We start from the raw sequence: 57,671 nt of genomic DNA on the forward strand, positions 1-57,671 counted from the left end.
TTCCTAATTCCTAATTCCTAATTCCTAATTCCTAATTCCTAATTCCTAATTCCTAATTCCTAATTCCTAATTCCTAAAACAATAATCTATCTGGTAAACTACGTTTATCCCATTTTAAATCGCTTAACATACTTGAGTTTACGCCAATTCTAAAGTAATAAGATTTGTTGTTTCCGAACGGAGACCAATCAAAATTAAAACTCCAGCTATCTAAATCTCTCGTAAATCCTAAGCGAGTATAAGTAAACCCTTTATTTTTAAAATCGTAACCAGAATTATATCTCACTTTCCATTTTGGTGACAGTTCTAAATCGCCATTAAACATTAATGAATTAGAGCTAATTCCGCTATTTATAATTCCGTAATTAGAATAATTCACAGCATATGCAATGCTAATATTCCAAGGAATTGTGGCGTTATATAGTTTGGTTTCTTTTACGTTATTGTCTTTGTTGTTGGTTGCGTTGGGAGAAGAATTTTCAAACTGATTTTGATTTGTATTATTAGAAGATGTTTTTTCTTTTTTTTCAAAATCTCTACTAGAAAGGGAAACGTTTGCGGTAATATTTGCACTTGTTAGTCTAAAAATATTGCTATTTATTTTGTTTATTCTATTTCCACCTCCATCTATCTGATAAGGATCTAATGTTGCTCCAAAATTAATAGACAATTTATCTTTAAAAAAACGAGTTCCAGCATTCATGGAAACTGGACTCCATTTTAAACTATCCGCAGCAATATTATAACTTGTGTTAAAATTTAGATTATTCAATAATGTTATTTTTTTGTCTTCGGTATCTAAAGAATCTTTTGATGCAATTTTTGCTTCTAAAACATTACTAATATTAATCCCGACTGAGTTTGACAACCCAGCTCCAGGCCTTCCATAAATTCCTTCTTCAAAAGGTGAATAGGTTAAAATATCTGTAGGATCAATACTTTGCTGCACTTGTTGATTGTATTTGTCTGCAAAATCAGGTCTGTATCCGTAAGTTATTGATGGCCTAATAGTGTGACGTAATTTGATATCTCCTTTTTTGAGTGAGAAATCACCATAAATAGTTGTTCCTAAAGAAACACCAGCGCTATATTCTCTAAAACTTTTAAAACCACGAACAGTATCTTTAATCGCTGTTCCAGATGTAGCATCGTAATACCTGTTGATATAATCCCAATTCCAAACTTCTTTAAAATTTGCACTTGGCGATAAGGTGAAGTATTTTAATACTTTCATATTGGTATTTGCAGATGCTGTATGTTGCACACCAGCTTTTGCAGTCTCAAACATTTCTGGCTTAAAGAAGAGAGAATCTGTAGTGTTAATTCTGTAATCTCCTTTCATACTGTAATTCAACCCTACTTTTTGCAATGCATTTTTTTTAATTCCGCCTTTACCGGCAAATGGATAAATTCTATCCATATTAACTTGTAAAGAAGGCAATGTCATGTTTATTTCTTGCGTATTTGTGTTTTGAGAATGACTTGCTGTTGCATTTAAATTAAAAGGTGTGCCAACGAATTTTTTATAATATGAAATGGAAGAACTTAGCGTATTTGTTAAAAAATCAGAGCTATTTACTTCGTTTAAAGATTCTCTAAAATATTTACTACTCCCTAAATTTACAGACGCAGAAAAACGAGCATTCGGATTTGATTTTGCATCTTGATTATGGGACCATTGTACATTAAAATTTGCCGATTTACTATAGTCGTCAAAACCTTTAACACTTCTGATTAGATTTTCGTATCTAAAACTAAAATTTCCATTGTATTTATAGCGAACAACATAGCTAGATTCTGATCGTAAACCCCAACTTCCATTGGTATAAACATCACCCATTAAAGAAATATCTAAATAATCATTTAACGCTAAATAATAACCACCGTTTTGTAAAAAATAACCTTGATTACTTGCTTCTCCCCAAGTTGGAATGATAAAACCAGAAGCTCTTTTATCGGTCATTGGAAAATATGCAAACGGAATAGCAACAGGAGTTGGAACATCTGCAATAACCAAATTACTAAGTCCGACGATAATTTTTTTACCAGGAACTAATTTTGCTTTTCTAGTTTTGATATAATAATCTGGATTAACTTTATCTGAAGTTGTAAATTTTATGTTTCTTAAAAAGAGTGTTGAATCATTTACTTTTTTCATCTTTTCGCCATAGGTAATCATTCCTGATTGATTGGTTTTGATGTTGTAAATAAGTGTGCGTTTGGTTTTAAAATTATATAAAATAGAATCTTGTTCAGACTCTTGAGAGCCTTGTTTAAAAACGGGTCTTTGCGTATAACCTAAACTGTCTTTTATGCCTCTTGCAAAAAGTGTATTTTTCTTATTATCGATTAAAATATAACCAGCTTTTAAATCGATATCTTCATAAGTTACATGAGCTTGATTGTATAATTCTATTTGCTTTGTTTTCGCATTTTGTAAAATATAATCTACAGCATTGTGTGTTATTTTTGATGCTATGGAGCTTTTAGGCTTTGCAATCGTATCAATTTTAATAGTATCTAATTTTTTCTTTAGCAAAAGACTGTCCTTTTTTAAGGAAGATTTTTTATCTTTAAGAAGTGGAATTGGTTTGGTTTTTGTTTTTACATCTTGAGCAAAACCAGTTTGTAAGCAAAAAAGGCTAAGGAAGCTAAATAAAAGTATGTGTGGTATGTTTGATTGCAACGCTTTTAATGCTATTTTTGTGACAAATGTAAAAATATACTTCAATTGTTGAAGTGCCAAATTTGAAAAGCCAAAATTAAGTAAAAATATTGATGTCAATAGTAGAACGCCCTAAATATAATCATAAAACGAAGCTTTTTACCCTTTTTATTTGCAGCTTGTTTTTTTTAAGTGCAACACAATTTAGTTTTGCGCAGAAAAAAACATACACAATTGTTTTAGATGCTGGTCATGGCGGACATGATCCTGGGAATATAGGGAACGGTTACCGTGAAAAAAACATAGCTCTAAAAGTAGCATTAGAAGTTGGTAAAATCATCGGGAAAGAAAAAGACATTAAAGTTGTTTTTACACGTAAAAACGATGTTTTTGTAGAGTTGTGGAAACGAGGAAGCATTGCCAATGATATCAAAGCAGATTTATTTGTATCTATTCATTGCGATTCTCATACTTCAAACGCTTATGGAATCGGAACTTTTGTTTTAGGAGCTAGGGGAAATCGACAAAATTTAGAAATTGCAAAAAGAGAAAACAGCGTAATCCTTTTAGAAAAAGATTATAAACAAAACTATAATTACGACCCCAATTCACCTGAATCTGTAATTGGTTTGTCTTTGTTGCAAGAAGAAAATTTAGATCAAAGTTTGCAATTGGCAAGCATTATTCAGAACAATCTTGTTGCAAAATTAAAACGTCATAACAGGCATGTTAAAATGGATAATTTTCAAGTATTACGAGAAACCATTATGCCAAGTGTGTTAATAGAATTAGGGTTTTTAACCAATAAAAAAGAAGGGCGTTTTTTAAATTCTAAAAGTGGTCAACAAGCAATGGCAAAAAACATTGCGAATTCTATTATTTCTTATGTAAATCAATTAAAATTAAATACAGTTGATGTTGATATTACCATCGTTGATGAAACTCCAACCGTTGTAGAAACTAAAAATGAAGTAAAAAAAGCATCAATTGAGTATAAAATTCAGATTGCTTCAAGTAGAAAAAAAATTGCGACAAAATCTTATAATTTTAAAGGATTAAAAAATGTAGAAAGTGTAAAAGTTGGAAAGTTTTACAAATATTATTATGGTAAAACTGCCGATTATAAAAATATACAAGCATTGTTAAAACGAGTAAAAAAGAAAGGATATTCATCGGCCTTTATTGCTGCATTTAAGAATGGTAAAAAAATTTCAGTAAAAGAAGCGTTAAAAACAAGGTGATTTACGTATAATCTCCAAAAAATTATTAGTAATATTGTTACTTAAATAAGAATGTATGTCTAGAGAACTAAAAACGGGGTTTGTTGCAGTTGTTGTTATTGCTCTTTTTATTTGGGGTTTTAACTTCTTGAAAGGAGAAAATATTTTTGCTAAAAATCAACGTCATTTCTTTGTAGAATATAATAATATTCAAGGCCTAAAAAAATCTAGTGCTGTTACTATTAACGGTTTACAAGTTGGTAGTGTTGTTGATATAAAATTTAATTCGAGTCCAGATAAAAAAGGAAAACTAGTAGTAGAAATGCTAATTGAAAACGACTTTCAGTTTTCAAAAAAATCTATTGCAAAAATTTATAGTGCTAGTTTAATGGGTGGTCAATCTTTAGCTATTATCCCATCTTATGAAGGCGATGCAGCGGTTGATGGAGATTATTTAAAAGGAGAAGTAGAGTCTGATATTTTTTCAACAGTTGGAGAGAAATTAAATCCGCTTCAAGCAAAAGTAGAAAGTGTTATTGTAAGTGCAGATTCTTTATTATTGGGTTTAAATCAAACCTTAGATGTTAAAGCAAGAAAAAGTTTAAATAACAGTATTTTAGGATTAGAACATACTATTACAGATGTAAGAAAAACATTAGGTTCTGTAAATCAATTGTTAGATTCTAGTAAAGTGGGAATTAAAAATACCTTTGACAACACTAGAGTTATTACAGAGAATTTAATGAAGTTATCTGACACTTTGGTAAATGCAAATATTGGTTTAACCATTAAAAAAGCACAAGAATCTTTAGATTATATAAATCAGTTGATGGTCGGAATCCAAAAAGGAGAAGGCTCTTTGGGGAAATTAGTGAAAGATGATGCGATGTATAATAACTTAACCAACATGTCTAAAGAATTGGAAGAGTTGATTAGAGAAATGAAATTGAATCCAAAGCGTTTTGTACATTTTTCTTTATTCGGTAAGCGTGCAGTTCCTTATGATCCAGAAAAGAACAAAAAGAACGAAACCAGTAACTAAAACTGCTTGAATTAATTTTAAGCGAAGGTTTCATTAGAGCATCAAAAATAATATTAGCAACAAATAAATAGATATGCAATACTTACCAAACATCATTTTTGCACTGATACTAATTGCCGGAATCGGTTTTTTTGTAAAGAATATCCGTAAACTTATTCGCAATATCAACTTAGGGAAAGATGTAGATAGATCAGACAATAAAGCTGCGCGATGGAGAAACATGGCAAAAATTGCATTAGGACAATACAAAATGGTTCGTCGTCCGGTGTCTGGAATTTTACACGTTGCGGTATACCTTGGGTTTATCATCATCAATATTGAGGTCTTAGAAATTATTATTGATGGATTGTTCGGAACACATAGAGTTTTTCAACCACTTTTAGGTGATGCTTTTTATGGGTTTTTAATCGGAACTTTTGAAATATTAGCAGCCATTGTATTTGTTGCAGTTGTTGTTTTTTGGATTCGTAGAAATGTGATCAGAATTAAGCGTTTTTGGAACAAAGAAATGACTGGTTGGCCAAAGAGTGATGGAAATATCATTTTGTATTTTGAAATGATTTTAATGACTTTATTTATTGTGATGAACGCTTCGGATGTCGCTTTTCAAGAAGCGGGAATAGGCAATCCAATTAGCCAATTTGTATATCCAATCTTAAACGGATTTTCACAAGAAACTTTACACTTAATAGAACAAACATCTTGGTGGATTCATATTGTAGGAATTTTAGCATTCTTAAATTACTTATACTATTCTAAACATTTGCATATTTTATTAGCGTTTCCGAATACATTTTACGCAAAATTACAGCCAAAAGGGCAATTGGATAATTTAGAAGCAGTAACCAAAGAGGTACAATTAATGATGGATCCAAGTGCAGATCCTTACGCTGCGCCTGTAGAAGGAGCAGAAGATGAAGTCCCTGAAAAATTTGGAGCATCTGATGTAACCGATTTAAATTGGGTGCAATTGATGAATGCATATACCTGTACAGAATGTGGTCGTTGTACTTCTGCTTGTCCGGCAAATCTTACAGGAAAAGAATTGTCACCAAGAAAAATCATGATGGATACGCGTGATCGAATGGAGGAAGTTGGCGCAAATATTGATGCCAATGGAGGGGTTTTTAAAGACGATGGAAAACAATTGTTAAACGATTACATTTCTCCAGAAGAATTGTGGGCGTGTACAAGCTGTAATGCTTGTGTTGAAGAATGTCCTGTAAATATTGACCCATTATCAATCATTATTGATATGCGTAGATATTTGGTAATGGAAGAAAGTGCTGCGCCGCAAGAATTAAATATGATGATGACCAACATCGAAAATAACGGAGCACCTTGGCAATACAATCAAATGGATCGATTGAACTGGAAAGACGAAGAGTAAAAACAATTTTTTAATTAACAATTATCAATTACGAATTGTATTAATTCATAATTCATAATTCAAAATTTGTAATTTATGATAGTACCAACAATGGCAGATATGATGGCTCAAGGAAAACAACCAGAAGTGTTGTTTTGGGTTGGAGCAGCTGGAAGTTTTGACGATAGGGCAAAAAAAATAACACGTGCTTTTGTGAAAATTTTACATCAAGCAAAGGTGGATTTTGCTGTTCTAGGAACTGAAGAAAGTTCTACTGGAGACGCAGCAAAAAGAGCAGGAAATGAATTTTTATTTCAAATGCAAGCTGTTACAAACATAGAAGTGCTAAATGCTTATGAAGTAAAAACCATTGTTACTTGTGATCCTCATTCGTTTAATACGCTGAAAAATGAATATCCGAGTTTAGGAGGAAAATATGAAGTTTTTCATCATACACAATACATCAAAAAGTTAATCGCAGACGGAAGGTTAGAAATTAACAATTCGGTTTTAAAAGATAAAAAAGTTACTTTTCACGATCCTTGTTATTTGGGTAGAGCGAATGATGAATATGAGTCTCCGAGAGATTTAATCAAACGTTTAGGTGTCAATTTAACAGAAATGAAACGCAATAAGTCCACCGCATTATGTTGTGGAGCTGGTGGAGCGCAAATGTTTAAAGAACCAGAAAAAGGTGATAAAGACATTAACGTGTTAAGAACAGAAGATGCGTTAAAAACACAGCCAGAAATTATTGCAACGGGTTGTCCTTATTGTAACACAATGATGACAGACGGCGTAAAATTTAAAGAAAAAGAAGCAGAAGTTGCTGTGTTAGATATCGCAGAGCTTATTGCACAAGCAAATCAATTATAAAATTGAATAATATGAAGACAATACAAGTAGTTTTAGTAAGCTTATTTTTAGTATTCATTTCTTGTGGAGATAAAACTCCAAAGGGAAAAGAAGTTGTTCTTCCTGTTAAAAAAGTTGAAACTCCTGTAAAAACTGTAGATGAAGAGGTTAAAGAGCCATCATTGATTTTTAGTGTGCAGATTGGTGCTTTTTCAAAAGAAAATCAAAAATTTGCAGCAATTGAGAATGTTGTAGTTTCAAATGAAAACGGATTGTTTAAATACAGGTTAGGTGCTTTTGAAACCTATAATGAAGCTAGGAGTTTGAGAAGAAACTTAAGGAATATCTATCCTGGAGCTTTTATTCAAGCTGTTAAAAATGGTGAAAAAGTTGAGATAAGAGAAGCGTTAAAATCTAAATAATTCTTTTGATTAAAAAATATATTCAAGCTGCTAGGTTAAGAACATTGCCGTTATCCATTTCTGGAATTATTGTTGGAAGTTTTTTAGGAAATAATGATAGTACATTTAGAATTTCAGAAAGTCTTTTTAATACCACAATTTCAGTAGGTGCAGCTCCAATATATACATCATCCATTTTTTGGCTAGCGATTTTAACCACAATCGGATTTCAAGTATTATCAAACTTTGCCAATGATTATGGAGATGGAATCAAAGGAACTGACGATAACAGAACAGGTGAAAAACGATTGGTAGCTTCTGGAGCAATTTCTCCAAAACAAATGAAATCAGCAATGATACTTACAACAATTGTTACTTTAATTGTTGCATTGACTTTGATTTATGTTGCCTTCGGAAAAGATGATTTTGGATATTCTATTTTATTTTTCTTATTAGGAATTGCATCCATTGCAGCAGCCATAAAATACACAGTTGGTAAATCGGCTTATGGTTATAGCGGATTTGGAGATGTTTTTGTTTTTGTTTTTTTTGGATTGTTAAGCGTTGTAGGTTCTTACTTTTTGTTTACCAAGGAACTAAATTTTACGATTTTTCTTCCAGCATTTTCAGTCGGATTTTTAAGTACAGCGGTGTTGAATTTAAACAATATGCGCGATAGAGAAAACGATAAAAAAGCTCATAAAAACACATTGGTTGTTAAAATTGGAGCGGAATCTGCAAAGGTGTATCACTCTGTTTTAATTATTACTTCGTTCTTAGTTGCATTTTTATATGTTGTGATTCAATATAAAAATCCGATACAGTTTTTGTTTTTGGTTGCATATTTTCCATTGCTAAAACATCTACTTTTTGTGATGAAAAACACCAACGAAGCCGGTTTAGATGGCGAATTAAAAAAAGTAGCGCTAAGCACTTTTCTGTTTGGCATTCTTTTTGGATTAGGTCAGGTTTTATAACTTAAATTAATATCAGCATGAAAAAAATAATGCTTTTTTTAGGGGTCTTATTAATTGCAGTTTCTTGTGATTCTAATCAAGATAGAGCAGCAGAACACGAAATGATGCAATTCGATGCGGCAGTTTCAAGAAAGTCAGTTGTAGCAGACCAAAAATTAAAACAAACTAAATCAAATCAAAACGAATCAAACTCTCAAAGAAAACTCATTAAAACCGGGAATGTTACTTTTGAAGCAAAAGACTTAGACAAAACAAGAAAAACCATTGTTGATTTGGTAGATCAATACAACGGTTATATTGCAAGTGATAACGAGTACAAATCTGACGATAGAATTAGCACTACAATTTCTACTCGAATTCCGGCTGAAAAATTTGATGTAATTTTAAATGAAATTGCAAAAGGAGTAGAAAAGTTTGATTCAAAAAACATCAGAATTTCTGATGTAACAGAACAGTTCTTAGATGTTGAAGCAAGATTAAAAACGAAAAAATCCTTAGAAGTTAAGTATTTAGAAATTCTTAAAAAGGCAAAAACTGTTAGAGAAATTTTAGATGTAGAAAGAGAATTAGGTAAATTAAGAGCCGATATTGAAGCTACTGAAGGACGTTTAAAATATTTACAAAATCAAGTTTCTTTTTCAACATTAAGCATCACCTTTTACAAGCAAATCTCTGCAAGCGAAACTAGTTTTATTGGTCAAATTTCCAAAGCATTTAAAACAGGATTCGAAAATATAAAAGATTTCTTCTTGTATTTGATACATATTTGGCCTTTTATTATTATTTTGTTCCTTCTATTTTTCTATCTTAGAAAAAGAAGATTAAGAACAACATAAAACAATGAAAATAACTTTTTACGGACATTCTTGTTTTGGAATAGAAATTAACAATATTCACATTGTTGTTGATCCATTTATTACGGGAAATCCAAAAGCATCACATTTGGATGTAGATTCTTTAAAGGCCGATTATATTTTGGTTACGCATGCGCATCAAGATCATGTGTTAGATGTAGAAAAAATCGCTCATAATACAGGAGCAATTATCCTTTCTAATTTTGAAATTGTCAATTATTTTATGGCAAAAAAATTAAAAGGATTTCATCTAAATCATGGCGGAACATTTAAAACGGAAGATTTTTCTGCAAAATATGTAAATGCAATTCATACTTCTTCTTTTGCAGACGGAACGTATGGTGGTCAACCAGGCGGATTTATATTTACGGCAAACAATACATCCATTTATATTGCTGGCGATACCGCACTAACTTTTGATATGAAACTGATTCCGATGTTTAGTAAATTAACTGCGGCAATTTTACCAATTGGCGATACGTTTACAATGGGAATAGAGGAAGCAATTGTTGCAAGTGATTTTATAGAATGTAACAAAATTATTGGTTGTCATTTTGATACATTTCCACCAATTGAAATTAATCAAGAAGAAGCAAAAAAACTATTTAAATCAAAATCTAAAGAACTTATTTTACTAGAGATAGGAAGTTCAATCGAATTATAAAATGAAAGGAGTTAAAATTATTTTAGGAATAATAACCGCTTTGGTTATCGTGTTTTTTTCAACAGGATTAATTATCAAAGAAACAACCTATCAAGTTAAAATAGAGATTGATAAGCCGTTGAACACAGTTTTTTCTGTGTTTAATAACCAAGAGTTAATGAAAGAATGGTTGACAGATGTAAAGTCGATAACACCAGTAAATGTTAAACCAGGAATTGTAGGCAGCGAATATAAAATGATTGTAGAAAATCAAGGAAAAGAAATGGAAATGAGCGAAAAAGTAATGGCTTTTATCCCTAACAAAAAAGTAACCTTGTTTTTTGATGCAGACGACATGTTGAAAACTGATGAGTATAATTTTAGCTTCTCTGACGGGAAAACAACAATTATAAAAGACGTAATTTGCAAAAGCGATTCGTATTTAATGAGCTGTTTATTTCCTTATTTTAAAGGAACTTTTACAGATATTGATCAAAAATATTTAGAAGATTTTAAAACATATATAGAAAAACAATAATTATGGAAGTAAATATGATCAGTTGGTTTGAAGTTCCTGTTTTAGATATGGACAGAGCCAAAAAGTTTTACGAAACAGTTTTTAATGTAGAAATCACAGTCAATAAATTTGGCGATGTTTTAATGGGGTGGTTTCCGCCTGCCGAAGACATTACTGCACCAGGAATTAGTGGTTCTTTAGTGCAAAGTGATGGAAATTATATTCCGTCTGCAACGCACGGTTCAGTTGTGTATTTTAATTCTCAATCTGGAGATGTTTCTGATGAATTAGCTAGAGTAGAAGCAGCTGGAGGAAAAATATTACAAACAAAAACATTGATTTCTAATGAAATCGGTTATATGGCAATGGTGTTAGATTCTGAAGGAAATAGAATCGCATTGTATAATAAATAGTATTATTTTTTTGACAGAATATTGTCACCTCGAGCGCAGTCGAGAGGTTTTTTAATTAGGTCTCGACTGCGCTCGACCGGACATGATATTTTGATTTCAGCTACGTACCACAAATATATTCTTAACTTTAAAAGGCCAAGCGGAACGTCTCGTGGAATTTTAAAAACCAAAGAAACATGGTTTATCATTTTAGCTAAAGAAGGAAAACAAGGAATTGGAGAATGCGGAATTCTAAGAACATTAAGTGTTGATGACAGGCCAGATTATGAAGAAAAGCTAAAATGGACGTGTCAAAATATATATTTAGGCTTAGATGTTTTGCTAAAAGAACTTTATGAGTTTCCAAGCATTCAATTTGGTTTAGAACAGGCGTTTTTATCATTACAAAGCGTAACAGAATTCGAATTATTTCCATCAGAATTTACGAAAGGTAAAAAATCAATTCCCATCAATGGATTAGTTTGGATGGGAACCAAAGAGTTTATGAAAACTCAAATCAAAGAAAAAATAGCTTCGGGTTTTACGTGTATTAAAATGAAAATTGGTGCCATCGATTTTGAAACAGAACTAGAATTGTTAATCGCAATTAGAAAAGAATTTTCATCCAAAGAAATTGAATTACGCGTAGATGCAAACGGCGGATTTACTCCAACAGAAGCATTAGAGAAATTAAAACGATTATCTGAGTTGGAAATTCATTCTATAGAGCAACCTATAAAACAAGGTCAGTTAGAAGAAATGGCTTTTTTATGCGAGAAAACACCTTTGCCAATTGCGTTGGATGAAGAATTAATCGGTGTTTTTTCAGAAGCAGAAAAAGAAGAAATACTAGAGATAATCCAACCACAATTCATAATTTTAAAGCCAAGTTTAATTGGCGGATTTAACGGAAGTAGCGAGTGGATTGGGAAGGCAAAAAAACGCAATATAGATTGGTGGATTACATCGGCTTTAGAAAGCAATGTAGGTTTAAATGCCATTGCACAATTTACGTTTAGATTGCAAAACAAGATGCCACAAGGTTTAGGAACTGGAGGTTTATATACAAATAATTTCAACTCTCCTTTAGAAATACAAAAAGGGAGTTTAGCATATCATAATTCCAAAAAATGGAATTTTAAATTAAGTTAAAAATGGATTTTATACAAAAAGGGTTTACTGGAAAAATTAACACTTGGCGTTATCTGCTTACCATGGTTTTGGTGTTTTTAGGAATTCAAGTTGCAAGTATTCCATTAGTGGTTGCTGCTTTTTTTCAAGTAAATGGAGATTTAGAGAAGTTTCAAAAAGGAGCAGAGTCTAATTTTATGGATATTGGCATGAACTCAAGTTTATTCTTGTTTCTAATGATTTTAACTTTCGCTGGAGGAGTTTTAACCTTGTTTTTATGTGTAAAATATTTACATAAAAAGAAGTTTCTTTCTATTATAACATCAAGAAAAAAAATAGACTGGAAGCGAGTTTTCTTTGCGTTTGCTTTATGGGGAACGATTTCTGTAGTATCTGTTTTTATAGGAATGTATTTGTCTCCTGAAAATTATACATGGAATTTTAAACCCATTCCGTTTTTCACATTACTATTTGTTTCTTTTGTGTTTTTACCATTTCAAACAAGTGCAGAAGAATTGATCTTTAGAGGATATTTAATGCAAGGATTAGGAACATTAGTAAAAAATAGATGGTTTCCGTTATTAGTTACATCTGCAGTTTTTGGATTGATGCACGGGATGAACCCAGAAGTAGAACGATTGGGGTATATACTAATGGTGTTTTATATTGGAACAGGTTTGTTGTATGGAATTACAACGTTGATGGATGAAGGAACCGAATTAGCGTTAGGTTTACACGCATCTAATAACATTATTGCAGCATTTTTAGTAACTACAGATTGGATGGTTTTTAGAACAGATGCATTGTATATTGATACATCAGAGCCGTCAGTTGGAGCAGAAATGTTTATTGGTGTTTTTGTGTTGTACCCATTATTGTTGCTTATTTTTTCAAAAAAGTATGGTTGGACCAATTGGAAAAGTAAATTAGTTGGTAAAGTTGAAATTCCTGTAATTAATGAGCAATAATCAGTTGCATATAAACTTTAAACTCAATGGAAATTCTTTTTCTACTTCAGATGAATTGATTCTTTTTTCTAAAGAAATCTCAGATGCTACACAACAATTTTTTAACGATTGGTTTTCTGATTCAGGATTTATAGAGGTGCAAACTTCTGGCTCAACAGGAAAACCAAAAGCGTTACAACTCAAAAAAGAATTTATCATAAATTCGGCTTTGGCAACTGGTGCTTTTTTTGATTTAAAAGAAAATACAACTGCGTTATTGTGTATGTCGACCGATTTTATTGCAGGAAAAATGATGTTGGTTAGAGCACTTGTTTTGGGTTGGAGTTTAGATGTAGTAGAGCCAGTTTCTAACCCCTTAGAAAAAATAGAAAAAAGCTATGATTTTTCTGCAATGGTGCCAATGCAATTAGAAAAATCACTTTCTCAAATAAATAAAATTGACAAGTTAATTGTTGGTGGCGCAATGGTTTCAGAAGAATTGGTTTCTAAAATTCAGAATGTATCAACCAAAATTTTTGCAACATTTGGTATGACAGAAACGATTACTCATATTGCTGTAAAACAATTAAATGGATTTAAAAACCGAACTACTAGCGAAGTAGAAAAATCTCATTTTATAACCTTGCCAAATGTTTCTATCTCTAAAGATGCTAGAAATTGTTTGGTGATTAATGCTCCGAAAGTTTCGGGCGCAAAAATTGTAACCAACGATGTTGTCAAAATTATTTCTAAAAATAAATTCAAATGGCTGGGCAGATTTGACAACGTAATCAATTCTGGCGGAATTAAATTACACCCAGAGGCAATAGAGAAAAAATTAGCTAAGATTATAAAGCAACGTTTTTTTGTTGCTGGTGTACCTGATACAAACCTGGGCGAAAAACTTATTTTAGTTGTTGAAGGAAAAAAAACAACAATAATTTTGAGTAAAGCCAAAACACTTTCTAGGTTCGAAACACCAAAAGCAATTTATTTTGTTGATGCATTTATTGAAACTACAACAAAAAAAATCCAACGGAAAAAGACACTAGAAATACTTTTTAAATAGTCATTAAAAAACTTCGCAAATCTTGATCCTCAGGTAAATCTAATTTTTTCTTTATTCTGTATCTAGCTGTTTGCACAGATCTTGGGTCAACATTTAAAATTCTAGCAATTTCTTTTGTTTGAATGTGTAATTTTATAAACATACAATGTCTTAGTTCAGTTTCTGTAAGCGACGGACATTTATGAAGTAAATTGTCATAAAATCCACTAAATACAGTATTAAAATGTAGTTTTAATTGTTCCCATTCATCATTGCTTTCAATAATAGAATCTATTTGTTTTATTGAGTTGTTAAGTGCTTTTGTGTTGTCTGTTTTAATAAATTTTAAATCTGCTTTAACCTCTTTTAAATATTGTTTGTAATGTAGAAGTTGTGTAGAAAAAGAAATCATTTGTTTTTCGTTTTCTAAAAGTTCATAATTCAATTTCTGAATGGTGTTTTTAAATTTGTCTTCGTTATTTCTATTTTTGAAATAAATAATAAAACTACCAATTATGGTTATAATTAATAAGCCGCCAACTATTGCAAGAAAAAAAAGTAAATTTTGATTAGAGCTTTTATACATCTCTAATTGTGTTGTAGTATTTGTTAAAATTAAATCATAATTTAAGGTCTCAATTTTATTTTCTAAATTATTTTTTGTTTCAATTTGATTTTGAACTACTTCGGTTAAAATAGCATTATCTGTATGTCCAATAATTTCTAAACTAAAAATACAATCACTAGAAAAACTATTAAATTGATGAACTTCAACAGCAATTGTATTTATCCCTTCTTTGAAAACGGAATTATCAAAAACTTTTTTATAAAATTTTTCTTCATCCTTATCATTAACAACTTGTAGCGATTTTGTAGCTGGGTTAATAATGCCGGCAGGCATATTGTCTCTGTATAATTCTTTTCCGTTTACATATATAACTGCACCGTCATCTCTTTGTAGTTTAAACTCTATTCCTGTGTAAGTTGCAGGATCTTTTATATTAATTCTTTTAATAAAGTACTTAGTTAGGTCTTTATTATGTTGGCCTTTTCCAAAATTAATTTTTGTTGTTATAATTTTATCGCCATAACCTATTGGTGTATAGCCAACTTTCCAGTTTGAAAAATTTGTTGTTTTAAACCAATTATCTTCTAAATAACCATTATCGAAGTAACTCCATTGATCTATACTTTTAATAAGTGTATCTTGACTATAAGAAGAAGAATATGATAAAGTACAGAATAAAATAAAAATGTATTTATAATTTTTTTTTGTTATTACTTTCATAGTTATTGTATTGATAGTCAAATGTAGTAGTTTTTGATAAATAAAACATGAGTTGTAGTAGATAAGTTGTATGTGTAAAGTTCTGCTTGTTATTTATATAATATATATTTGAATTGTACATTCAGATGAATTAAAGGGAAGATTGTATTGAAATCGGGGGATAAGTCAAACTATCATCAAGGAATTTATTGAGTGTAAAAAAGCCGTATCATTTGATACGGCTTTTTAATTTTGTTTAAAATTTTTACTACTATAAATTTTACATTTCCATTGAATGATAAACGTTTTGTACATCATCATCCTCTTCTAAGCGTTCTAATAATTTTTCTACGTCAGCTTGTTCCGTTTCAGAAAGTTTTTTAGTTGTAGTTGGAATTCTTTCAAAACCAGAAGATAAGATTTCTATATTGTTTTCTTCAAAATAAGATTGAATAGAGCCAAATTGTTCAAAAGGTGCATATATAATAACACCTTCTTCATCATCAAAAACTTCTTCAACTTCAAAATCTATTAATTCTAATTCTAATTCTTCCATATCAATAGAAATATCTTCTTTTCTTACGGTAAAATTGCACGTATGATCAAACATAAAAATAACAGAGCCAGAGGTTCCGAAATTCCCATCACACTTATTAAAGGCAGATCTAACATTTGCAACTGTTCTATTATTATTGTCTGTTGCAGTTTCTACAACTAATGCTATTCCGTGGGGTGCATATCCTTCAAACAAAACTTCTTTATAATCTGCGGTATCTTTATCTGTAGCCTTTTTTATAGCTCTTTCTACGTTTTCTTTTGGCATATTTGCAGCTTTTGCATTTTGCATAACAGCCCTCAAACGAGAATTTGAATCTGGATTTGGTCCGCCTTCTTTTACTGCCATTACAATATCTTTACCAATTCTGGTAAAAGTTTTTGCCATTGCAGACCAACGTTTCATCTTTCTTGCTTTCCTAAATTCGAATGCTCTTCCCATTTCTAAATTCTGATTTTTGTATTATTTTTTCGGATACAAATTAAAACTAAACTTGTATAATTCCCAAATTAAATTGCTTTTCTATTGGTGCATGATTTGCGGCTTCAATTCCCATTGAAATCCAAGTTCTGGTGTCTAACGGATTGATAACTGCATCTGTCCATATTCTTGCTGCAGCATAATATGGAGAAACTTGTTTGTCGTATCTGTCTTTTATTTTATTAAAAAGTTCTGCTTCTTTTTCTGGAGTAATTTCTTCGCCTTTCTTTTTTAAAGATGCGGTTTCAATTTGTAGCAATACTTTTGCAGCAGAATTTCCGCTCATTACTGCCAATTCTGCACTTGGCCAAGCAACAATTAGTCTTGGGTCGTAGGCTTTACCACACATAGCATAATTTCCTGCTCCGTATGAATTGCCAATAATAATAGTGAATTTAGGAACAACAGAATTGCTCACTGCATTCACCATTTTTGCGCCATCTTTTATAATACCACCATGTTCAGATTTACTTCCAACCATAAACCCGGTAACATCTTGTAAAAAGACTAACGGAATTTTCTTTTGATTACAATTGGCAATAAAACGGGTTGCTTTATCAGCCGAATCGTTATAGATAACTCCGCCAAATTGCATTTCACCTTTTTTAGTTTTCACCAATTTTCGTTGATTTGCTACAATTCCAACAGCCCAACCATCAATTCTGGCATACCCAGTTAAAATGGTTTTTCCGTACCCTTCCTTATATTGATCAAACTCAGAATTATCAACCAAACGCTTGATAATTTCTAACATATCGTATTGTGCGTTTCTTTCTTTTGGTAAGATTCCAAAAATATCATCTTCCTTTTCTTTGGGAGGAAAAGATTCGGTTTTGCTAAATCCAGCTTTGTCGTAATCGCCAATTTTATCAATAATATTTTTGATTTTATCCAACGCGTCTTTATCATCTAGAGCTTTGTAATCTGTAACTCCAGATATTTCACAATGTGTAGTTGCTCCTCCTAAAGTTTCATTGTCAATAGATTCTCCAATTGCCGCTTTTACCAAATAACTTCCTGCTAAAAAAATACTTCCGGTTTTATCAACAATTAATGCTTCATCACTCATAATTGGTAAATACGCACCGCCGGCAACACAACTTCCCATAATTGCAGAAATTTGTGTAATTCCCATGCTGCTCATCACTGCATTATTTCTAAATATACGACCAAAATGCTCTTTGTCTGGGAAAATTTCATCTTGCATTGGTAAATAAACTCCAGCTGAATCTACCAAATAAATAATTGGCAATTTGTTTTCTATAGATATTTCTTGCGCTCTTAAATTCTTTTTCCCTGTGATCGGAAACCATGCTCCAGCTTTTACCGTTGCATCATTTGCCACAACAATACATTGCTTCCCTTTTATATAACCAATTTTAACGACAACTCCGCCTGAAGGGCAACCGCCGTGTTCTGCATACATGTCTTCACCAGCAAATGCAGCAATTTCAATACTTTTAGATTTGTTGTCTAATAAGTAATCAATACGTTCTCTTGCAGTTAACTTTCCTTTTGCTTTGTGTTTTTCTATCCTGCTTTTTCCGCCGCCTAGTTTTACTTTTACCAACCTGTTTTTTAAATCAGAGGCTAAAAGTTTGTTGTAATCTTCGTTTTTATTGAAGTTAATATCCATTAAATAATGTGTATAAAAATTGAAACGCTAAGGTACAAAAATGAGTTATTATTTACACCAATATATTACTTGGAAATATTTTCCTTGGAAAATAAAATAATTATTCTTAAATTTGTGTCAAATAATAAAAGAAAATGAAGAAAGTTTTAGCATTTGCAGGTAGTAATAGTACATCATCAATTAATAAACAATTGGCAGTTTATGCCGCTTCTTTGGTTGATGAAACATATGATGTTGCCGATTTAAATGATTATCAATTACCAATTTTTAGTATAGATATTGAAGCAGAGGGTTTTCCAAAAGCAGCTTTGAAATTTAATAAACTGTTAAATAATTATGATGGTTTTGTAGTTTCTTTAGCGGAACACAATGGATCTTATTCGGCTGCATTTAAAAATATTTTTGATTGGGTTTCTAGAATTGATAGAAAAGTATTTAAAGAGAAGCCAGTTTTGTTATTAGCAACTTCGCCAGGAGCAAGAGGTGGAAAATCTGTTTTAGAAACAGCCGTAACTACTTTTCCGCGTATGGGTGCAAACATCGTTTCAACATTTTCTTTACCTAATTTTTATGATCATTTTAAAAATGATGAAATACAAAACCCTGAATTAAAAGAAGGATTATTAAAAGCAATAAAAGAGTTTCAATTAGTAATTTAAAACTAGAAATTATGGAAGAAAAAAAGCAACTCAAAAAAACATATAGTAATGAAGAGATTACTGTTGTTTGGCAACCACATATGTGTACACATTCTAAGAAATGTTGGAAAGGTTTGTTAGAAGTTTTTGATCCGAGAGAAAAACCATGGATACAATTAGATGGAGCCACAAACGAACAGATAAAAAATCAAATTGATCAATGTCCGTCAAAAGCACTTTCTTATCAATTAAATAATTTGTAGAAAATAATATCTTATGGGAGACATTTCTAAAGACATCAATTCGAAATTTAAAAACAACAAAGTAAAAGCGCTCATCAACATAAAATATACTGCGAATTGGCTAAGTAGTAAAGAATCAGAATTCTTTAAACCATACGGAATTTCACCTCAGCAGTATAATATTTTAAGGATTTTAAGAGGAGCGGTAAAGCCAATTAAAGTTCAGTTGATAAAAGAAAGAATGATTGAGCGTGCTCCAAATGCTACTCGATTAATGGATAAATTGTGTGATAAGAATCTCATAGAAAGAGAACGTTGTGATCACGATAGAAGAGTAGTTTACATCAATATTTCTGATGCAGGATTGCAATTATTAACAAAAATTGATGACCAAAATAACATCAATTTTATGGACAATCTTACAGAAGAAGAAGCAAAAACGTTAAGTAATTTGCTAGATAAAATTAGATGAAAAAATAATGAAAACATATAAAAGTATTCAACACTTAGGAGAAAGTCCGTTGGTAAATATGGGGCCAATCCGTTTGAGACAACCAATTCCAACTGCAGATGTAGAAAATGTAGATCCGTTTCTTTTATTGCATCATTATGGGCCGTTTGCAATTAACGAGTTTAACAATCCATTTGATTTAGGACCGCATCCACACAGAGGATTTGAACCAATCACGTTGTTATTTCAAGGAGAACAATTGCACAGGGATTCTTTAGGAAATGAAAGTGTTGTAAAATCTGGAGATGTACAATGGACAACTGCAGGAAGTGGAATTATCCATGCTGAAGGTCCTACAAAAGAGTTTGTAAAAAAAGGGGGTGATTTAGAGGGAATTCAGTTGTGGTTAAATTTACCAGCAAAATATAAAATGATAACTCCAGCATATCAACATGTAAAAAGTGATGAAATTCCAGTTATTAAAGATACTTCGAAAAACATCCATTTAAAAATTGTTGCAGGAGAGCAAAGCGGAAAGTTTGGAAAAATAAAAACTCAAACTTCGGTTAATGTATTTATGATTGAAGCAACTGGAAAAGGGGAATTAGAAATTGAGATTCCAGAAACACACCAAAGTTGTGTGTATTTGTTGGGTGGAGAAGTACAAGTAAATAATACAACAACTTTAGCTAAAGGAAAAAACCAACTAGCAGTTTTTAATACAGACGGAAATACAATTAAAATAATAACAACAATAAAAGAGAGCAAACTAATTGTTATTTCAGGAGAACCTATTAAAGAAAAAGTAGCTCAATACGGACCATATGTTATGAATACCCAGACGGAAATTTTAGAAGCAATGCGTGATTTTCAGCAAGGAAAAATGGGATATTTATATTAAAATAAAGGAAAAATGAAAAAAATAATTCACAAATCAGCAACAAGAGGTGTTGCAAATCATGGTTGGTTAACATCACACCATACGTTTAGTTTTGCAGGATATCAAAATCACGAAAGAATGAATTTTGGGATGTTACGTGTTTTAAATGATGATATTGTGCAACCTAAAATGGGTTTTGGTACGCATCCACATAAAAATATGGAAATTATTTCTATTCCGATTTCGGGAGCTTTGTCACATAAAGATAATATGGATAATAAACGTTCTATAGAAGTAGGAGAAGTGCAAGTGATGAGTGCAGGAATAGGTGTAACACATTCAGAATTTAACGATAGTACAACGAACGAAGTTAATTTTTTGCAATTATGGATTATTCCAGAAACAGAAAATAGCACGCCATATTATGATCAAAAAACTTTTGATGAAAATGGAAGACACAACAAATTTCAAACGTTGGTTTCTCCAAAAAGCAATCAAGTAAAAGGATCTTTGCCGATACATCAGCAAGCATATATTTCTATGATAGATTTAGAGGCTAATTTTACAACGGAGTACCAACTTAAAAATGGGGCTTATTTTTTTTTAATAGAAGGAGAGATTTTAATTGCTGATGAAAAATTACAAAAAAGAGATGCCATTGGGATTTCTGAAATAGAAAAGGTTGTTATTAAGGCAAATCAACAAAGTAAATTATTGGTGATAGATGTTCCTATGAGTTAATTTATAAAATCTATTTTTTAGAAAAGCCAAAGAATCAAATTCTTTGGCTTTTTCTTTTCAAAAAATAAACATATCTTGCAAAGTATTATGCATGCATAATAAATTTAATCCCGAAATTATGAAATACAAGCACATTTTTGAACCCTTAGATTTAGGTTTTACAACGTTAAAAAATAGAATTTTAATGGGTTCTATGCATACTGGTTTAGAAGAAGAAAAAAACGGTTTGGAAAGAATTGCTGCATATTATGGAGAACGCGCAAAAGGTGGAGTTGGACTAATTGTAACCGGAGGAATTGCTCCGAACAGACAAGGTTGGACGGCACCTTTTTCTGCAAGAATGACAACTAAAAAGCATGCAGAAAGTCACAAGATAATTACGGAAGAAGTTCATAAATATGGGGGAAAGATTTGTATGCAAATTTTACACTCTGGGCGTTATGGGTACCATCCATTTAGTGTAGCTCCATCAAATATTAAATCGCCAATTACTCCTTTTAAACCTTTTCAATTAACAGAATCCGGGATAAAAAGAACCATAAAAGACTTTGTGAATAGCGCAAAGTTGTCAAAAATTGCTGGTTATGATGGCGTAGAAATTATGGGTTCTGAAGGATATTTAATCAATCAGTTTATTGCCAAAAGAACCAATAAACGCATGGATAAATGGGGTGGAGTTTATGAAAACAGAATGCGTTTGCCAATTGAATTGGTAAAACAAACTAGAACCGCAGTTGGTAAAGATTATATCATCATTTTTAGACTTTCTATGTTGGATTTGGTAGAAAATGGAAGTGATTGGGAAGAAATTGTTCAATTAGCAAAAGAAATTGAAAAAGCAGGAGCAACCATTATCAATACAGGAATCGGTTGGCACGAAGCTAGGATTCCGACAATTGCAACTTCGGTTCCAAGAGCAGCCTTTACTTGGGTTACTAAAAAAATGAAAAAGGAAGTTGCAATTCCTTTAGTAACTACAAATAGAATAAATATGCCAGAAACGGCAGAAGAAGTGTTGGCAAATGGCGATGCAGATATGATTTCAATGGCGCGCCCTTTTTTGGCTGATCCAGAATGGGTAAACAAGGCAGCACAAGAAAGAGATGATGAAATAAATACATGTATTGGCTGTAATCAAGCGTGTTTAGACCATGTTTTTGAACAAAAAGTTGCAAGTTGTTTGGTAAACCCGAGAGCTTGTCATGAAACCGAATTGAATTATAATCCGACAGAAAATAAAAAGAAAATTGCTATTGTTGGTGCTGGTCCAGCTGGATTAGCAGCTGCATCTGTTGCGGCTCAAAGAGGTCATCAAGTTATTTTGTTTGATGCTGATGCTGAAATTGGTGGACAGTTTAATATTGCGAAACAAATTCCTGGAAAAGAGGAGTTTTATGAAACCATTCGCTATTTTAAAAAGCAGTTAGAGTTGCATCATGTTACTGTAAAATTAAATACTAGAGTTTCTGCGGATGACTTGATAAAAGAGAATTTTGATGAAATTGTTTTAGCAACAGGAATAAAACCTAGAATGCCAAACATTGTAGGAATTGAGAATAAAAAAGTATTGAATTACTTAGATGTTTTAAAATATAAAAAACCAGTCGGAAAACGTGTAGCTGTTATTGGAGCTGGCGGAATTGGTTTTGATGTTTCAGAATATTTAGCACACGAAGGTGAAAGTACTTCTCTAAATATTGATGCTTGGTTAAAAGAATGGGGAATCGATAAAACCTTAACTGCAAGAAGCGGAATTGAAGGTGTTGAGTCAAAAATTGATCCATCACCTAGAGAAATTTTTATGCTAAAAAGAAGCAAAGGAAAATTTGGTGGAAACTTAGGGAAAACTACTGGCTGGATTCATCGCTCTACATTAAAAAAGAAAAATGTACAATTTATCAATAGAGTAGAATATACAAAAATTGATGATGTTGGTTTGCATTATATACAAAATGAGGAAGCTAAAATCTTAGAGGTTGATTCGATTGTAATTTGTGCTGGTCAGTTACCGTTTAAAGAATTGCTTTCTCCGTTAGAAGAAGCAAATGTAAAAGTGCATGTAATTGGCGGAGCAGATGTTGCAGCAGAATTAGACGCAAAAAGAGCTATTAACCAGGGATGTAGATTGGCGGCAGAAATCTAAAACTCATTCATTTCTAACTATTTTTATCCACAAATAATTACGATATTTGCTTTTCAACTATTAAAAACAGAACGATTATGGCAATGAACAAAAATACCGTATTAGCGTGGGCTACATTTATTATGATTCTTGTAGGCTTAGGCTTAATTGCTCTTGGAGCTTTTAGATATGATGATGTCGCAGGTTGGGGTTTTGCTGCAGTTGGAGTTGGTTTCTTTGCAGTAGCATGGGTATTTAATGCTTTAAAAGGAAGAGTGTAAATTAAGTTTACAGTTTTTAGTAGCAGTTTTTAGCTACAATTTCAAAATAATAATTTCTCAAAAATATAAAAATGTCAGACGATAAGAAAGTCATCTTTTCGATGAATAAGGTTTCTAAAACCTATCAAAGTACAAACAAACAAGTTTTAAAAGATATTTACTTAAGTTTCTTTTACGGAGCCAAAATCGGAATTCTAGGTTTAAACGGATCTGGTAAATCAACTTTATTAAGAATAATTGCTGGTAAAGAAAAAAACTATCAAGGTGATGTTGTTTTTTCTCCTGGTTATAATGTGGGTTATTTAGAACAAGAACCAGCATTAGACGAAACAAAAACGGTCATAGAAATTGTAAAAGAAGGCGTTGCAGAAACCGTTGCAATTTTAGACGAGTACAATAAAATTAACGACATGTTTGGTTTAGAAGAAGTATATTCTGATCCAGATAAAATGGAAAAGTTAATGAATCAACAAGCAGAATTGCAAGATAAAATTGATGCATCAAACGCTTGGGAATTAGATACAAAACTAGAAATTGCAATGGATGCGTTGCGTACGCCAGAACCAGATAAATTAATTTCTGTTTTGTCTGGAGGAGAAAGACGTAGAGTTGCTTTATGTAGACTATTATTACAAGAACCAGAAATTTTATTATTGGATGAGCCAACCAACCACTTGGATGCAGAATCTGTGCATTGGTTAGAGCATCATTTAGCACAATACAAAGGAACTGTAATTGCCGTAACGCACGATAGATATTTCTTGGATAATGTTGCTGGTTGGATTTTAGAATTGGATAGAGGAGAAGGAATTCCTTGGAAAGGAAATTATTCTTCTTGGTTAGATCAAAAATCAAAACGTTTAGCACAAGAAAGTAAAACAGCATCTAAACGTCAAAAAACGTTAGAACGAGAATTAGATTGGGTTCGTCAAGGAGCTAAAGGACGTCAAACAAAGCAAAAAGCGCGTTTGAAGAATTACGACAAGTTGATGAGTCAAGATCAAAAACAAATGGACGAAAAGTTGGAAATTTACATTCCAAATGGTCCACGTTTAGGTACAAATGTGATAGAAGCAACTGGAGTTTCTAAAGCGTATGGAGATAAATTATTATACGAAAATTTAGAATTTAATTTACCGCAAGCTGGAATAGTTGGAATTATTGGTCCGAATGGAGCAGGGAAAACAACCATTTTTAAAATGATTATGGGCGAAGAAACTCCTGATAAAGGAAGTTTTAAAGTTGGAGAAACTGCGAAGATTGCTTACGTAGATCAAAGTCATTCTAATATAGATGCTGATAAATCAATTTGGGAAAACTTTTCTGACGGACAAGAATTGGTGATGATGGGAGGAAAGCAAGTAAATTCTAGAGCTTATTTAAGCCGATTTAATTTTGCTGGAAGCGAACAAAACAAGAAAGTTTCAATGCTTTCTGGTGGAGAACGAAATAGATTGCATTTAGCAATGACGTTGAAAGAAGAAGGAAACGTTCTTTTATTGGATGAACCAACAAATGATTTGGATGTAAATACACTTAGAGCATTAGAAGAAGGTTTAGAAAATTTTGCTGGTTGTGCTGTTGTAATTAGTCACGATAGATGGTTTTTAGATAGAGTTTGTACTCATATCTTAGCTTTTGAAGGCGATAGTCAAGTGTATTTCTTTGAAGGTTCTTTCACCGATTACGAAGAGAATAAAAAGAAACGTTTGGGCGGAGATCTAATTCCGAAACGTATTAAGTATAAAAAATTGATTCGTTAATACATAAAAAATCCCGCTAATAGCGGGGTTTTTTTTGCGATGTTTAACTCCTTCTTTTTTCATACACTTTATTACCTTTCTTTTTCGTAGTTTCTTTTTTTACTCTTTTATTGCTTTTATTGGGAACTACTTTTCTTTTTGTATTTACTGTGTTTTTTCTAGTAGTTACAGTAGCTTTTCTTCTTTTAATAATTTTATTTCCCTGATCAACCTTAGTATTTGGATTTGCTTTATAATAGTAGTAGTTTTTATCTTCTCTATATTTCTTATAGTTGTTGTTAAAACTTCTATTATAGAAAAATCGATCATTATAACTAAAAATTGGACCAATGTTTATTGAAATATGAAAATCAGAATCGTAATTAGAATATCTGTTTACATTTCCATAAAAATAAGGTTCGCCCCATTTATTATAAGAAATTTTTAAATCGCCAATACGTCTTAATAATCCTCTTTTGTAATACAGTTTAATATTACCTATTTTAGTAACATTTCCTCTGTAATCATAGCGAATGTAGTTTCTTCCAATTCGTTTTATTCTACCTCTATAATCTCTATCAATTCTAAGTGAATTATTACCGTAAGTTCTACCGTTGTAGTTATGGTAGTTAGAATTTCTGGTTAAGCTATTAAATTCAAATTCACCGTTTAAAAATACATGAAATTGAATTCCTTTTTCAATAAAAGTTACCGCTTCATCATATCGATTTGTATGAATAGTTTTTTTAGCTGATGCATTAAAGTCGTTTGATTGTACAGTAACAAAAGACAATAATCCTAACAATAATAGTAATCCTCTTTTCATAATTTCTAGGTATTTAATTGTGCCTACTCTTTTCGGTTTTCAGCTTCCTCGTTGATTGATATTTTTCAAAGAACGTGCCAAAAAATAAAAAGTGAGAATTAGAAGGTGTAATTACATTGAAGTTTGTGTTTTTATTTTTCTTCTAAAGTTTTGATTAAAACACCAGGATTTCCATATTTTGATAAGCCTTCAATTGTAATTTGAAGATTCTTAACCTCTTTAGGTTTGTCAAAATAAATAGTTGCTTTTCCGTCTTTATCAGTAAATAAAATTGGATTCCAATAGAGTGTAGTTTTAAATTCGTTATAAGATTTTACGTCTGATTTTGCATCAAATTTTGGGGTGTAAAATTCGGTATATTTAGAATGTCCGTTGATAATTGCCTTTGGAGCAAAATCAATTTTAGAATTTTTTAATTTAGCTGTTTTGGTTTTAAATATAATAATTCCATTTACGCCCCTTGGCCCGTAAATAGCAGTACTTATTACGCTTTTTAAGATTTCAATTTTTTCAATATTTGCAAAATCCATGTTGTAAGGTAATTCTAAAACTTCCATTCCATCTATAATCCATAAAGCTGGTTTTGGATTTCTTCTAATATGAATTCTGTTTTGAATATATTCTAATCCAGGAATATCTGCTAAAACATCAAGTAAATGTTCACCATGGCTCATTTTTTCAGTTAAAATTGTATGATCTGGTACCATATTGTATCCAGACATATTATCCCTGTCGTAATTAGTAATGTTTTTCTTTTCATACTTTTTTGTACTCTTAATTTTTACTTCTTTTAATAATGTTGCGTTTTTATTAATCGAGTCATTTATCAAGTTTAAAGAAGTAAGTTTAGAGTATTTTACATCATTTTCTGAAGGCTCTTTTGTGAAACTTCTAAAGTTACTTGGTAAATTTTTTGTTGATTTTGTTGTGTTTAAAACTACATCAATTTCTATTAATTTACCATCATTTCCAATCTCGTTGAAGTTGATTTTAGTTTCTCCAACATTGTTGAAATTTTCAATAGTAAACTCCCCTTTATCATTTGTTGTAGCTGTATAGGTTGCATATTCATTTTCGCTTAGAGCAACCATTTTTATTTTTTTAAAAAGTAAAATGTTACCTGATTTTTTAGCAACTCCAGAAATTTTAATTCCTTGTTCAAAAGGGTGTTTATTAAGCTTTACTAATGCGTCATTTTTAATTTTTTTCCAATTAATGTTTCTCCAACCATGCGTTAACATTACCAATTCTAAACGATATCTTGTTGCTCTATTACTTTTGTTAAAAAACAAAGCAGGATTTTCTACATATCCTTTTAAATCTGATTCAAATAAAAGTTGTGTTAAAATATTTGTGCTGTTTTCTTTTCTGTTAAACTTATCTGCATCAGTTACAGAAATCGAAACTCCAGTAGAAACAGGCCAATTTCTATCATCTTTCATATCAATATCTACTTTTATTTTATTGTTTAATATTGGTTTAGAATTATCAATAGTTGCAGTAATATTTAATTCGTTATTATTGTTTACAAACACAGCTCTTTCTGCCATAGGAATTCCTTCTTCACTAAACAAAGTCAATTTAAAAATACCAGTAGGTAATTTGTTTTTAGGTATTTCAAAATCCACTAATAATTTACCGCCAAACTCAAACTTTCCTTGATAATATTTTTCATTATGGATATGTCCAACAACATAAAACTTTTTACCTCTTAAATTTTCTGTAGCCTGTACTTTTACTTTAATGTTTTTAGGATTGATATTACTTACAAGCATTTTATAACCAATACTTTGGGTTTTTGGAAGCTTAAATTTTAAATCATTATTTACAATTGCAGTATACGTTTCACCAAGTTTTGGATTAAAATTAAATACGCCAGCGCCATTTTCAATTGATTTTATATTGGATATAAAATTATTGTTAGAATCTACTATTTTACCTTTTACTTCTTTTCCTAATCCGTCAATGCCAATTGCTTTAAAAGCAACTCTTCCGTTTATTTCAGCAATTATTGAACCGCCTTCTGGAAAAAATTGCAAATCGATATTTGTATTATTTAAAGGTGTTTTTGTAGTGTTTTTAGAAACTATTTTAATTGTTTTTGTAAAGAAAAAAGCTTCATCAAAATTTTGCATCCATTTTGTGTATGCTCTTATTTGATAATCGCCAGAAACACTATTTTTCGGAGTTTTTAAACTTCCTTTTCCCCGACCTTCTTCTAACGGAATTGTTTGATTTTGAATAATTTCTCCTTTCGGATTGATTAAATCAATATATAAAACTTTGCTTGCAAAAGAATAATGATGTTTTGTGCCTAAAGTAACGTAAGCACTAAACCAAAGATTTTCATTCTCGGTTAATAAATCTTTGTCGGTGTGTAAATAGACTTTTTCAACCGGTTTGTATGAATTGTAATTAAGAATATTTTTTTCTATTTCTTGTATAAAAATATCATCAGAAATATTAGATTGTGTCAACGAAATTTGGTCTCTTGTATTAAAGAAAATTGATTCAAATGAACTGTTTCTTTCAAAAGAATTGATAACTTCTTCTTCAATTGGAGTTCTTTTTACAATTGCATTTTCTCTCCAAAATTCTTGGTTGTAACCAATTGTATTTAGTTTTTGCCAATCACTTTCGTTATTACCAAACTGTCTTCCAAGTCGCTTTCTTGAATCAGGCGAATAATGCTCAAAAAACGAAAGTGTAGAAGTTGATGTTACTTGTGTTTTTAAGCTGTCATTTCTGTAATAATCAAACTTTTGATCTACTTTCATATAATCCATTACCAAATCAAAAACACTATCTTTTTTAAACGCCATTTCATAAGTAAGAACATATTTCTTTTTCTCGGCATTTTCGTCTTTAAAATTTACTGCTTTAAAATCATCATTTTCTAACGTTGCAGTTAATTTTAAAAGTTCGTTAGTTTCTATGTTTATATAAGCTTCAGCTTTTAAAATGGGTGTTTTTATTTTTGAAAATGGATCAAAACTAACAACTGCAATTTGGCCATTTTTTGTTTTGATTTTTTGAATGACTTTTACATTGTAAAAATGATCAATATTATCTCTCAACGGGAAAATTAAATCTTCAGAATTTTGCTGAAATGACTTTAAAATTCGTGATAATAAGGTGTAGTTTCTGTTGTTTACTGTTCCGCCTTTTAGTGCGTATCTTCCTTCTAAAATATCCCAATCGTCAATGCCTTCAGTAGAATATTTAATGTCATAAATAATTTCAGAAAACTCAGAATATTCATCTCCATTTTTAGAATTTTGTCTGTAATATGCTTTTCCGTATTTTTTATTTCTTGCATATACATCTGCTCTTCGAAACGCTTTTTTAGCTAGTTCGTATGCATAAAAATCTTTTTTATTTGATATGATAACTTCTTCTAACTCGTGAACAAATGGAGTTAATTGAATAACAAGGTTCTTATTTGAAGTTATATGTATAGTTTGTTCATCATAATTTAGGTGCGTAAAAATTAGTTTAGCAGGTAAAGTATCAACTTTAATTTCAAATTCCCCTAACTCGTTACTTGATGTTCCGGTAAAAGTTCCATCAATTACAATACTACAAAACGGAATGGCTTTTCCAGTGTTTTTATCAATAACTTTACCTTGAATTGTAAAGTTATTTATTGAGGTTTGAAATGTTGAAAACGAAGTATTTGAATTTTCATAGCTATGAAAATTAATTGTATAAAAAGTTAATAAACAGCTTAGTATGAGTTTAAAAAATAAATAGTTGCTATTTTTCATAATTACATTCCTTCTTAGTTCTAAGTTACAAAAAAATAACGATTGGTTAAAAAATGTATCTGAATTAGAATCTGGAATTATTTTATTTAAAAGTGTAGATTTCATCATTTTGCTTAACAATGACTTCTTTACAGTTTGTTGGATGAACAAACAAGTGTTCTTTTTGATGGTTAAAACATGATTTATTTACTGTAAATATTGATTCAAAGTCTTTATTTCCTCTATAACAATATCTTACAATTCTATAATAATTGTCATTGAGTTTATTTTCAATTTTAAACCAAGCGCCACTTCCAATTCCAGGCAGCCAAGTGGCGTTACTTAGATTAAATTTTTCTATATCGGGAAATTCAGTTCCAATTAAATTCAACTCATTTTCGAATTTATTAAAGAACGTCATTCTGTATTCTTTTAAAATAGACCTGTTTTTATATTCTTTAATTATTTGATTTTTTATGGTAAAAACGGTTTCTTGAGTTTTTCCTTTTAAAGTGTTTCCTATTGGACTTGGAGTAAGTATATATGAACTTTTTAACTTTAGAATAATATTCTTTTTTGTACAAGAGTTAATAATTGTATCCGTTACAAACCTTGCACAATTACTTCCCTTTTTTACAAAAGCACCATAAGGAAGTTCTTTTTTACTAATTAAATTTTGAATGAAATTTAGAGCTTTATTGTAATTAATTTTATCATTTGTACTTGCTACTAATCTACCATTTCCGTGTGTTTTTTCGGGATGTTTTTCTATCCATAATAAAATCTCTTTTAAGTTAATTAATTTGTAGTTTTTAAATTTAGCATCGATTGGAATGTTAATTTCTGGATCTGTCTCTGCAGATCTTACACGTCCTTTTCCATAAGAAGTTATATACCTCCCAAAATCAAAATAATTAATTTTAGAATCATTTTTTTTAATGAGTAAAAGAGCAGAATGACCAGCTTTAATTGCATGCTTATTCCCAATGCCAATTTTTGGCCAGATTTTACTTGTAGACTCCCAATAAGCAGGTCTAACTATTGTGTCAGGAAAAGATAATATAATTATGATTGCATCTTCGATAGCTCTTGTTTTTTTGTCTCAATGGATTAATATACAAAAATTGAAATATATTTTATTAGGATTAATGTTTATTGAGTCTTTTAATGCTTTTAGTATATTTATTCAACTCTTTCACATCCTTTAATAAACCAATTGTAGAGCGATAAGGAATTTTATTTTTATCGTGATTTATTCTAGCAATTTTATACAATTCTTTCCAGTGTATTCGCATTTCTTTTAATGCTTTTAAGTAATTTGTTTTACTGGCATCATAAATATGAGTGGGCTCTGCTAAAATTCCGTTGAGTTCTAAAATTTTAAACTTACCGTTTTCCAACTCTTCAAAAGTATTGTATTTAATATCAATCCTTCCATAAAACCAACCATCAATTTGCTTGTTTAATTTGGTAATTGTTGCTTCTAGTTTTTTAGAAATTAAGTAATTACCATTTATAAACTGAGTTCCTTTTGAGTGGTTTCCAATATCAGAAAGTTGTACTTTTTCATCCTTTTTGATAATTGTGTTTAACGGAATTGTTGCGTTATTTTTAATGATTTCAACATAATTTTTTGCACGTTCGTCAGATAAAACAAGTTCTTCTAAAGTTTGTTTTCCATCACCAATAATATGCAGAAAATCTTTTAATGTAATGGATGTGATTTTTCCGTTTTGACTGTCAGGGAAACGAAGGTAAAAAATGCCACACTCTTTTTTTTCAGTTAAAAATTCCTGAATTAAAATATCGATGGGATATTTTTTAAGATAGTTTTTAAGTTCACTTTCTGATGCAATTTTTTTTACTAACAAACCTCTAAAACCAATATCTGGTTTTGCAATTAATGGATAAGAAATGTTTAGTGCTTTAATTTTTTTAATAGATTCAGAAATGTCAGAATTTGCTTCATGAAAAAGGGTTGCAGGCAAATATTCTTTCGGAATTAATTGCATGGTTTTGTACTTAGATTCTGTGCCAATTCCAGAATTCTCTATCGCAGGATTAACAGCCGTGTAAAAAACCAAGTTTTTTGCCTTTATTGCATGGTAAAAAGCAAAAGGAATATTTGGAATATAAAACATTGAAGTTGGCCAATATTCCCAATTAAGTAATCTTTGTATGTTTCTTTTAGAGTTCAATTCTTATTTGTTAAACAATCCGTCTAAAAAGGTTTTAATTGTTTTAAAAGCTAAAATAAATGTAGTAATTGATAAGACTATAGCAACTGCTAAAATTAAATAGGCAATCCACATGGAGTCTTCCATTTTATTCAATGCTTTAAAGCCAATATTTAAAGTAATTGGAGAGATAATTAAAAGTGAAATCAACACTAATAGTTGTTTGATTCCTTTGCTTAATAAATCTGTGTTAATTGCCATTGTTGTAGTTTAAAATTGCATTTCTAACGTTCTTATATTTTTCTAACAAAATAGCTGCCGCTTCTTTGTCTATTTTTAATTCGTTTGCTAACATTTCAATTCCTCTATTTACCAATTTATCGTTAGATAATTGCATGTCAATCATTTTATTTCCTTTTACTTTTCCTAGTAAAATCATGGTTGACGTTGTGAGCATATTCAATACCATTTTTTGTGCTGTTCCAGCTTTCATTCTAGAACTTCCGGTTACAAATTCTGGACCAACAACAACTTCAATCGGATATTTAGAAACTTTAGATAACGGACTGTTTTTATTACAAGTAATACAACCTGTAATAATGTTTTGTTTATTACAAGTTTCTAATGCTGCAACTACATAAGGTGTTGTTCCTGAAGCTGCAATTCCGATTACAACATCTTTTTCTGAGACATTGTATTGTTGTAAATCAATCCAACCTTGAGTCGTAGAATCTTCCGCGTTTTCTACAGCTTTTCTAATGGCGATATCTCCACCAGCAATTAAACCAACAACCAATTCATGTGGAACGCCAAATGTTGGCGGACATTCAGATGCGTCTAAAATTCCTAATCGTCCACTTGTTCCTGCGCCTAAATAAAATAATCTGCCACCGTTCTTAAGTTTTTCTACTAGCACTTCGGTTAAAGCAGTTATCTGTGGAATTGCTTTTTCTACAGCAAAAGCAACCGTTTTATCTTCATTATTGATATTGTTTATCAATGTTGAAGCATTCATTTTTTCTAAATGATTGTACTTAGAATCTTGTTCTGTAGTTTTCGTAAAACTCATAAAATCAAAAATAACTAAAAAAGGCGATGTATAAATTACATCGCCTTTAAATAATCTATTTATTTTTTTAAAACTTGGCTAAAATTGCGTTTAATGTATCGCTTGGTCTCATTTCTTTCGAAGTTAATTCTTCACTCGGATAATAATAACCCTTAATATCTAAAGCATGTCCTTGAGCAGCGTTTAATTCGCTAATAATTGTGTTTTCGTTAATTTTTAGCTCATTTGCAATCGCCATAAATCTATTTTTAAGTGCACTGTTTTTATCTTGATTTGCCAAAGCTTCTGCCCAATAGGTTGCTAAATAAAAATGCGATCCTCTATTGTCTAACTCACCAACTTTACGAGAAGGTGATTTTTTATTATCTAAAAATTTATCGGTAGCGTCATCTAAAGTTTCTGCTAAAACCAAGGCTTCTTCATTGTTATTAGTATTCCCTAAGTGCTCTAAAGAAACTGCTAACGCTAAAAATTCTCCTAAAGAATCCCAACGCAAATGCCCTTCTTCTAAAAATTGTTGCACGTGTTTTGGAGCAGAACCACCAGCACCAGTTTCAAACAATCCACCGCCATTCATTAACGGAACAATCGATAGCATTTTAGCAGAAGTTCCTAATTCTAAAATCGGAAATAAATCTGTTAAATAATCACGCAATACATTTCCAGAAACAGAAATGGTATCTTTTCCTTCTTTGACTCTTTTTAGCGTAAATTCTGTTGCTTCAAATGGGGCTAAAATTTGAATGTCTAATCCAGTTGTATCATAATTTGGCAAATACATATTTATCTTTTTGATAATTTCTGCATCGTGTGCTCTGTTTTTATCTAACCAAAAAATTGTTGGAGTATTTGTTGCTTTTGCTCTATTTACAGCCAATTTAATCCAATCTTGAATTGGAGCATCTTTTACTTGGCACATTCTCCAAATATCTCCAGCTTCTACTTTGTGCTCTGTTATAGTTTTTCCTTCAGAATTTACCACACGGACAATTCCGTTTGATTGAATTTCAAATGTTTTGTCATGAGAACCATATTCTTCTGCTTTTTGTGCCATCAAACCAACGTTAGAAACAGTTCCCATTGTTGTTGGGTCAAAAGCGCCGTTTTCTTTACAAAAATCGATTGTTGCTTGATAAATTCCTGCGTAAGAACTGTCTGGAATTACAGCTTTTGTATCTTGTTGTTTACCTGCTGCGTTCCACATTTGACCAGATGTGCGTATCATTGCTGGCATTGAAGCATCAATAATAACATCACTTGGCACATGCAAATTGGTAATTCCTTTGTCAGAATTTACCATTGCAACGGCAGGATTATTTTTAAAAGCAGTTTCAATTTCTGCTTCAATTTCTGCTTTTTTATTTGCAGGTAACTCGTCTAAATTACTGATTAAATTACCAAATCCGTTATTTACATCAACTCCAATTTTAGTAAAAGTTTCTCCGTGTTTTTTAAACAATTCTTTAAAGAAAACACGAACTCCATGTCCAAAAATAATTGGGTCAGAAACTTTCATCATGGTTGCTTTCATGTGTAAAGAAAACAACACGTCTTTTTCTTTAGCGTCATTTATTTCTGTTTCTAAGAAATTTAACAATGCTTTTTTACTCATTACTGTTGCGTCAATAATTTCGCCCGCTAAAAGTGGAGTAGAAGCTTTTAAAACCGTACTATTTCCGTTGGTATCTACGTGCTCTATTTTTACATCAGTAGCATTTGTAATAGTTACAGATTTTTCATTGTGAAAAAAATCTCCTTCACTCATTGTTGCAACATGCGTTTTAGAATCTGAACTCCATGCTCCCATAGAATGCGGATTTTTCTTTGCGTAATTTTTTACTGCTTTAGGTGCTCTTCTGTCAGAGTTTCCTTCACGTAAAACTGGGTTAACAGCAGATCCTTTCACTTTATTATAGCAAGCCATTACTTTTTTATCTTCTTCTGTAACAACTTCATCTGGGTAATTTGGAATGGCAAAACCGCTATCCTGTAATTCTTTTATTGCTGCTTTTAACTGCGGAACAGAAGCGCTAATATTTGGTAATTTAATAATGTTTGCTTCTGGGGTTTTCGCTAAATCTCCTAATTCTGCTAAAGCATCATTTACTTTTTGATCTTCTGTTAAATATTCTGATAAATTTGCCAATATCCTTGCTGCTAAAGAAATATCTTTTGTTGCTATCTCTATTCCGGAAGCTTTTGTAAATGCTTGTACTATAGGTAAAAATGAATAGGTTGCTAAAGCTGGTGCTTCATCAGTTTTAGTATAAATTATTTTAGCAGTTTTTGTCATTGCTTGGGTTTTTTATAATTGAATTTAAGTGCTACAAATTTAGTGATTATAGATGAGAAAAATTCTATCAAATTATTAATAATACACTAGTATAAATATGAATTTAATAAAAGAAATACGCTAAAAACAGAATTTGTTATTAATAATAAAAGCCATATCCAACAATTGCTTGTTATGATATGGCTTCTTTGAAATACTTTCCGTTAATTCTGTTGTATTCCTACAACGCTTTACAAGTAGTTCTTCAGCTTGTGAAAAACTATGCCTCAATAAAAAATTAACTTCTTTTATTTCAGTTGTTGAATTGTCTAGCTTCATCTACACATTTTGTATATATGTTACCAATATTGACAACTCGATGTGTTTTTCAAATTTAAAGAAATTGCTGCTTTCGCTTTAATTCTGAACTTTCGTTGGTTTTCTTTTTACAGAGAACTTCCCTCGAGCTCTAAAAATGAATTATCATTGCTGTAAATCATTTTTACTTTGTGTATGAAAAACGATGATAAAGAACGTTACTTTATTGTTTCTCGAAATAAGACTATGCTTATTCTTGCGATTATTTATAACTTTATTTCGTATCAACAATTCAAATATAGGAGACATCTTTATAAAAACAAAATTTTCAACTATTTAGTAATCAACAAGATATAAACATGTTTTATAAACATTTGTTCATTAAAAAAAGCGTTGTGAAAATCACAACGCTTTTTTTATATGGTTTTGGTAAAAGAAAATTATCTTCTTTTCTCAGTAATTCTTGCTTTTTTACCAGTAAGTCCTCTAAAGTAAAAGATACGAGCTCTTCTAACTTTTCCTCTTTTGTTTACTTCAATTTTTTGAATTGATGGTAAATTTACAGGAAAAATACGCTCAACACCAACTGTTCCAGACATTTTTCTAATTGTAAAAGTTTCTGATAAACCAGTTCCTTTACGTTGAATTACAACTCCTCTAAAAAACTGAGTTCTAACTTTGTCTCCTTCTCTAATTTCGTAATATACTGTAATAGTATCACCAGCTGCAAATTCTGGGTTTTCGTTTTTTGTTACAAACTCGTCTTGTACAAATTTTATTAAAGATTCCATTTTTATTTTATTTATGGTTTTTCAAGAACCAACTTACACGATTTCTTCGTCAGAGGTTAATTTTGAGGTTGCAAATTTAGTAAATATTTTAGAATAAGAATACTTTTAGTATATTATTTTTTATGCTGATAATTAGAGCCGTAGAAAACCCAAAATTTACGAACTTCTTTTCCGTTTAGTGTAATAATAATTGGTTCTAGTTCAGTTATTTTTTCAAAGTAACCATTGATTTCTGCAGGAATTTCTCCTTTCTTATCTACGTTTTTAAAACGGGTGTCAGAATCAATAAAGAGTGCATTTTTACTGTTTAAATCTGATAAATTATCTCCTACATAATCAAAATGTAAAGCCTGCAAACCAACAATATTTTGTGCATATACTTTTTCATCCATAAAGAAATTTAATGCCGCAGAAGTTTTATAACCATCGTTAGAGAACACAAAGGTATTTGGATATTTTTCTTGTAATTTTTCGGTTTCTATGGCTAATTCTTTCCAACCAATCCAAGTGTCATCACTTTTTATAGGAACTAAATAAAATAGAATTTGTGCTGTAATTAATACATGAAAAACAATGGAAGTAATAATTTGTGCTTTTATCAATTTTTTGCTGATAAACATTCCTGCAATAATAATCCCTGTAATATAAGACGGCATCATCCAATTTAATTTAACCCAATAAATTGGTGTTAATGCAAAAAATCCAACAAACGTAGGAATAAAAAAAGCAAGTAAGAACAATGTTTTTGCTTTTGGTAATTTAAATTTTAACAATGCTCTTTTGATGAATTTAAAAGTAAACGATATAAAAACAGCAAATAAAATGGGTAATAATAATACAATTTGATGTCCGATTGCTCCGAAAAAATAATCTGGTGATATTTTAAATTTAGAAATACTTCCTGTTCTGTTAGAGCCTTGAAAAGCAAAAGAAGCAAACTCATTCTCGTAATTCCACCACCAAACCGGAAAAGTTACCAAAACAGAAATCACTAATGAAAGCCATAACCAAGGTGATAATAATAATTTTCTGTATTGATAAGAAAACACTAAGAATGCCAACAAACCAATTTGTAATAATAACGCAGTGTATTTACTATTAAAAGCCAATCCCATAAAGATTCCTGCAAAAATCCAATGCCATTTTTTTTGGTCAAAAATTGCTTTGTATAAACTAATCAATGTCAATGTCCAGAATAATAATAACGGAACATCTGGAGTTGAATTAAATGATAAAATAGAAACGCATAAAGTAGAACTTATCAAAACCAATGCTCGCAGTGCTTTTGCTTTCGATAAAAACAATCCTGCTAATTTGTAAAAGCTTAATAATGTAAATGATGTAACTACAAAATCGGCAAGTTTTACTACGTAAATTGTTTTGCCAAATATTTCTGTAAATCCTCGTAAAATATACCCAATCATTCCTGGATGATCAAAATACGAAGGCGATAAATGTTCTCCGTAAAAATGATAATAGGCGTCTTGTGGCATCAACCCCATAAAAGGCAACAGTAAAAAACGGAATAACTGAAATCCGAATACAACTGCCAACGCTGGATGTTTTTGTATGAAGTTTTTCAACTTAGTCATCAAGTAAATCTGGTCTTATTTGTGCTGTTCTTTCGTAGGCTTTTTCTGTTCTCCAAGCATCAATTTTTGGAAAATTACCTGACAATAAAACTTCAGGAACTTTTAGCCCTTTGTATTCAGACGGACGCGTATAAACTGGAGGAGATAATAAATTATCTTGAAAAGAATCTGTTAATGCAGATTGTTCATCGCCAATTGCCCCAGGAATTAATCGGATAATTGCATCACACAAAACTGCTGCAGCCAATTCGCCACCACTCAACACATAATCGCCAATAGAAATTTCTTTGGTGATAAATAAATCTCTAACTCGTTGATCTACACCTTTATAATGTCCGGTTAAAATGATGATATTTTCTTGTAAAGAAAGTGTATTTGCTGTTTGTTGATTTAACGTTTTTGCATCTGGCGTCATGTAAATGATTTCGTCGTACGTTCGCTCAGATTTTAATTTAGAAATGCAATTGTCAATCGGTTCTAACATCAATACCATTCCTGCGCCGCCACCAAATTGTGTATCGTCTATTTGTCTGTAATTGCCCAAGCCATAATCACGTAAATTGTGAAAATGAACATCAACCAAACCTTTATCTCTTGCTCTTTTAATGATAGAATAGTCAAACGGACTTTGTATCAATTCTGGAGACACTGTAATAATATCTATACGCATTTGGCAAATGTACGAGTTTCTAAGAATTTATGGAAAGAAGATTTTATTAGAAATTGTTACGTTTTGTTACTTGATAAAAGTTGTTTTAATAAAGTGATTTACAGTTAGTCAAGAAGTTAAAAATAGGTTTAACTATTTAGAGATTCTAGTCTTTATTAGAATTGTTCTTATTTGTTTTTTACGTAAATCAATTTGTATTTACTTTTTGAGTTTTCCCTTTGTTCTAGATCAAATTTACCAATAGATTTAATTAAGGGTGTTAGTTTTTCAAAGCCATAATTTCTTGAATCAAAATTGGGTTGCTTTTTTTGAAGTAAACTTCCTACATCACCCAAAAACGCCCAACCTTCTTCGTCTGACAAATCAGATATTGTGCTAGAAATTAGAGAAATTACTTTTGGTGTAATTTTATCGATACTTTCTTTTGCGTTGTCTTTTTGACTGACACTGTCTTTCTTTTCATTTTGTTTTCTAATAATTTCTATATATATAAATTTGTCGCATGCAACAATAAACGGATTGGGGGTTTTTTTTTCTCCTATGCCAATCACTTGCATACCTGCTTCTCGTAATCTAGTTGCAAGTTTTGTAAAATCACTATCACTAGAAACAAGACAAAAACCGTTTACTTTTTCTGAATATAAAATATCCATTGCATCTATAATCATTGCAGAATCTGTAGCATTTTTACCAGATGTGTAAGCGTATTGTTGAATTGGAGTAATGGCATTTTGGAGTAGTAGATTTTTCCATTTTGATAAATGCGGACTCGTCCAATCACCATAAATTCTTTTAATAGTTGGGTTTCCGTACTTTGCAATTTCCTCCATCATTTCTTTTACATGAGCCGACGGTATATTATCTCCGTCAATAAGTACGGCTAAATTTGAATTCTTATTCATAAATAATAGTATTTGAAAGTAGCTAAGGTATCGAAAAACAAATTTGGAAGCAAAAAATATTTACTAAGAGCTTGGTTTGTAAAAATATAAAAAAAGCTACCAAAATAGCTTTTTAAATTTTTAAGAATTAGTCAGTTTGTCTATGTACCATTTCTTCAATCTTATTTAAAAGATCTTCAGGATTAAAAGGTTTAAAAACAAAGCCATCCATCCCACATTCTAAAATTTTATTTTTTACTTCAGCAAAAACAGAAGCCGAGAGTGCTAAAATCGGAATTGTACTGTTAAATTTCCTTATTTCTTTAGAAGCTGTGTATCCATCCATTATAGGCATTTGGATGTCCATTAAAACTGTATCGTATTTATTTTCTTGTACCATGCTAACAGCTATTTCTCCATCGTTTGCTACAGCTACTTCTAATCCTGCTTTTTCTAGGATTTGTTTACCAACCATTACATTAATAAGGTTGTCTTCTACTAATAAAACTTTTTTCCCTTTAAAGTTGTGTTCCTTCTTTTGAGTTCGTTTTTCAAGTTCGTTTTTAGAAGATACTGTCAACTCTAAATCAAAATAAAAACAACTCCCTTCTCCCAAAACACTCTTAACATTTATTTCAGAATCCATTGCGGTTATAATACTTTTTACAATAGAAAGTCCAAGTCCTGTTCCGCCATACAAACGATTTGTACTGTTTGATGCTTGTGTAAAAGCACCCCATATTTTTTCTTGTTGTTCTTCTGTTAACCCGATACCAGTATCTTTTACTTCGGTTCGCAACACAATTTTACCGTCAGACACTGAATGTTTTTTTATCATCAGGTTGACTCCGCCTTTATCAGTAAACTTAATAGCATTAGAAACAAGGTTGTTGATTACTTGATTAAAACGAACTACATCTAACCAAACTATTGGTAAATTTTCATCAACTTCTAAATCTAACGTAATTCCTTTTCTTAAACAGCTTGCTTCATGTATTTTTTTAATTTGTTTTATAGCCTCAGAAATATTTGCGGGTATAAGATCTAACTCTATTGTTGTAGATTCCATTTTGCTAAAATCTAATACATTGTTTAGTAGGTTTAGTAAAATTTTACCAGAATAGTTCAAGGCATCAATATTTTGTTTTTGATCAGGTCTTGGGTTTGTATCTCCTAAAATATGTGACAATCCAATAATAGCATTCAAAGGAGTTCTTATTTCGTGACTCATCGTGCTTAAAAATACAGATTTAGCATTTGATGCTTCAATGGCTTCTTCTCTTTTATTATGAATTTTAGAAAAATAACGCGCATTTAATAAAGAAAAATAAATTAGTTGAAAAATTGCTAACACAATTGTGCTTACTACAGAAAATGGATATACAATACTTCTTGCCATTTCCGGGTCCATTTGTTTGTTGGTAAATAGTTTAAAGTCTGTGATGTGTAAAAATATCCAAAGAATTGCTGGTAGTAAAGTAAAGAAGGCAACATAAAATTTTTCTCTTCTGAAAGAAAAAAGAATAAAGGGTAAACCAATGGCAAATAATAACACAAATTCTACACTACCATCTCTACCAATAAAAGAAGCTGTTAAAGAGACGCTTAAGTTTAAGGCGAGCATATAAATTACTCGTGCAGTTATTAAGTTACCATATTTAGAAACAATACAAGAACCAATAAAAAGGATTGTTGTTAAACCAAGATAATTGCTTAATTCTGGCAAATCAATAGTTCTAGCTACAAAAAACCATATAATTGTAATTACTGTTGTTAAAATAGAGAGATTAAAAACTAATTCTATTCTTGTTTTGGAGAAATCTGACATAAAAGTAGGGGGTTTATGAGAATAATTAGTGTGTGTAAGTTAATACACTACAAATATGTCCCTAAACATATTGTCTATCAATAGGTAATTTTCTTAATTTATTATAAATATAAAGTAAAAAAGCTATCAATTTAAATTGAGAGTATAACTTTTTTGTCAAAAGTAAAACTCTTATTTAAGCAACTCGTCTAATTTAATGAAAGCATCTTCAGAGTTTCCTAGGTAGCGATTTAATATTTTCCCTTCGGGATTTATAATAAACTTTGTTGGGAAACCTGCAACGTTAAACTTTAAAACTAAATTATCTGTGCCTTTACCAGACATTACTTGTTGCCAGTTATAATTATTTTCTTTTAAGAAATTCACCATTTTTTCTTTTGTGTCACCACTATTTATTCCTAGAATGGTCAATTTATCAGCATATTTATCAGCATATTTTTTTACTATTGGCATTTCTTCAACACATGGCCCACACCAAATTCCCCAGAAATCTATCAAAACATATTTACCACGTAGAGAACTAAACGTAAAGTCTGAGCCATCAATGGTCTTATTGCTTGTAAAATCTGGAACGGTTTTACCAATTAAAGTAGACGCTATTCCTTTAACTCTAGAAGCAAGTTCTTTGTAATATGTAAAATCTGCTAAGTTTTTATCAAATTTATTAAATGCAACTACAGCTTCTTCATTAGAGATTTGTCTTCTAACCATCATGTCAGAAAGAGACCAAACAGCAGCTTCTGATGTTGGATTATTATCTACAAACTCTTTTTTTAAACGTATAACTTCTTTGTCTAATTGAGTAATAGAATCTGTAATAATTTTAAATCTAGGATCTTCTGATGTTAACTTGTTTTTCTTTAACAAATAGTTTACAGAAGCGTTCATCAACGGAAAAATTTTACTATTGATTTTTGCTAAGTCATCATTTGCTTTTGTTCCTGATGGATACGCATTGATAAAATCTGTAACTTCTCCCTTAAAAACTATGTGATCTCCAGGTTTAGCGATAAAAGCAAGTTGTGAAGATTTTGCCGGATAATAACCTTTCCCAGATCTTTTAATGGTGCGTTCTACATTTGGCCAAAAGACAATATGTTCTGCGTTTTTAATTTTTGCTGTGTATGTAAATGTTCCATTTTTTACAAAAATAGTATCCGTAACTCTTTTTCCAGTACTATCACGTACACTTCTAGACATGTATTTTGTGTCTAATCCTTTTACTGTTCCACTAACGGTAAAAGAATCTACAGGCGTTTCTGGTTCTTGTTTACAAGATGCCAGCAATGCTAATATCAATAAATAAAAACTACTTTTTAAAAGGTTTTTTACTGTCATTTGATTTTGTTTTTTGTTGTGGTTTTTCCCCTTTTGCAGGCATTGGTCCACGTAAATGGATGATCAATCCGTTTAAGAAATTACGTAAAATTTGATCACCACATTCCATATATTTTGGATGTTCTTCATTTCTAAAAAAAGCGCCTAATTCGCCTTTAGAAACTTTAAAATCTACCAATTTGCAAATTTCTATAATATCTGTATCTCTTAATTTATGAGCTACACGTAATTTTTTAAAAATATCATTGTTTGTTAATCCCATAGAACAAAAATAAGTTATTCGTATTAAGTATCTAGTTTTTAGTAAAATAATTATGAAAGAAAACGAATTTATAGTTTCAAATTAATCTACCATTTGAAAAATTGCCAATGCGTACACTGCAAAACGTGCAAAACGAAATAATCCAAAAAGCAATACACCTTTTAATGGGTATTTTATCAATCCGCCAGCCATACAAGTTATCGAAAACGGAATTGGTAATAACGCACCAGCGACTATTAAAAAACCACCCCATTTACTAGTGTTTTTTAATTGTTTTGCCATTTTGACCTCTAAGAAATTTTTTATTTTTTCAATCTTTAAAGCAGCTTTTCCGATAAAGAATGAAATAATTCCTCCTAAATAAGACAAGCTTGCAAGAATTGCAAGTGTAACTACAGGATTGTCTGTTTTTTTAGACCATGCTATAAAAATTTCGGGCGGAATCAATCCTAATAAAGATTCTGAGATAAAGAAAACTGACAATACGCCAACTGTAGAAAATGTTTCAGTCATGTGTTGTAAGCCATCATTGATGTTGTACACATATTTGTTAAACAAAATTAATGCAACAACTATGATAGCAACAGGAATTATTGCTTTACGTAAGCTTCTGCCAACAAAACCATAAAATCCAGTATACGAATAATACTGATGTAGTAATTTTGTTTTCGATTTTTTTCGAACTCTCTTCCTTCTAGTCATTTGTCTAATTAACTTTCTTTTTTAGCAGCAGCGAAGATACACTTTTATTCATTTTGATGCGAAATAAAAATACAGTTTTAACGTAAAATTAATAGCTTATAAATTGGCAATTGCTGCCTCAGCACAACGTTCTCCATCCATTGCAGCAGAAACAATTCCACCTGCATAGCCGCCACCTTCTCCGCAAGGAAATAATCCTGCTATTTCTGGATGCTCTAAATTATCTTTCCTTGGGATGTTAACTGGTGATGAAGTTCTAGATTCCACGCCAACAATATTTGCTTCTGAAGTATAATATCCGTGCATTTTTTGCCCGAATGCTTCAAAACCTTTTCGCAATCTTCCGCCAATTATTTTTGGCAACAAAGAGTGTAGTGGAGCTGATTTTAATCCGGGTTGGTATGAAGTTGGATTTAAATCAGCTGATATATTTCCTTCAACAAAATCGGTCAATCTTTGTGCTGGTGCAGTTTGACTTCTTCCGCCAGAGGTAAAAGCCAATCGTTCTAAATCTTTTTGAAATTCCAACCCTTTTAATGGACCGAATTTTTCATACTTCGCAAAATCTTTGTCGATGTTTAACTCCACAACAATTCCAGAATTTGCATATACATTATTTCTTCTGCTTGGCGACATTCCGTTTACGACAACTTCGCCATTTGCGGTTGCTGCCGGAACGATAAATCCGCCAGGACACATACAAAAAGAATACACGCCACGTTCATTAACTTGTTGCACTAAACTATATGCTGCAGCTGGTAATAATTCGTCTCTTTTTCCTTCGCAATGATATTGAATAGCATCAATAATGTGCTGTGGATGCTCAACACGAACGCCCATTGCAAATGATTTTGCTTTGATAGCAATTTCTTTTTTATGTAGCAATTCGTAAATATCTCTTGCCGAATGTCCGGTTGCTAAAATTACTGCATTTGCAGTCATTTCTATGCCATTTTGTAATTGAATTGCTTTGATTTTATTGTTCTTAATTACAAAATCTGTAACGCGTGTTTCAAAATGAATTTCTCCTCCGTGGTTGATGATATTCTCACGAATATTCTGAATAATTTTCGGCAATTTATTCGTTCCAATATGTGGATGTGCATCTAATAAAATTTGTTCTGAAGCTCCATGAAAAACCAAGTTTTCAAAAATCTTACGAACATCGCCGCGTTTTAAACTTCTAGTGTATAATTTTCCGTCAGAATAGGTGCCTGCACCGCCTTCTCCAAAACAATAATTAGAGTCTTCGTTTACAAAATGATCTTGATTAATCGCTTTTAAATCTCTACGGCGATCTTGTACATTTTTTCCGCGTTCTAAAACAATCGGTTTAAAGCCTAATTCTATACAACGCAACGCAGCGTACATTCCTGCTGGACCAAAACCTATAATATGAACTTCTTTTGCGTTAGAAACATCTTTGTATTCAAACTGATATTCAGAAGTTTCTGGCATAGGTTCGTTCATATAAATAGCAACTTTGTAATTAAAGTAAATTTGAGGTTTACGAGCATCAATAGATTTACGCAACACCTTTACGCCAGAAATAGTAGAAGGTTTTATGCCTAAATGATACGCTGCTTTTTTAAGCAGAATATCTGTAATTTTTTCTTCTTTTAATTGAATGCGTAACTGAATCTCTTTTACCATGCGGCAAAAATAAGGAAATTCTGATTGTAAATTTTAGTAAGTTTTTGTGTTTTGCAATGTTTCGTGTATCCTGTTTATTGCATATACTGTACACACCGTAAGTTTGTACTTATATAATTAGTTTATAGAAAAAAAAATAAAAGAGTTGTTTTTGGTTCAGTTCATCATAATCAGTTCTTTTTAATACAATCTCTTCTGTTTTTAGACTCGTCCATATTTCTAATGTTGATTACGTATGTGGAAAGATAAGATTTTTTAGAGAGATTTCAAATTGATTTAATATGAGCATGTTATTCATAAAAAAAGCCCCTAAAATAGGGGCTTTTAATGTTTGTAATTAATACTTATTCTTGACTAACAATTAATTTTTTAGTAATTGTTTCTTCTTTAGAAACAATTTTTAAAATATAAATTCCAGACGGTAAGTTTCTATTACCAATAGTTATGTTTTGTGACATAGCCTCAGAAGTTATAGTTTTTCTAGAAACAAGTTTACCAGTTACATCCATTAAGTTAAGTTGTGTTCCTGCTTTTATGTTTGCTATTTTTAATTGGAAAACACCTTTAGAAGGATTCGGATACACATTAAACTCAAGGTTGTTTAACAAGTTTTCAGAATCATTGGCTACAGGGATCGGATTAGAGTTTGGAGTAATACAAGTTGCATTACAATCTCCTAAACTATCACCGTGGCTAGTATCAGCACCGTGCAATAATAAGTGTTTCATTACAGCATTTGCACTAATGTTAATCATTACATGTTTAGTTCCTTTTTTACCACTAGTGTGATGACAAACAGTAACTTTATTAGTAGCTTTTCCTTTTTTGTTATAACTTCTTACATCCATTACACAAACTTCAATTGTTGTAGTTGTAGTACATCCAAAGTTATTTGTTGCTGTAACAGTATAAGTAGTGCTAGTAGTTGGACTAATAACTGGGTTTGCAACATTGCTAACAATTTCTCCTGTTGAAGCTGTCCAAACATAAGTAAAGCTATCTCCACCAGTTGCAGAAGTTGTAAGCGCCATGCTTTGAGGCCCAAAACCTAAGAAAATTGTGTTTGCTTGCTGGGTTTCTACAGCATTGAAGTCTGCAATTGTAACTTCAGGAGTTTCTCCTTCAATGGTTACTGTAGCAGTTTCAGAGCTTGTATTTCCACTAGAATCAGTAGCAGTTAATGTAACTGTATGGTCACCTATATCAGAACAAGTAAACGTGTTTTTATCAATACTTAAAGTGATATCACAATTGTCAAAACTTCCATTATTGATATCATCAGAAGTAATAGTTGCCATACCGTTTGCTAAAGGAATTGTAAAATCTTTTGTGATTACAGTTGGTGCAATAGCATCAGAAACAGTTACAATTGCTGTTTTTGTAGCTGTATTTCCACTAGGATCGGTCACAGTTAAAGTAACCGTATTATCACCAATATTAGCACACGTAAAAGATGTAATGTCTAAACTCATGCTTTCAATTGCACAATTATCAGAAGAACCATTATTAATCTGTGCCGCAGTGATACTTGCATTTCCACTAGCATCTAAGTTCACAGAAATAGGTTGGGTGATAACAGTTGGTGCAATCCCATCGGTAACAGTTACAACCGCAGTTTGTGAAGCGGTATTTCCACTAGCATCGGTAACGGTTAATGTAACTGTATTTTCTCCAATATTAGCACAGGTAAAAGAAGTTATATCTAAACTCATGCTTTCAATTGCACAATTATCAGAAGAACCATTATTAACCTGAGCAGCTGTAATTGAAGCAGTACCATTCGCATCTAATTCAACAGTGATGTTTTGGGTGCTTACAGTTGGAGCAACATTATCTTTAACTGTTACTTTAAATGATGTTTGTACTTTGTTTCCTGAAGCATCAACAGCTTCGTAAGTTACAGTTGTTGTTCCAACTGGGAATACATCACCAGGAGCTGGACCTGAAACCAATGTAGTTGGAATTGTACCTCCATCAAATTCAATAGCATAATACGCAGTAGAGTTAAAATACCAATCATTCCAGTCTGGATTATTTCCACTCCAGTTAATTACTGCCCAATCTTCATTTCCGCCAGCATTGTTTGGTTCTCCTGGAGCCCAGTTTGTATATGAAACAGGCTCGTTGGTAATCCATTTCCATTGCCCTTCTGTATCTCTATCTGTATGCCCAATCCAAATTTTATCTGCAATAAAATTAGATACAAATAAATTTTCAGAAGCATCAGAAATTGTTGCCAAATGTCCTCCAGCTGCAATTGCATTTGCATGAGCTATTTCAGGAGTTGTTTTTGTGTTAGATAAAAAGTATGAATGTCCATTTCTCTTTCCTTTAAAAGTATGACCAGCAAGAGAAGTTGGTACATCTCCTGTACCACAATTATCTGTTGCGGTAGGTATCCCATAAGTTACTCTTGCACCACATAAAGCTGGATCAGCATTTACTGTTATATCAAAAGGGCTTGTGATAGTAGGAGGAATATTATCAACTACAGTAACTATAGCATTTGCTGTAGATTGATTACCTGATGGACTCGTAACTGTTAAAGTTACTGTATTAGAACCAACATCAGTACAACTAAAACTTGTTTTATTTATAGCAAGTGTTACAGGTCCACAAGCATCGCTTGAACCTGCATCAATATCTGCAGCAGTAATTGTTGCACTTCCTGAAGCATTCAAATTAACACTAAAGCTGTTTACAAGTGCAGTAGGAACTGAAGTACTTGGTACTCCATTAAAAGTACCTGATAAACCAGCTAATGTATGGGTTACCGGAGATGCACCAAAGCTGTCATCAACTACTTTAATTAAAGTGTTGGCATCGAAACCATAAGGTAAATTAATAGTTGCATTGGTATTTATACCAGTGGCATAAGTAAAGTTACCTAATAAAGTATTAGTTGCTGCTAAATACACAGAAAATGTACCTGCATTTGTGATAGAACCACAAGATTGGTGGTTTACATTAATGGTAACAGGTAGTGTATCATCTGTTGGATCACAATCTGTACCATTATTATTAGGTATACCTATAGTATTTGTCCATGTATTAATTGGTGGAGTTGTACATACAGGTGGAGGAGGCGGTGTAAATGAGCTGTTTCCGACAGGCATGTCAGGATATAAAGCCCAACACGCATTCGTTGAATAAGCAACAACGTTTAGTGCACCTGGAATATAAGGAGTTGTAACAGTTCCATATGACTGTCTGCTATATTGTGAAGGTTGATTGTTGTATGTAGGGCTAACTGTAAGCACATAAGGAGTTTGCCCTGCTTGACTTCCAGAGAATTCTGCTGTCCAATTATAATTTACCCCATTAATTTGAATCCCAGAATTATTAATTCCACAAGAGCTAACTCTATGGTAGGATTGTCCATACCAAGTTAAGGTACCATCTGTATTTTGTTTAACGCGAATTTCCCAAGTATGGGCACTCGCAGAAAAACCAATAAAAAGGAATATTAAAAATAATCCAATATGTTTTTTAAGTAATTTTGTTTTCATAATTTTAGTTTAGTTTATTAAGTTAGTTAATAGTTTACCAAGGTTTAATTTTTTTAAGCATCTCATATTGAGCTTTTAAATCGTAATAAAAATCTTGGTCCGTTGAAATAAAATCTTCGCTTTTTTTTGATTTAAAAAATCTGTCCATTGCATTTTTATATGCCACAAATTCTTGAGGATAACTGTTTAACCAGTTGTTAAGTTTTTTATTATTTTCAACGAAACTATAGTTGAATTTAACGCCTTTATATACATTAACAGTAGCATCTGTTCTTTGAATCCAGGCTAAGTTGGGAGCATTTTTAATTAATACCATGTCAACTGATTCTTGTGATTGAGCAGAAATGGTGTTTGAAAAAATAAAAAATGTCAGCAATAATGCCAAGTAATTTTTTAGTAATTTTAAATTCATTGTAATTAGGTTTTAGTTAGTGATTTTGATTGTTAATTAATATAAAATTTTCTTACATAATTATTAATTTGTTTTATGCTTATCAAATAAGCTGTAAAACAATTAATAAGTTTTATTTCTGATTTATTAAAAACTTAAAAAATGGATATCATGAAATTGCTTATCTATTATTAATAGATTTTTATGCATTTCATTTTTTTAAAACCACTCTTAGTTTTTTATAAATGAGTTTTTATTAGTTTAAAAATGTGCTAAACTAATGGATTAAAAAATTAATGAGGGACTGCTAAAATATAAGGAGTGTTGATTGGGCTTTAAGTTTAGACTATTTCATGGTATAAAATATTTTAAAGCGTGTAGGGATAGCTGATGTTTGTTTGAGTGTAAATTTAATAAAAAAAATTATAAGTAGTTGTTTTTTTTGAAAATACTTAATTATAAAGATTTACATCTTCTTCTTATTCATAAAAAAAGCCCCTAAAATAGGGGCTTTTAATGTTTGTAATTAATACTTATTCTTGACTAACAATTAATTTTTTAGTAATTGTTTCTTCTTTAGAAACAATTTTTAAAATATAAATTCCAGACGGTAAGTTTCTATTACCAATAGTTATGTTTTGTGACATAGCCTCAGAAGTTATAGTTTTTCTAGAAACAAGTTTACCAGTTACATCCATTAAGTTAAGTTGTGTTCCTGCTTTTATGTTTGCTATTTTTAATTGGAAAACACCTTTAGAAGGATTCGGATACACATTAAACTCAAGGTTGTTTAACAAGTTTTCAGAATCATTGGCTACAGGGATCGGATTAGAGTTTGGAGTAATACAAGTTGCATTACAATCTCCTAAACTATCACCGTGGCTAGTATCAGCACCGTGCAATAATAAGTGTTTCATTACAGCATTTGCACTAATGTTAATCATTACATGTTTAGTTCCTTTTTTACCACTAGTGTGATGACAAACAGTAACTTTATTAGTAGCTTTTCCTTTTTTGTTATAACTTCTTACATCCATTACACAAACTTCAATTGTTGTAGTTGTAGTACATCCAAAGTTATTTGTTGCTGTAACAGTATAAGTAGTGCTAGTAGTTGGACTAATAACTGGGTTTGCAACATTGCTAACAATTTCTCCTGTTGAAGCTGTCCAAACATAAGTAAAGCTATCTCCACCAGTTGCAGAAGTTGTAAGCGCCATGCTTTGAGGCCCAAAACCTAAGAAAATTGTGTTTGCTTGCTGGGTTTCTACAGCATTGAAGTCTGCAATTGTAACTTCAGGAGTTTCTCCTTCAATGGTTACTGTAGCAGTTTCAGAGCTTGTATTTCCACTAGAATCAGTAGCAGTTAATGTAACTGTATGGTCACCTATATCAGAACAAGTAAACGTGTTTTTATCAATACTTAAAGTGATATCACAATTGTCAAAACTTCCATTATTGATATCATCAGAAGTAATAGTTGCCATACCGTTTGCTAAAGGAATTGTAAAATCTTTTGTGATTACAGTTGGTGCAATAGCATCAGAAACAGTTACAATTGCTGTTTTTGTAGCTGTATTTCCACTAGGATCGGTCACAGTTAAAGTAACCGTATTATCACCAATATTAGCACACGTAAAAGATGTAATGTCTAAACTCATGCTTTCAATTGCACAATTATCAGAAGAACCATTATTAATCTGTGCCGCAGTGATACTTGCATTTCCACTAGCATCTAAGTTCACAGAAATAGGTTGGGTGATAACAGTTGGTGCAATCCCATCGGTAACAGTTACAACCGCAGTTTGTGAAGCGGTATTTCCACTAGCATCGGTAACGGTTAATGTAACTGTATTTTCTCCAATATTAGCACAGGTAAAAGAAGTTATATCTAAACTCATGCTTTCAATTGCACAATTATCAGAAGAACCATTATTAACCTGAGCAGCTGTAATTGAAGCAGTACCATTCGCATCTAATTCAACAGTGATGTTTTTTGTAGTTACTGTTGGTGCAATCCCATCGGTAACAGTTACAATCGCAGCTTGTGAAGCTGTATTTCCACTTGTATCAGTTACAGTTAACGTAACCGTATTATCACCAATATTAGCACAAGTAAAAGATGTTATGTCTAAACTCATACTTTCAATAGAACAGTTGTCTGTAGAGTTGTTATTGATTTGTGCAGCAGTAATACTTGCGTTTCCACTAGCATCTAAACTAACAGATAATGGTTGAGTGATTACTGTTGGTTTTTCTGTATCGTTTACCGTTACATTGAATGAAACACTCGAGCTACCAATAGCATTGGTTGCTGTAGCTGTTACCGTTGTAGTACCATTTGTAAATGTACTACTTGGTGCTATATCATAAGTTATTGTTGCTGCTGGTATACCAACTACAGCTTCTGTAGCGGCATAACTAACTACTGCTGCACATAGTCCTGGATCGTTTGATACCGTAATATTTGACATACTTCCAAGTACTGGTGCAATACCTACAACTGTTACATTAAAAGAAACTGAAGTTGCATTTTGTGAGGCATCTGTAGCTGTATAGGTTACTACTGTTGTTCCAATTGGAAAGGTAGCACCACTTGCCAAACCTGCTGTTATGGTCGTAGTTACGGAACAATTGTCTGTACCTACTGGGGTAGTATAATTTACTACGGTACCTGCGGCGCTTGTTGCATTAACATTAATATCAGCAGGAGCTGTAATCACTGGAGCGATATTGTCGACCACTGTAACAGTAGTTGTAGCTATCGACGCATTACCATTAGTATCAGTAACTATTAGATTAACTGTATTAGTTCCTAGATTATTACAATCGTAAACTAAAGAAGGGCTTTTAACACCGTATGTAGCTTGAACATATAGCCGTTTTACAGTTCCGCCGCAAGGATCTCCAAAGACGCTATTTAAAGCAGGGATGGTGACACTATTTTTACCAATTGCTCTACTAGAAACAATTGATAAGCTATTTGCAGCATTACAAGAACCTAGTGCAAAATTCCCACAAGTACCAGTAGGTGTTCCATAACTAGCGAAATCAATACCAGTGATAACTAAACCAGGAGGTGCTGTTAATGTCAAACTATTGCCTTCGGCTGCAGTACCACAAATAGTTCCAGAGGTATCTAAAGTATAGGTGTCAATACCACAATTGTCAGAGCTACCGTTATTAACATCAGCAGCTGTTAATGCAGCTTTACCATTAGTATCTAAATAAAGTGTTACAGGTTTAGCTTTCGCTATTGGTTTTACATCATCTACTACGGTTATATCAAAAGAAGTTGAAGATGTGCTACAACTATTAGTTGCTTTTACTGTAACATGAGTAATACCTTTATTAAATATTTGACCAGTTCCAGTTCCAGTTCCAGTTCCTTCTGTTGCTCCAGAAAAGGTATAGCTTACTGATGGAGTTGTTCCCAAAACAGATAATCCGTAATTAACAGTAGCTTGACAACTTGTTGCTTCTGTTGAAGACTGTATGTATAAATTAGTATTTGCAAAAGAGACTGGCGTACAAGGATCAACAACTGTTACAACTCTGGTTAATGGTGGAGAAGTGTTCCCAGAAGCATCAACTCCAGTATATGTTAAAGTATAAGTACCTGGAACATTAGTGTCAACAGTTCCTGAAACTAATATTGCAGGATTTGTATCACAATTATCTGTAATAGTAGCACCAGGATCTGTATAAGTAGTAAAGGCATTAATAGATTGCGTAGCGCTGCCGTTTAAAGTTAAAGTTGGTGCAATAGTATCAGGAGAAGTTGTTGAAAAGTCAGCTCCAAAGGCAAAATTTACATAATTTTCATACGTTAAATAATCAAATGAAATACTTGAAAAAGTCCCATTCATTCTAACAATAGTGTAAGCTTCTGTTCCAGTGATTTGAGTCGGAGAATTCTGTACAAATGATGAGCCAGCTCCCGCGTGTGAGGACCATAAAACATCTACAGGAGCACTAAAATTAATAGGCACTGAAGTTGTTCCACCGCCAATTGAAGAAAAAACCAATACAGGATTGGTCATTGGACTCGAAAAGGTTAAAGTATTCGTACTTGGTTCAATATTTTGAATAGTAGGATTCGCATTTGGTACGTTGTATGATGCTGGAAATGTGCTATGAGCAAACATGTTACTTGTTGTTCTAACATTTACAGAAGATGTATAAGTATACCCTATGCCATTTATAGTTCCTGTAGCTGTTTTTCCGCTCACTGTTGGTGCATTTGACCAAAAGAAATTTGACGTAGTACAACCACCAGTATTGATGGCTACAACATTACCGTTTACCTTCACTTTTGCTCCAGTCAAGTTATTTCCTGACGGACAATCATCAAACTGAACAATTACAAGTCTATTAATTTCGCCTGCCACTGATAACGAGGCATAATTTTGGGATGTAGGACTTCCTCCTAAACTTATTTCACCTATAAATGCTCCATTTGGATGCGCCGAATTAAAAATGTAGGCTCTTGCTCCATCATCTGCAGCAGTAAATGACACATTTAAACTGCTTACATTGTAATTAGCTGGTATATTTATATAAGTTTCAAAATATGTAAAATCAAGTTGGTTTAAACAATATGATAATATAGATGGTACAGAATAATTTATTTCACCGCTCGCGTTTACAGGAGCTGCTACCCAATTTGGGTCTGATGCTCCAGGTATATTTGCTTGAGTATAAGCTGCTGGGTTACCATGATTATTTAAACTGAAAGAAATGGCCCCACCACCTTTGTTCATCTTCCAAGGAGAAATGGTGATTCCTTGAGAAAAACCAGATTGTACTAACATAATTAACATAAATGTTAATGGTAGTTTAATCTGATTTAAATAACTTAAGAAATGTAGTTTTGTTTTCATAATTAGTTAAATTTAATTAAATAGTTTTTATTTTGAGAAGTTGTTGATTTATAAAAAATTAGATTGTTTTTAAATTTCGTTTAATTTAAGTTATAAACTTAATCATCTAGATGAAGTTGAAAAAATAAATGTGAAATAAGTTGTGTTTTATGTGAAGTTTGATAGTTTGTTTTCATAATATTTAATTTGTTTTTTCTTTTAAAAGTAATTGTTATTTTAACAATAAAACTCAATTCTTGTGTGCAAGAATAAAGGACACTCTTTAATAATAAACCCGTCAAGGTTATGCTTTATTAAAAGGTCTTTTCAAGGTTCATAATTGCCTTCGCAAGATATATGGTAATTAGCTTAAAATCAATAGGTATAAATACGTGTTTTTTAATAAAAACTATACTTTTTTATCTTACTTGCTCCTTCTTTAAATTTAGTGCAGTTAAAGTTGTCTTTAGAAATTATCAAAGAAACATAAAAAGATTTCGAAAAAATGAATAGACAAAGCCCTCTTAATGTTAAGCTAGGTTGTATTGCTTTCATTAAAGAATGATTTTAAAGTTTTAGGAATATTTGGTTAGTGCTTTTAGTGTGTTATTGTGGATTTTGTCATCCTATCGTTGCCAAAAATGTCTTTTTTTAATTCGGTTTTAAAACCTTTTTCAGCAAGCATTTCAATAGTTTCTTTTCCTAAATATTGATTGATTTCAAAATACAAAACTCCATTTTTTGTTAAATGATTTTTAGCTAATTCAGCTATTTTTTTATAAAAAAGCAATGGATTGTTATCTTCAACAAACAGAGCTAAATGAGGTTCGTTCTCTAAAACATTTGGGTGTATTTCTGCTTTTTCTAATTCACGAACGTATGGCGGATTTGAAACAATAATATCGAATTGTTGAGGCAATTCTTTGGTTGTTAAAATATCTTGTTCAATAAAATCAATTTGAACGTCATTTAAATCGGCATTTTGTGTTGCTATTTTGATTGCTTTAGGTGAAATATCGATAGCAGTAATTTTAGAGTTTGGTAAGTTTTTTGCTAATGAAACAGGAATGCAACCTGTTCCAGTTCCGATTTCTAAAATAGAAAGTTTTTTAACACGAGAACTTTGTTCCTTTGTGTCTTTGCAACTTTGTAACTTTGCAGCTTCAGTTAGAATCCACGCAACCAATTCTTCAGTTTCTGGTCTTGGAATTAAGGTGTTCTTTGTCACTTTAAAAGGCAAACCATAAAATTCAGTTTCTCCTAAAATATATTGAATCGGTTCTTGTGATTTTAAGCGAGAAAGCGCATTGTATAAGTGTTTAAACGTATCATCAGAAATAGAAAATTGATTATTTAAAGCCAAATCAATTCTTTGTAAACCCAATTCTTTTTCAACCAATAAAAAGAAAAAAGAATCAATTTCTGTTTGAGGAAAAACACCAAGTAACTCTTGATTAAAATGATTTCTAAATTCTTTAATTTTCATTGATTTAATTCCACTATTAATTGATGTTGGTTGTTTTAGCCATTAGCCATTAGCTATTTGTCTTGTTTTTCTATTCTTTAATCTCTTTCACAAGTCTTTGATCATCCAGACATTACACGAATAATGACCCGTGTTTCCAACAGGTTTATCCAAAGAAATAAAACCGTTTTTTTTGTACAAAGCTGTTGCTGCTTTCATGTACGGCAAGGTTTCTAAATAACATTTTTCAAAGCCAAATTCTTTTGCTTTTTGCAAACAATCAGCAATCATTTTACTTCCTAATCCTAAACCACGAGCTTCTGGTAAGAAGTACATTTTTTGAAATTCGCAAATATTACCATCGTAATTGTCTAATTGTGCAACGCCAGCGCCGCCAATAATTTTCCCACCCAAATCAATTACATAATACGCAGAAGTTGGTTTGTTGTAGGTTTCAAACATATCGTCTAACGCTTTGTCTTCGTAAGCGGTACCAACTTTTGGAACGCCAAATTCAATTAAAACATCTTGAATTACTTTTTTAATCTGTTGATTGTCTTTTGGTTGAATCTCTCTAATTGTAGGTTGTTTTGTTTTCACTTTAATACACTATTTTTGCAGGAGCAAGTTATCATTTTTAATTAAAATAATGCACATTTCTCAGCACGAAAAATACATGCAACGTTGTTTGCAAATTGCCAAAAACGGAATTGGGTTTACACGTCCAAATCCGTCTGTTGGAGCAGTAGTTGTGTTGGATAATAAAATTATTGGAGAAGGATTTACATCCGTTTACGGAGGAAATCATGCAGAAGTAAATGCAATTAATTCAGTTAAAGATAAAAGTGTTTTAAAAGAAGCGACAATGTATGTGACTTTAGAGCCTTGTTCTCATGTTGGAAAAACGCCTCCTTGTGCAGATTTAATTGTGAAACATCAATTTAAAAAAGTGGTTATTGGCTGTGTTGATACCAATAGTTTGGTTGCTGGAAAAGGAATTGAGCGTTTAAAAAATGCAGGGATTCATGTAGTTGTTGGTGTTTTAGAAAATGAATGTAAAGAACATCATAAACGATTTTTTACGGTTCAAAATAAAAAGCGTCCGTTTATTGTTTTAAAATGGGCAGAAACCAACAACGGATTTATTGCTCCTGTTTATCCTGAACTTGTTTCAGGAACTAATAAAAAGATGCTGAAACAAGTTCAGCATAAAAGTCCAATTTGGATTTCCAATCAATATTCGCAACAATTGGTGCATCAATGGCGAAGTGAAGAACATGCAATTTTAGTGGGGACAAATACGGTAATTGCTGATAATCCGAAGTTGAATTTGAGAAGTTGGAGCGGAAATAATCCGATAAGAATTGTGATGGATAGAAATTTGAGGATTCCGAATAATGCAAGCGTTTTTGATGGAAGTGTGCAGACAATAGTTCTGATAGAGAAGAGAGAAGATAGAAAAGAAGAAAGTGTAAACATTGTTTTTGAAGAAATAGATTTCACTAAAAATATTGCAAAACAAATTTGTGATGTTTTGCATAAACATCATATTCAGTCTGTGATTATTGAAGGAGGAACGCAAACCTTGCAAACATTTATTGATGAAAATTTATGGGATGAAGCTAGGGTGTTTATTGGTGAAAATGAATTTGAAAAAGGAGTGAAATCACCAGGAATTAAAGGAACATTGATTGAAGAAATCAACATCAAAAAAGATGTTTTAAAAATATACAGAAATGATTAAGAATATCATCTTTGATTTTGGTGATATTTTTATCAACCTACATAAGGAAGCTACTTTTATTGCGTTGGCTAAACTTGGTGTAGATGACATTTCTGGTGAAATGATGGCAATTGCACACCGCTATGAAAAAGGAGAAATTTCCACCAATGATTTCATCAATTTTTTTCAGAATACGTTTGCAATTTCTAAAGAAGATGTCGTTTTTGCTTGGAATGCCATTTTATTGGATTTTCCAACTCAAAGATTGCAATTTTTGAAAGAGCTTGCTAAAAGTAAAAAATATAGATTGTTCTTATTAAGTAATACCAACGAATTGCATATTTCTTGGATTCAAAATGAATGGGGAAAAGAATTGTATGCAGAATTTAAAAACTGTTTTGAGCAGTTTTACTTGTCGCATGAAATCGGATTTAGAAAACCAAATTCAGACATTTACGAATTTGTATTGCAAGAAAATAATTTAAAAGCTGCCGAAACT

At 31.5% G+C, this 57,671-nt stretch carries 48 protein-coding genes and 1 pseudogene (1 of these 49 running past the window's edge); 23 read left to right on the top strand and 26 right to left on the bottom strand.

Translation table 11 applies throughout. The annotated features are described in order from the left end of the window. Positions 1-73 precede the first annotated feature (73 nt). Complete coding sequence (locus ACEWL1_RS05340) at positions 74-2,746, bottom strand: putative LPS assembly protein LptD (protein ID WP_409232267.1); 2,673 nt, start codon at positions 2,744-2,746, stop codon at positions 74-76. Positions 2,747-2,778: 32 nt separating this feature from the next. On the opposite strand from ACEWL1_RS05340, the gene ACEWL1_RS05345 reads away from it, so the two are divergent. The 13 genes from ACEWL1_RS05345 (at position 2,779) to ACEWL1_RS05405 (ending at position 14,082) form a co-directional block, all read left to right on the top strand. Further along, entirely contained in the window at positions 2,779-3,906 is a 1,128-nt protein-coding gene (locus tag ACEWL1_RS05345) for an N-acetylmuramoyl-L-alanine amidase family protein (RefSeq protein WP_409232268.1), read from the top strand. A gap of 55 nt (positions 3,907-3,961) precedes the next feature. Then, positions 3,962-4,927, top strand: a complete 966-nt coding sequence (locus tag ACEWL1_RS05350) for an MlaD family protein (protein ID WP_409232269.1) — start codon at positions 3,962-3,964, stop codon at positions 4,925-4,927. A gap of 73 nt (positions 4,928-5,000) precedes the next feature. Then, positions 5,001-6,317, top strand: a complete 1,317-nt coding sequence (locus ACEWL1_RS05355; RefSeq protein WP_409232270.1) for a 4Fe-4S dicluster domain-containing protein — start codon at positions 5,001-5,003, stop codon at positions 6,315-6,317. A 75-nt stretch (positions 6,318-6,392) separates the two neighbouring features. Continuing rightward, a complete protein-coding gene (locus tag ACEWL1_RS05360) occupies positions 6,393-7,172 on the top strand; it encodes a (Fe-S)-binding protein (protein WP_409232271.1) in 780 nt (259 codons plus the stop codon). Positions 7,173-7,183: 11 nt separating this feature from the next. Next, on the top strand, positions 7,184-7,573 hold the full coding sequence (locus tag ACEWL1_RS05365) for an SPOR domain-containing protein (protein WP_409232272.1): 390 nt from the start codon (positions 7,184-7,186) through the stop codon (positions 7,571-7,573). Continuing rightward, a complete protein-coding gene (gene menA / locus ACEWL1_RS05370; protein ID WP_409233031.1) occupies positions 7,573-8,529 on the top strand; it encodes a 1,4-dihydroxy-2-naphthoate octaprenyltransferase in 957 nt (318 codons plus the stop codon). The genes ACEWL1_RS05365 and menA overlap by 1 nt, the downstream gene beginning before the upstream one ends. A 17-nt stretch (positions 8,530-8,546) precedes the next feature. Continuing rightward, the gene (locus ACEWL1_RS05375) at positions 8,547-9,365 is read left to right on the top strand and encodes a DUF4349 domain-containing protein (protein ID WP_409232273.1); all 819 of its coding nucleotides are present in this window, start codon (positions 8,547-8,549) and stop codon (positions 9,363-9,365) included. A 4-nt stretch (positions 9,366-9,369) separates the two neighbouring features. Continuing rightward, positions 9,370-10,047 carry a metal-dependent hydrolase gene (locus ACEWL1_RS05380; protein ID WP_409232274.1) on the top strand — a complete coding sequence of 226 codons (678 nt, stop codon included), beginning with the start codon at positions 9,370-9,372 and terminating at the stop codon, positions 10,045-10,047. A gap of 1 nt (position 10,048) precedes the next feature. Beyond that, a complete protein-coding gene (locus ACEWL1_RS05385; protein WP_409232275.1) occupies positions 10,049-10,564 on the top strand; it encodes an SRPBCC family protein in 516 nt (171 codons plus the stop codon). Positions 10,565-10,566: 2 nt separating this feature from the next. Next, positions 10,567-10,956 carry a VOC family protein gene (locus tag ACEWL1_RS05390; protein ID WP_409232276.1) on the top strand — a complete coding sequence of 130 codons (390 nt, stop codon included), beginning with the start codon at positions 10,567-10,569 and terminating at the stop codon, positions 10,954-10,956. A 90-nt stretch (positions 10,957-11,046) separates the two neighbouring features. Further along, positions 11,047-12,087, top strand: coding sequence for an o-succinylbenzoate synthase (locus ACEWL1_RS05395; RefSeq protein ID WP_409232277.1), 1,041 nt, complete (start codon positions 11,047-11,049; stop codon positions 12,085-12,087). Between the two features lie 2 nt (positions 12,088-12,089). Next, positions 12,090-13,034 (top strand): CPBP family intramembrane glutamic endopeptidase, encoded by a 945-nt coding sequence (locus tag ACEWL1_RS05400; protein ID WP_409232278.1) that lies wholly within the window; start codon positions 12,090-12,092, stop codon positions 13,032-13,034. Further along, a complete protein-coding gene (locus ACEWL1_RS05405; RefSeq protein WP_409232279.1) occupies positions 13,024-14,082 on the top strand; it encodes an AMP-binding protein in 1,059 nt (352 codons plus the stop codon). The genes ACEWL1_RS05400 and ACEWL1_RS05405 overlap by 11 nt, the downstream gene beginning before the upstream one ends. Here the strand turns inward: ACEWL1_RS05405 and ACEWL1_RS05410 are convergent. The 3 genes from ACEWL1_RS05410 to ACEWL1_RS05420 all read right to left on the bottom strand — a co-directional run bounded on the left by ACEWL1_RS05410 (position 14,075) and on the right by ACEWL1_RS05420 (position 18,000). Beyond that, a complete protein-coding gene (locus ACEWL1_RS05410; RefSeq protein WP_409232280.1) occupies positions 14,075-15,349 on the bottom strand; it encodes a helix-turn-helix transcriptional regulator in 1,275 nt (424 codons plus the stop codon). The two genes, ACEWL1_RS05405 and ACEWL1_RS05410, sit on opposite strands and share 8 nt — an antisense overlap. Before the next feature lie 259 nt (positions 15,350-15,608). Further along, the gene (locus tag ACEWL1_RS05415) at positions 15,609-16,325 is read right to left on the bottom strand and encodes a YebC/PmpR family DNA-binding transcriptional regulator (RefSeq protein WP_409232281.1); all 717 of its coding nucleotides are present in this window, start codon (positions 16,323-16,325) and stop codon (positions 15,609-15,611) included. A gap of 46 nt (positions 16,326-16,371) precedes the next feature. Further along, positions 16,372-18,000, bottom strand: coding sequence for an acyl-CoA carboxylase subunit beta (locus ACEWL1_RS05420; RefSeq protein ID WP_409232282.1), 1,629 nt, complete (start codon positions 17,998-18,000; stop codon positions 16,372-16,374). A 134-nt stretch (positions 18,001-18,134) separates the two neighbouring features. Here ACEWL1_RS05420 and ACEWL1_RS05425 point away from each other — a divergent pair, with 134 nt between their 5' ends. The 8 genes from ACEWL1_RS05425 (at position 18,135) to ettA (ending at position 25,118) form a co-directional block, all read left to right on the top strand. Further along, a complete protein-coding gene (locus ACEWL1_RS05425) occupies positions 18,135-18,659 on the top strand; it encodes an NADPH-dependent FMN reductase (RefSeq protein WP_409232283.1) in 525 nt (174 codons plus the stop codon). Between the two features lie 11 nt (positions 18,660-18,670). After that, on the top strand, positions 18,671-18,901 hold the full coding sequence (locus ACEWL1_RS05430; protein ID WP_409232284.1) for a (4Fe-4S)-binding protein: 231 nt from the start codon (positions 18,671-18,673) through the stop codon (positions 18,899-18,901). Between the two features lie 13 nt (positions 18,902-18,914). After that, the gene (locus ACEWL1_RS05435; protein WP_409232285.1) at positions 18,915-19,352 is read left to right on the top strand and encodes a MarR family winged helix-turn-helix transcriptional regulator; all 438 of its coding nucleotides are present in this window, start codon (positions 18,915-18,917) and stop codon (positions 19,350-19,352) included. Positions 19,353-19,359: 7 nt separating this feature from the next. Further along, positions 19,360-20,232, top strand: a complete 873-nt coding sequence (locus ACEWL1_RS05440) for a pirin family protein (RefSeq protein WP_409232286.1) — start codon at positions 19,360-19,362, stop codon at positions 20,230-20,232. A gap of 12 nt (positions 20,233-20,244) precedes the next feature. Then, positions 20,245-20,952: a pirin family protein gene (locus ACEWL1_RS05445; protein WP_409232287.1), complete on the top strand. Its 708-nt coding sequence runs from the start codon at positions 20,245-20,247 to the stop codon at positions 20,950-20,952. Positions 20,953-21,070: 118 nt separating this feature from the next. Continuing rightward, positions 21,071-23,095: an oxidoreductase gene (locus ACEWL1_RS05450; protein WP_409232288.1), complete on the top strand. Its 2,025-nt coding sequence runs from the start codon at positions 21,071-21,073 to the stop codon at positions 23,093-23,095. Between the two features lie 77 nt (positions 23,096-23,172). After that, entirely contained in the window at positions 23,173-23,355 is a 183-nt protein-coding gene (locus ACEWL1_RS05455) for a CAL67264 family membrane protein (RefSeq protein WP_347174759.1), read from the top strand. Positions 23,356-23,426: 71 nt separating this feature from the next. Next, the gene (gene ettA / locus ACEWL1_RS05460) at positions 23,427-25,118 is read left to right on the top strand and encodes an energy-dependent translational throttle protein EttA (protein WP_409232289.1); all 1,692 of its coding nucleotides are present in this window, start codon (positions 23,427-23,429) and stop codon (positions 25,116-25,118) included. 43 nt (positions 25,119-25,161) lie between these two features. On the opposite strand, the gene ACEWL1_RS05465 is transcribed toward ettA, so the two are convergent. The 22 genes and pseudogenes from ACEWL1_RS05465 to ACEWL1_RS05565 all read right to left on the bottom strand — a co-directional run bounded on the left by ACEWL1_RS05465 (position 25,162) and on the right by ACEWL1_RS05565 (position 56,049). Beyond that, positions 25,162-25,923 (bottom strand): hypothetical protein, encoded by a 762-nt coding sequence (locus ACEWL1_RS05465; protein ID WP_409232290.1) that lies wholly within the window; start codon positions 25,921-25,923, stop codon positions 25,162-25,164. A gap of 131 nt (positions 25,924-26,054) precedes the next feature. Then, positions 26,055-29,795, bottom strand: a complete 3,741-nt coding sequence (locus ACEWL1_RS05470; RefSeq protein ID WP_409232291.1) for a carboxypeptidase-like regulatory domain-containing protein — start codon at positions 29,793-29,795, stop codon at positions 26,055-26,057. After that, positions 29,773-30,090 carry a DUF6695 family protein gene (locus ACEWL1_RS12275; protein WP_457770725.1) on the bottom strand — a complete coding sequence of 106 codons (318 nt, stop codon included), beginning with the start codon at positions 30,088-30,090 and terminating at the stop codon, positions 29,773-29,775. The genes ACEWL1_RS05470 and ACEWL1_RS12275 overlap by 23 nt, the downstream gene beginning before the upstream one ends. A 156-nt stretch (positions 30,091-30,246) precedes the next feature. Next, positions 30,247-30,753, bottom strand: a pseudogene (locus ACEWL1_RS12280) (DUF6695 family protein); the annotation flags it as partial. Between the two features lie 61 nt (positions 30,754-30,814). Further along, on the bottom strand, positions 30,815-31,867 hold the full coding sequence (locus ACEWL1_RS05480) for an ATP-grasp domain-containing protein (RefSeq protein ID WP_409232292.1): 1,053 nt from the start codon (positions 31,865-31,867) through the stop codon (positions 30,815-30,817). 3 nt (positions 31,868-31,870) lie between these two features. Continuing rightward, positions 31,871-32,107 (bottom strand): DUF6095 family protein, encoded by a 237-nt coding sequence (locus tag ACEWL1_RS05485; RefSeq protein WP_409232293.1) that lies wholly within the window; start codon positions 32,105-32,107, stop codon positions 31,871-31,873. Beyond that, the gene (murQ, locus tag ACEWL1_RS05490; RefSeq protein ID WP_409232294.1) at positions 32,097-32,915 is read right to left on the bottom strand and encodes an N-acetylmuramic acid 6-phosphate etherase; all 819 of its coding nucleotides are present in this window, start codon (positions 32,913-32,915) and stop codon (positions 32,097-32,099) included. The genes ACEWL1_RS05485 and murQ overlap by 11 nt, the downstream gene beginning before the upstream one ends. A gap of 67 nt (positions 32,916-32,982) precedes the next feature. Beyond that, the gene (locus ACEWL1_RS05495) at positions 32,983-35,208 is read right to left on the bottom strand and encodes an NADP-dependent isocitrate dehydrogenase (RefSeq protein WP_409232295.1); all 2,226 of its coding nucleotides are present in this window, start codon (positions 35,206-35,208) and stop codon (positions 32,983-32,985) included. A gap of 737 nt (positions 35,209-35,945) precedes the next feature. After that, positions 35,946-36,296 (bottom strand): 50S ribosomal protein L19, encoded by a 351-nt coding sequence (gene rplS, locus ACEWL1_RS05500; RefSeq protein ID WP_409232296.1) that lies wholly within the window; start codon positions 36,294-36,296, stop codon positions 35,946-35,948. A 113-nt stretch (positions 36,297-36,409) separates the two neighbouring features. Then, entirely contained in the window at positions 36,410-37,888 is a 1,479-nt protein-coding gene (locus ACEWL1_RS05505) for a glycosyltransferase family 39 protein (protein WP_409232297.1), read from the bottom strand. Beyond that, positions 37,881-38,558, bottom strand: coding sequence for a tRNA (guanosine(37)-N1)-methyltransferase TrmD (gene trmD / locus ACEWL1_RS05510; protein ID WP_409232298.1), 678 nt, complete (start codon positions 38,556-38,558; stop codon positions 37,881-37,883). Before trmD ends, ACEWL1_RS05505 begins: the two co-directional genes overlap by 8 nt. 167 nt (positions 38,559-38,725) lie before the next feature. Continuing rightward, positions 38,726-39,460 (bottom strand): NYN domain-containing protein, encoded by a 735-nt coding sequence (locus ACEWL1_RS05515; protein ID WP_409232299.1) that lies wholly within the window; start codon positions 39,458-39,460, stop codon positions 38,726-38,728. A 127-nt stretch (positions 39,461-39,587) separates the two neighbouring features. Further along, complete coding sequence (locus ACEWL1_RS05520) at positions 39,588-41,267, bottom strand: response regulator (RefSeq protein ID WP_409232300.1); 1,680 nt, start codon at positions 41,265-41,267, stop codon at positions 39,588-39,590. 171 nt (positions 41,268-41,438) lie between these two features. Next, on the bottom strand, positions 41,439-42,605 hold the full coding sequence (locus tag ACEWL1_RS05525; RefSeq protein WP_409232301.1) for a redoxin family protein: 1,167 nt from the start codon (positions 42,603-42,605) through the stop codon (positions 41,439-41,441). Continuing rightward, on the bottom strand, positions 42,577-42,867 hold the full coding sequence (locus ACEWL1_RS05530) for a DUF1456 family protein (RefSeq protein ID WP_409232302.1): 291 nt from the start codon (positions 42,865-42,867) through the stop codon (positions 42,577-42,579). The genes ACEWL1_RS05525 and ACEWL1_RS05530 overlap by 29 nt, the downstream gene beginning before the upstream one ends. An 81-nt stretch (positions 42,868-42,948) precedes the next feature. Then, positions 42,949-43,569, bottom strand: a complete 621-nt coding sequence (locus tag ACEWL1_RS05535; RefSeq protein WP_409232303.1) for a YqaA family protein — start codon at positions 43,567-43,569, stop codon at positions 42,949-42,951. 96 nt (positions 43,570-43,665) lie between these two features. Further along, complete coding sequence (locus tag ACEWL1_RS05540) at positions 43,666-45,222, bottom strand: NAD(P)/FAD-dependent oxidoreductase (RefSeq protein WP_409232304.1); 1,557 nt, start codon at positions 45,220-45,222, stop codon at positions 43,666-43,668. Between the two features lie 344 nt (positions 45,223-45,566). After that, positions 45,567-48,731, bottom strand: a complete 3,165-nt coding sequence (locus ACEWL1_RS05545) for an HYR domain-containing protein (RefSeq protein ID WP_409232305.1) — start codon at positions 48,729-48,731, stop codon at positions 45,567-45,569. Between the two features lie 34 nt (positions 48,732-48,765). Next, positions 48,766-49,143 (bottom strand): hypothetical protein, encoded by a 378-nt coding sequence (locus ACEWL1_RS05550; protein ID WP_409232306.1) that lies wholly within the window; start codon positions 49,141-49,143, stop codon positions 48,766-48,768. 512 nt (positions 49,144-49,655) lie between these two features. After that, entirely contained in the window at positions 49,656-54,005 is a 4,350-nt protein-coding gene (locus ACEWL1_RS05555; protein ID WP_409232307.1) for an immunoglobulin-like domain-containing protein, read from the bottom strand. A 577-nt stretch (positions 54,006-54,582) separates the two neighbouring features. After that, positions 54,583-55,470 (bottom strand): peptide chain release factor N(5)-glutamine methyltransferase, encoded by an 888-nt coding sequence (gene prmC / locus ACEWL1_RS05560; RefSeq protein WP_409232308.1) that lies wholly within the window; start codon positions 55,468-55,470, stop codon positions 54,583-54,585. An 87-nt stretch (positions 55,471-55,557) separates the two neighbouring features. Then, positions 55,558-56,049, bottom strand: coding sequence for a GNAT family N-acetyltransferase (locus tag ACEWL1_RS05565; RefSeq protein WP_409232309.1), 492 nt, complete (start codon positions 56,047-56,049; stop codon positions 55,558-55,560). Positions 56,050-56,104: 55 nt separating this feature from the next. On the opposite strand from ACEWL1_RS05565, the gene ribD reads away from it, so the two are divergent. Together ribD and ACEWL1_RS05575 are read left to right on the top strand one after the other, a co-directional pair. Next, positions 56,105-57,193, top strand: coding sequence for a bifunctional diaminohydroxyphosphoribosylaminopyrimidine deaminase/5-amino-6-(5-phosphoribosylamino)uracil reductase RibD (ribD, locus tag ACEWL1_RS05570; RefSeq protein ID WP_409233033.1), 1,089 nt, complete (start codon positions 56,105-56,107; stop codon positions 57,191-57,193). Beyond that, a protein-coding gene (locus ACEWL1_RS05575) for an HAD family hydrolase (RefSeq protein WP_409232310.1) crosses the window boundary here: on the top strand, positions 57,186-57,671 show its 5' portion. The gene runs 126 nt beyond the window's last position; 486 of the gene's 612 nt are visible here — the first part of the coding sequence; its start codon is at positions 57,186-57,188; its stop codon lies beyond the right edge, outside the window. The genes ribD and ACEWL1_RS05575 overlap by 8 nt, the downstream gene beginning before the upstream one ends.

Origin of the sequence: Polaribacter gochangensis (assembly GCF_046224025.1) — a bacterium.
GTDB lineage: Bacteria > Bacteroidota > Bacteroidia > Flavobacteriales > Flavobacteriaceae > Polaribacter > Polaribacter gochangensis.

Excerpts from the sequence above, each read along its gene's own strand:
- ACEWL1_RS05495 (WP_409232295.1), bottom strand. The coding sequence starts at position 35,208 with ATGACAAAAACTGCTAAAATAATTTATACTAAAACTGATGAAGCACCA.
- ACEWL1_RS12275 (WP_457770725.1), bottom strand. The coding sequence starts at position 30,090 with ATGACGTTCTTTAATAAATTCGAAAATGAGTTGAATTTAATTGGAACT.
- ACEWL1_RS05505 (WP_409232297.1), bottom strand. The coding sequence starts at position 37,888 with ATGACTAAGTTGAAAAACTTCATACAAAAACATCCAGCGTTGGCAGTT.
- ACEWL1_RS05360 (WP_409232271.1), top strand. The coding sequence starts at position 6,393 with ATGATAGTACCAACAATGGCAGATATGATGGCTCAAGGAAAACAACCA.
- ACEWL1_RS05450 (WP_409232288.1), top strand. The coding sequence starts at position 21,071 with ATGAAATACAAGCACATTTTTGAACCCTTAGATTTAGGTTTTACAACG.
- ACEWL1_RS05520 (WP_409232300.1), bottom strand. The coding sequence starts at position 41,267 with ATGTCAGATTTCTCCAAAACAAGAATAGAATTAGTTTTTAATCTCTCT.
- ACEWL1_RS05425 (WP_409232283.1), top strand. The coding sequence starts at position 18,135 with ATGAAGAAAGTTTTAGCATTTGCAGGTAGTAATAGTACATCATCAATT.
- ACEWL1_RS05525 (WP_409232301.1), bottom strand. The coding sequence starts at position 42,605 with ATGACAGTAAAAAACCTTTTAAAAAGTAGTTTTTATTTATTGATATTA.
- ACEWL1_RS05415 (WP_409232281.1), bottom strand. The coding sequence starts at position 16,325 with ATGGGAAGAGCATTCGAATTTAGGAAAGCAAGAAAGATGAAACGTTGG.
- ettA (WP_409232289.1), top strand. The coding sequence starts at position 23,427 with ATGTCAGACGATAAGAAAGTCATCTTTTCGATGAATAAGGTTTCTAAA.
- ACEWL1_RS05390 (WP_409232276.1), top strand. The coding sequence starts at position 10,567 with ATGGAAGTAAATATGATCAGTTGGTTTGAAGTTCCTGTTTTAGATATG.
- ACEWL1_RS05345 (WP_409232268.1), top strand. The coding sequence starts at position 2,779 with ATGTCAATAGTAGAACGCCCTAAATATAATCATAAAACGAAGCTTTTT.
- ACEWL1_RS05545 (WP_409232305.1), bottom strand. The coding sequence starts at position 48,731 with ATGAAAACAAAATTACTTAAAAAACATATTGGATTATTTTTAATATTC.
- ACEWL1_RS05535 (WP_409232303.1), bottom strand. The coding sequence starts at position 43,569 with ATGACTAGAAGGAAGAGAGTTCGAAAAAAATCGAAAACAAAATTACTA.
- ACEWL1_RS05455 (WP_347174759.1), top strand. The coding sequence starts at position 23,173 with ATGGCAATGAACAAAAATACCGTATTAGCGTGGGCTACATTTATTATG.
- ACEWL1_RS05445 (WP_409232287.1), top strand. The coding sequence starts at position 20,245 with ATGAAAAAAATAATTCACAAATCAGCAACAAGAGGTGTTGCAAATCAT.
- ACEWL1_RS05365 (WP_409232272.1), top strand. The coding sequence starts at position 7,184 with ATGAAGACAATACAAGTAGTTTTAGTAAGCTTATTTTTAGTATTCATT.
- ACEWL1_RS05515 (WP_409232299.1), bottom strand. The coding sequence starts at position 39,460 with ATGAATAAGAATTCAAATTTAGCCGTACTTATTGACGGAGATAATATA.
- ACEWL1_RS05400 (WP_409232278.1), top strand. The coding sequence starts at position 12,090 with ATGGATTTTATACAAAAAGGGTTTACTGGAAAAATTAACACTTGGCGT.
- ACEWL1_RS05355 (WP_409232270.1), top strand. The coding sequence starts at position 5,001 with ATGCAATACTTACCAAACATCATTTTTGCACTGATACTAATTGCCGGA.
- ACEWL1_RS05435 (WP_409232285.1), top strand. The coding sequence starts at position 18,915 with ATGGGAGACATTTCTAAAGACATCAATTCGAAATTTAAAAACAACAAA.
- ACEWL1_RS05485 (WP_409232293.1), bottom strand. The coding sequence starts at position 32,107 with ATGGCAATTAACACAGATTTATTAAGCAAAGGAATCAAACAACTATTA.
- ACEWL1_RS05440 (WP_409232286.1), top strand. The coding sequence starts at position 19,360 with ATGAAAACATATAAAAGTATTCAACACTTAGGAGAAAGTCCGTTGGTA.
- ACEWL1_RS05540 (WP_409232304.1), bottom strand. The coding sequence starts at position 45,222 with ATGGTAAAAGAGATTCAGTTACGCATTCAATTAAAAGAAGAAAAAATT.
- ACEWL1_RS05380 (WP_409232274.1), top strand. The coding sequence starts at position 9,370 with ATGAAAATAACTTTTTACGGACATTCTTGTTTTGGAATAGAAATTAAC.
- ACEWL1_RS05530 (WP_409232302.1), bottom strand. The coding sequence starts at position 42,867 with ATGGGATTAACAAACAATGATATTTTTAAAAAATTACGTGTAGCTCAT.
- ACEWL1_RS05470 (WP_409232291.1), bottom strand. The coding sequence starts at position 29,795 with ATGAAATCTACACTTTTAAATAAAATAATTCCAGATTCTAATTCAGAT.
- ACEWL1_RS05350 (WP_409232269.1), top strand. The coding sequence starts at position 3,962 with ATGTCTAGAGAACTAAAAACGGGGTTTGTTGCAGTTGTTGTTATTGCT.
- ACEWL1_RS05410 (WP_409232280.1), bottom strand. The coding sequence starts at position 15,349 with ATGAAAGTAATAACAAAAAAAAATTATAAATACATTTTTATTTTATTC.
- ACEWL1_RS05420 (WP_409232282.1), bottom strand. The coding sequence starts at position 18,000 with ATGGATATTAACTTCAATAAAAACGAAGATTACAACAAACTTTTAGCC.
- ACEWL1_RS05465 (WP_409232290.1), bottom strand. The coding sequence starts at position 25,923 with ATGAAAAGAGGATTACTATTATTGTTAGGATTATTGTCTTTTGTTACT.
- ACEWL1_RS05430 (WP_409232284.1), top strand. The coding sequence starts at position 18,671 with ATGGAAGAAAAAAAGCAACTCAAAAAAACATATAGTAATGAAGAGATT.
- ACEWL1_RS05550 (WP_409232306.1), bottom strand. The coding sequence starts at position 49,143 with ATGAATTTAAAATTACTAAAAAATTACTTGGCATTATTGCTGACATTT.
- ACEWL1_RS05555 (WP_409232307.1), bottom strand. The coding sequence starts at position 54,005 with ATGAAAACAAAACTACATTTCTTAAGTTATTTAAATCAGATTAAACTA.
- rplS (WP_409232296.1), bottom strand. The coding sequence starts at position 36,296 with ATGGAATCTTTAATAAAATTTGTACAAGACGAGTTTGTAACAAAAAAC.
- trmD (WP_409232298.1), bottom strand. The coding sequence starts at position 38,558 with ATGCGTATAGATATTATTACAGTGTCTCCAGAATTGATACAAAGTCCG.
- murQ (WP_409232294.1), bottom strand. The coding sequence starts at position 32,915 with ATGAGTTTTACGAAAACTACAGAACAAGATTCTAAGTACAATCATTTA.
- ACEWL1_RS05375 (WP_409232273.1), top strand. The coding sequence starts at position 8,547 with ATGAAAAAAATAATGCTTTTTTTAGGGGTCTTATTAATTGCAGTTTCT.
- ACEWL1_RS05405 (WP_409232279.1), top strand. The coding sequence starts at position 13,024 with ATGAGCAATAATCAGTTGCATATAAACTTTAAACTCAATGGAAATTCT.
- ACEWL1_RS05385 (WP_409232275.1), top strand. The coding sequence starts at position 10,049 with ATGAAAGGAGTTAAAATTATTTTAGGAATAATAACCGCTTTGGTTATC.
- prmC (WP_409232308.1), bottom strand. The coding sequence starts at position 55,470 with ATGAAAATTAAAGAATTTAGAAATCATTTTAATCAAGAGTTACTTGGT.